Here is a 48,145-nt window from a genome sequence, read left to right as displayed (position 1 = left end):
GGGCTGAGCTTGTGCCGGAGGAAACCGTCCTGGGGGGAAGTACCCAGGCCGGAAAAAGAAAGGGGGCGGGGGTTTTTTGGGGCTGCGAAAAAAACAAAAGGCCCCCACGGCCCCGGAATCAAGCCTCCGTCAGGAGAGGTTCTCCAGCACCGCCTGGGCGACGGCCTTCATCGTGGTGCGGCGGTCCATCGCGGTCCGCTGCAGCCAGCGGAACGATTCCGGCTCGGAGAGGTTGTGCTTGTTCATCAGCAGGCCCTTGGCCCGCTCGATGGTCTTGCGCGCCTCGAGGCGCTCGGTCAGGTCGGCGACCTCGGCCTCCAGCGCCTGCACCTCGGTGAACCGGGACACCGCGAGCTCGATGGCCGGCACCAGGTCGCGCTTGGCGAACGGCTTGACCAGGTAGGCCATCGCGCCCGCGTCCCGCGCCCGCTCGACGAGGTCGCGCTGGCTGAACGCGGTCAGGATCACCACCGGCGCGATCCGCTCGCCGGCGATGTTGGAAGCGGCCTCGATGCCGTCCATCTTCGGCATCTTGACGTCCAGGATCACCAGGTCGGGGCGCAGCTCCTCCGCGAGCCGGACGGCCTCCTGCCCGTCCCCCGCCTCGCCGACAACCTGGTAACCCTCTTCGCGGAGCATCTCCACCAGGTCGAGCCTGATCAACGCCTCGTCCTCGGCCACGAGTACGCGACGTTCGACGGGCTTGGCCTCGCGTGTGTCCTCGGCAGCCGGCGTCGTCACCGGGATCCTCCAAAAATCGGGTCCGCCGATGCGGTCTGCATCGGGAAACCGCAGCTTACCGGCTGTGACTTCACGCCGAGGTAAACACGCGACGTGACCATTGCGACATCGCGACGATCAAGCCCGCGCGACCCGCCGCCGCACGAACAGGACGTAGATCAGCAGGATCGCGGCGAGGCTGATCAAACTCAGCGTGAGCTGCGATCGGACCTCTTCGATGGCGCCCATGGTGACCACGACGGCGACGATCACGACCAACGTGGCCCAGGTCAAGTAGGGGAAGAGCCACATCTTCAACTTCAGCCGGTCCGGCGCCTCCCGCTCCAGCCTGCGGCGCATCCGCAGCTGCGAGGCCGCGATCATCCCGTAGATGAACAGCGCGACGGCACCGGCGGAGTTGATGATGAAGTAGAAGATCGTGTCCGGCGAGACGTAACTCGCGGCAACGGCGACGTAACCGACCAGTGTGGACAGCAGGATCGCCTTCCACGGCACGCCGCGGCGGTTGATGTCGCGCACCCAGCTCGGCGCGAAACTCCGCCGCTGCAAGGCGAAGAGCATCCGGGAGGCGGTGTAGAGCCCGGAGTTGAGCACCGAGATCACCGCGGTGAACACGACCACGTTCACCACGACTTCCGCGGCGGGCAACCCGAACCTGGCGAAGGCCGCGGCGTACGGGCTGCTCTCGCTGGGGATCTCCTGCCACGGCGTGATCATGACCAGCAGGGTCACCGAGCCGACGTAGAACAGCAGCACCCGCCACACGACCGCCTTGGTGGCCTTGGCGACGGCCTTCTCCGGTTCCTTCGACTCGGCCGAAACGATGGTGACGATCTCGGTGCCGAAGTAGGAGAAGACCACGATGACGACGCCGTGCAGCACGGCGAAACCGCCCTTGGCGACGAACCCGTCCAGCGCGATGTTGCCGACCGAGAACTCCGCGCCCGGCCACAGCCCGAGCACGAAGATCGTCCCGCACACCAGGAAGATCACGATGGTGATGACCTTGATGGACGCCAACCAGAACTCGGTCTCGCCGAACGACCGCACCGAGACCAGGTTGGTCGCGGTGAGCAGCAGCATCAGCACCAGCGAGATGACCCACTGCGGCACGGCCGGCACCAGCGGGTTCAGCAGTTCGGCGCCGACGACGGCCTCGAAGGCGACCACGCCGACCCAGTAGTACCAGTACAGCCAGCCGATGGTGAACCCCGCCCAGTCGCCCAGCGAGGTCCGCGCGTACTCCATGAACGACCCGAGCGTGGGAGCGGCGGTCGCCATCTCGCCGAGCATCCGCATCACGAGCACGACGATCAGCCCGCCCAGTGCGTAGGACAGCACGGCCGCGGGCCCGACGGTGGAGATCACCGCCCCGCTGCCGATGAACAGGCTGGCGCCGATGATGCCGCCGAGCGCGATCATCTGGAGGTGGCGGTTCTTCAGGCTCCGCCGCAATCCGATGTCGTCGTCATCGCCCGTCACGGACTCGATCCTGGTTTCATCGACCATCACGGCCCCCCGTGTTCGACCGGCCACCCGGAGTAGAGGCTGTGAACCTAACTCGCGAAGATCACCACCACCAGGGTCCCGAACCGGGACAAACCGCCCGGAGAAGTGGCGCACACCCCTGAATCGAGTGGTTGATCAAGGGTCACGTATGCTGACGGAACAAGCCCCCGTAGCCCAATCGGCAGAGGCAGCGGACTCAAAATCCGTCCAGTGTGCGTTCGAGTCGCACCGGGGGCACACATCAGTGCAGGTCAGGGCATTGGGATTTAAACCTACTGGCGAGTATTCCCTGTCCGCCCAATCCAGAACCCGTCCTTTACGAGCCCAAGCCCCTGCGAGCAAACGTCAACCATCGCGTGACGTCGTCGAAATCAGTACGCGGATTCCGTGACGCTGGGGCGTCCGGTGCAGATGGGTGTCGGGTCGGCGGTGGCGCACGGGACGAGCACAGCCGCCGCCGCGACGAGTGCGAGCAATGGCAGGGCGAGCGCCGCAATGATCCGCCAGCATGCCGATCGCACTGCCGCCCGGGGTTGAACGAGGCGCCGGACCCGGTCCGGAACGCCGGAGCCCACCGCTGCGAGCGCTGCTTTCGGCACACGGGTGGTCGATTTCCGGTTGCTCGTGGCCATCAGGGTCAGGGCGCGGGCTACCGCCCGGTTCCCGTGTCTGCGGCCGGCCCGGTCATCGGCGATCCACTCGGCGAGGCGGGCGATCTCCTGCGACGCCGCCGTCAGAAGTGGCACGAAGGGGAAGGCGCGCGCGAGGATCGCCGCCCAGCCCAGCACGAGGTGGTGCTTCCCGCGCAGGTGGGCGATCTCGTGCGCGATGACCGCGTCTCGTTCAGCCGGGACGAGCCGACGCAGTGCGCTCGTGGTGAGCACGACCGTAGAGCGTCGCCCGGGAACGCAGTACGCGGCGAGCTGCTCGGTTTCCACCACGAAAACCGGAATTCCATTGTGGACAATCGTGTCCACGGACGATCGCAGGGTCTGCCGGTGCAGCTTGCGGTGGCGCCGGGTCTCCCGGGCGTGGTGCGCGGCAACAGCGACCAGCCGCACGATCACCAGGACGGAGCCGAGCAGGGCGATCGCAGCGGGTGCGTCGGCGAGGTCGTGCACCCCGACGATCGTCAGCAGTGCACGCAGGCAGGCGTGCAGCAGGCCGGCGAGGCCGAGGCCGCCGGAGAGTTGTGCCATCGCGGCGAGGCCGGCGCTGATCATCGACACGACCCACGAGGTGGCCAGCGCGGTCCAGAGGATGAGCCCGAGTCGAGGCGCTGCGGACTGCCAACGCCGGCAAGCTCGCATCAGGCGGGGGCCCCATGCGGCCAACGCCGCGGTGTAGGCGAACAGCCCGATGAGCAGCGGTGTCATCGGTCCTCCGGTGCCTCGGCGAGCAGTTCCCGCAGCATCGCGGCTTCCTCGTCGGTGATCTCGTCGACAAACTTGAGGAACGTCGCGCGCGGGCTGTTGCTGGCTGCGAGCGCTTCCCGCATCAGCAGCGCGGCGTGCTCGCTGGCCTGCACTCGGGGGCAGTAGAACCAGACGCGGCCGACCCGGTCGCGGTCGACCCACTCCTTGCGGTGGAGGTTCTCCAGCACCGTGGCCACCGTGGTGTAGGCGAGGCCGCGGTCGCGGAGGCCGTCCAGCACCTCCCGCACGCTCATCGGACCCGCTGCTTCCCACAGCAGGCCCATCACGGCCGACTCGAGTGGCCCCAGGCTGCGCATCGGAATTCCCCCTTCCGGTCGGCAGGGTAGGTCATGGGCGTCCTGCCGCAGGCAGTCGGCAGGCCCGCGCCGAACGCAGCCTGGCGCGCAGCGCGAACCCCAGCAGCACGAGCGAACCGATCGCCAGCACCGGCTGCAGCGGGCCGAACCAGGTGACCGCCCCGCTGGTGCCCAGAGCGAGCACGACCAGCTTGTTGCACGTGGGGCAGCCGACGGCGAGGAAGGACAGCACGGCGCCGACGACGTTGCGGCGCTGATTCCGCGCGCGCTCCGCTGCGGAATCCGCACTGGGAGCCAGGAAGCTCGCGACCAGCAGCCCGGAGAGGACCGCGGAGGCGATCCAAACCGGATAGCTCCACCACGGCGCTTCGATCATCCGCGTGAACACCGGATTGGGAATGAGGCCGGCGACCGCGCCGGTCACCAGCGCGATGCCCGCCGCGGCAAGCGTGGCGACCAGCCAGTGCCGCCCTGTCCAACCCTGCATCAGGACCTCGATTCGCCATGCCCGGGGCGCCGGGAAGGCACCGGCATCGTGATTCTACTATGCGCGATAAGAATTCTACTAAGTTTGATAGAAGAAGGGGGTCGTGATGGCCTCGAAGGGCTCACCGGCGTTTCGGTGGGGGTTCGCGGCGCTGGTCGTGGTCGCCGTGGCGGCGCTCGCCTGGGGCGCGTTCGCCGGCAGGCCATCTCCGGAGTCGCCGCGCCAGCCCGCGGCGGCCCAGGAGGACGACATCGCCGCCGTGCTGAAGACCCTGCAGCGGCGCCAGCCCGGTGACCCGTTCGCGATGGGGCGCACCGACGCGCCGGTGGTGCTGATCAAGTACGAGGACTTCCGCTGCCCGTTCTGCTCGAAGTTCACCGCCGACGTCGAGCCGGAGTTGATCAAGCGGTACGTCGACACCGGGGTGCTGCGCATCGAATGGCGCGACTTCCCGATCTTCGGCGCCGAATCCGTGGAGGTCGCCAAGGCGGCCCGGGCCGCCGCCGGCCAGGGCCGGTTCTGGGAGTTCCACAACGCCGCCTACGCACGGGGCAGCGACGGGCACAAGCCGTCGTTCCCGGAGGAAGCCATCCAGCAGGTGGCCCGTGAAGCGGGCGTGCCGGATCTGGCGAAGTTCAACGCCGACCGCAACGACCCGGCGATCATGCAGGCGATCCAGACCGACCTCGTCGAGGGACAGATGCTCGGGGTGTCCAGCACCCCTTCGTTCCTCATCAACGGGCAGGCAGTGCTCGGAGCCCAGCCGCTGGAGCAGTTCGTCGCGGTGATCGAAGCGGAACGGGCCAGGTCATGACCATCGGCTACTTCGGTGCATTCCTCGGCGGCGTGCTGTCGCTGCTCAGCCCGTGCTCCGCACTTCTCGTGCCGGCGTTCTTCGCCTACGCCTTCGCCGACCGGGTGCGGCTTCTGCTGCGCACCGGCATCTTCTACCTCGGCCTGGCCACCACCCTGGTGCCGATGGGCGTGGCCGCCGGTTCGATCGGTGCGGTGCTCAACGAGCACCGCGACCTCGTCGTGCTGATCGGCGGATCGATCATGATCGCCCTCGGCGCGGGCCAGATCTTCGGGTTCGGCTTCGGCTCCACCGCGGCGCAGTGGCTCAGCGGACGGATCAAGATCTCCTCGGCGCTGTCGGTGTACCTGCTGGGCACCGTGTACGGAATGGCCGGATTCTGCGCCGGCCCCTTGCTCGGCGGCGTGCTGACGATCGCCATGACCGGCTCCAACCCCGGCTACGGAGGCCTGCTGCTGGCCATCTACGCGCTGGGCATGGCGGTGCCGTTGTTCCTGATCGCCGCCCTGTGGGACCGCTTCGACCTCGGGCGACGGCGATGGCTGCGCGGCCGGGAACTCGAGTTCGGCCCACTCCGCGTGCACAGCACCACACTGATCTCCGGCCTGGTCTTCATCACCCTCGGCGTGTTGTTCCTCGCCACCGACGGCACCGGATCCCTCGGCGGAATCATCAGCATCGACGCCCAGTTCGCCGCCCAAGCCTGGGGCCAGCGCGCATCGGCGCTCGTGTCCGACCAACTGGTGCTGCTCGTGGTTCTGGCGGTGGGACTTCCGGTTTCACTGGTCCTCGCCCGGCGGATGGGCCGCGGAAAGGGCAACACCGCTCCGCAGCACGATCCCGATGACCAGCAGCCTGCACGACCGTCCGACAACGCGACCGAATGACGAGTGGAGCTTTGAAGAGTTTCTCGCTCAGCGTGAACGCGCCCCTGTGAATCTCGGTTGCCCCCCACTCGACGTCGCCGAGGCGATCGCCATCGGGCAACACGCAGCACGATGGTGTGCTGCCAACGTCCTCGCACAGGCAAGGGCCCTGATCGGCGATCTCAACCCGCGAACACCGCCTGGTGGCCAATGGGGCCGGGCCTCAGACCTGTTGTCGAGGCGATCGCAACGGATCCGTCGACTGAAGTGCGATTTGTTCTGCCTGCATCGACCAAGCCTTTCGGGCGGACACTTCCCAGCTGGTTGCGCTCGCGACAGCGGAACCGCCTCGCCTCACGTCAGACGCGACATCGTCTCGACATCACCCGTTCGGGCATCTAGGATCCAAGTTGTGTCCAACTTATCCCGCTGGCTGCGACCGGGGCAGGAGCGGCAGAAGCCGTTCACATGCGGATCGTCCGATGGCTCCCCCGATTCAGGACCCGACATCGCCGGCATCCAGCGAAGGACTGTTCGCACGCTCTCGAGCGCCCAGATCATCGGCACGATCGGGCTCGGCGTCATCCCCTCGGTCGGCGTGCTGCTCGCCGGGCAGATCACCGAAAGCGGGGTCTGGGCAGGACTGGCACGAGCGGGCAGCACGATCGGCGCCGCCTTCGCCGGACTGCCCCTGGCCCTGCTTGCTGCCCGCAGCGGTCGCAACCGCGCACTGTCGACGGGTTGGCTGGTCGCAGCAGTCGGGGCTCTGCTGCTGGTCGTGGCCGCTCAGTGGGACAGCTTGACCGCTCTGTTCATCGGGCTCGTGCTGACGGGCGTCGGCACCGCAGCCCAGTTCCAGGCCCGCTTCGCTGCGACGGATCTGGCGAGCCACGCGCACCGGGCACGTGCTCTGGCGACGGTGGTGTGGGTGGGGTCGATCGGTTCGATGCTGGGCCCGAACCTCGGTACACCGGGAGCCGCCCTGGCAAGGTCTCTCGGTCTGGCGCCGCTGGGAGGCGCCTTCGTATTCGCGGTTGTCGCCTTCGCCGCCGCCGCAGTGCTGACGGCACTACTGCTGCGCCCCGACCCACTGGTGACAGCACGCCGCCGTTCCGCGGATGCTTCCCCGCACACCGAGTCCGATGTGGACAACGGCGCGCCTGGTCGGTCGGACTCGGTGAGACCGGTGGGCAAGTTCCGCGCAATGCTCCGAGACGGATTCCGCGTTCTCGTCGAGAACCGCACCGCGCGAACCGCGTTCATCGCGGTCGTGAGCGCACAGGTCGTGATGGTCGCCATCATGACCATGACGCCGGTCCACCTGGCGGCGCACGGAGACGACCTCACCGTGATCGGGCTGACCATCAGCCTGCACATCGTCGGGATGTACGCCTTGGCCCCGGTTGCCGGCTCGATCACCGATCGCGCGGGAGCGCCTGCCGTCATCGTCCTCGGCCTCGTCCTCTTCGGAGGATCGTTCGCGGCAGCCGTAGCCGGGCAGTCGAACACCGCGCTCGTCGCGGCGGCACTCGTCCTGCTGGGACTCGGCTGGTCGTTCATGAGCGTGGCCGGAGCGAGCTGGCTCAGCGCCTCCGTACCCGAAACCTCCCGGCCGTCGATCCAGGGGCTTGCGGACGCGGGTTCCAACTTCGCCGCCGCCGTCGGCGCATTCCTCGCCGGCCCATTGATGGCCGCAGTGGGATTCGACGGCCTGTCGTTGATCGCCGCCGCGGCGTTGCTACCGGTGTGCCTCTCGCTCCGGCACCACGCCCGGAGAGACCTCCCCAGCGCGGAAGGTCACTGAGCGTACGGCGAAACCCGTGGCGCAACGGGAAATCGCTATTGCGAACAAGAACCCACGGCTCTCCACCACGACATCGGTGTCCAGGCCGCACTGCCAGCTACCTCAGCCGACGCCGCCCGACCCCACACCACCACGTTCCGACTCTCGCACCAGCGGGCTGAAGATCTCATCCCGGTGCCGACGCAGCGTCTCCGCGAACTCCGCGACCTTCCCCTCGGCCGCCAGCTCCATCAACCTGCGATGCTCTTCGACCACCTCAACGGCGCGTTCCACGACCACAGAGGCACTGCGCAACAACATCATCGCCTGCCGGTCCCGGAGCTTGTCGTAGAACTCGGTGAACAGCGGATTCCCCGCGAGCTCGACGAAAACACGGTGAAACCGGATGGCGAGATCGACGAACGCGTCGAACGGCCCCTCCGCCAGAGCCTGCTCCTGCTCGACGAGCATCCCCTCCAAGCGAGGTCTGATCGCAGCGCGGTCCCGCTCCCCCGCTCGTTCCACCCCGATGATCTGCAGGGTCTGCCGGACATCGGCCGAGTACTGCACTTCCTCCGCACTCAGCCCCCGGACCAGAGCACCGCGCTTCGAGTAGATGGTCACCCAACCCTCGTCCTGCAGACGGGCCAACGCGGTGCGCACCGGTGTCCGGCTCACCCCGAGCGCCGCCGCCAACTCGCTCTCGCTCAGCATCACGCCGGGTTCGTAGCGACCCTCGATGATCGCCGCACGGATCTCCGCGTGCGCGCGTTCGACCGCGCTGACCGCAGGTCGTCGGGAGGACGCTCCGAGCTTCGAGGGCATACCCACACGATAACGACCTCACCAGCGTGCCTTCAGGGCTGGCCACCGCCCCGAACCGGGGCTCGCGGACCAGCGCAGGCCGCCCACGAGCGACCGCGGAGTGGGAGGCCAGCGGCGACGACTGGCGGACGAGGCGATAGCGGCAGCGCTGGCCAGTGCGACACCGAAATCGGTCACCGGTTCGCGAACGGCTGCTCCGGCAGCGATCTACGCCCGCACGCCGCTGGCGGCGCAGGCGGTCACCGTTGATGCACAGGAACATCCGGCGGGCCTACCGCACGAACAGCCGCTGGCACTGGGTTGCCAACTAAGCTTGTCCAGCCCCGCCGTCCGCACGCGCAGCGGAACATCCCGACTACTGCCGACGCCGCGCCAGGGGAACACCGCAGGCAGGTACACCCAGACCGGCAACGGTCCGCCCTTGGGCAGGCGCCGCGTTTTCCACCAGCCGTCAACGTTCTCGTTCACCGCGACCCGATCCCCGAAGCCAGGCGCGGGGCCGCGCCCTGGGGTGCAGTGGCCGGCCCGCGTGGTTCGCGCGCCCTTCCCCGACGCACCAACACCCTGACAATAGAACGCCAGTTCGATGATCGCCACTGCGGGGTCCTGGAGCCGCGACCTGCGGTCACTGCGGCCGCTGCTCGGCAGTACGGCTACTGCGGACTCGGGCCAGACTCGCGCGCAGGGCCTCCTCAAGATCTGCTGCCTCCTGGGTGCGCGGCGCCGGCACGGCGACATGCCGTTCGGCGAGTTTCGCGTCGATCAGTGCCTGCAGCGCCTCACGTGAGCGGTCTCGGTAGCCGCTGGGGTCGAGGGTCTCCTATCGAGCCGCAGGAAGCGCTCGGCATGCGGATCATCGGCACGTTCAATCGTTCGCACTCCGAGCCGCACCCAGAGCAGAGCCTGTTCTCAAACACCCTTCAGAACACGATCAAGTGCCGCCCGGCCTGCAGGTCCCCAGTGAGGCTTGCCGCCGGGAAGACCCCGATCTCCGTTCTGCCCCATGAGCATCAGGAAGAGGCTCTTCATAGCGGCCAGCCCGCGGGCCCGGCGGATCGCCGCCTCGTCCGCATGCGCGTACATGTCGAAGAACCGTGCGGCCGTGCCCTCGGGTAGCAGCACCCATGCGGCGGCGAGGTCCCACGCTGGATCGCCGGCGAACATGTCACCGAAGTCGACGATGCCCGAGAGCGTTCCGTCCGAGACGACGACGTTCGCGGGATGGAGGTCGCCGTGCACCCACACCGGCGGGCCCTCCCACGCCTGGGCCGCAACGGCGTCGTCCCAGACGGCCCGGACGTCGGCAGCGATGTCGTCGGGGGCAACGGCCTGGAAGAAGTTCTCGAAGCCGTCCGTGCAGTTCCTGGGATGGGCACCGCGGTCCGTAGCGATCGGCGCCTCGGCGGGCGCCTCCACGTGGAGCGCCTGGAGGAAACCCGCCAGAGTGTCGGCCGCGTGGGCGCCGCGGCTGATCGAGCCGTGGTCAAGCGGCTCGCCGGGAACCCACGTCATCACGGTCCAGTGCTTGGGGAAGCGCTCGGACGGTTCGCCGAACCGCACCGGGGTCGGCACCGGGAGCGGCAGGAGCGGGGCCAGCACAGGTAGCCATCGCCGCTCCTTGAGCTGGCGCTCCGGGGTGGGGTCCATGCGCTGCATTCGCACGGTCAACTCGTCCCCGAGACGCCACATTTGGTTGCCCCAGCCGCCCGCCACCTCACGGATGGCCAGCCCTGCAAGGTCTGGATGTTGCTCCTGCAGCAGGTCGCGGACCAGGTCTGCGGTGATCTCGATCTCGGTGTCGGTCATACGAAGGCACAGTACTGAGGCGGCAGGCGGAGCGGGTCGTGTGCGAGCTCGGCAGCAGCAGCTAGGACGTTACTTCGGGTCCAGCGAGTGGAATGCCGGCGGCCGGTTCTCCAGGTAACTCCTGACTCCTTCGGAGGCGTCGGGGTGGCGGAAGGAATTCATCATCAGCTGGTCGGCCTCGGCGATAGCGGTCTCGAAGTCGCAGTTCAGACCGCGGTGAACTTGTTGCCGGGGGTTCGCTCTGCGATTCGGCGCGGACCCTCGGAATTGGACTGTCATTGTGCGCCAACGCGGCCTCCGCTCCGGAGCTGAGTGCCTTCGCGATCGCGGTGCTGGTCAACGCGCTGCGGTGGGATGAGGCACCGTTGGTTCCACCCGGGTACGCCGTCGCTACCCACACGGAGGTGAGAGAGCTCGTGGACGCACTCTCCTCCGACTGACGTGTGCGCACTGCTCCCCTGGCACGAAGTTCAGCGCAACCGTCCGGATGTTCCTGGTCACCGCTGCTAGCGGACGCCGAGTCGACGCGAACATCGTGGCCTCCACCGGGCTTGCGGTCAGGCGCTCGCAGCCCTGGCGGCCGGCGCGGCGTCGACGGGTTCGGCAGGGGCGGCCTGTCGACGCAGTCGGGCCAAGGTGCCGGCGAGCAGCCGGGAGACGTGCATCTGCGAGATACCGATCTGCTGGGCGATCTGGGTTTGAGTCATGCCCTTGAAAAATCGCATGAGCAGGATGCGCTGCTCGCGCTCGGGGAGTTGGGCCAGCAATGGGCGTAGCGTTTCGCGGTCGTCGACCTCGGCGAGTTCATCGTCGTCGACGCCCACCGCGTCGGCCAGCGGGATGTCGTCGGTGATCAGCTCGTCCAGGGAAGAACTGCGGTAGGCATTACCGGCTTCCAGGCCTTCAAGGACCTCATCGAGACCGAGGTCGAGATGGCGAGCCAACTCGCTGGGAGTCGGGGCTCGCCCCAGCTCCTGGGTCAACGCGGATATCCCGCCCGAGACGGCCAGGTGCAGTTCCTGCAGCCTGCGTGGCATGCGCACCGACCACCCGGTGTCGCGGAAGTGCCGTCGTACCTCGCCGGTGATCGTGGGCACCGCGAAGGAAAGGAAGCTGATCCCGCGGCCGGGGTCGAATCGGTCGACGGCATGGATCAGGCCGACGGTGGCAACCTGAACGAGATCTTCGTAGGACTCGCCTCGCTGGCGAAACCTCTGAGCGATGTGCTCGGCGACCGGCAGGTGCCCGGTGACCAACTCGTCGCGCACCGCGGCGTATCCCGGACCATTCTTGTCTAATGTGGATAGTTTGACGAATAGCGGGAACAGCGCGTCGTACTCACCTCGGCCGGACTCGGGTTTGGTATCGCTCACCCGGTGTCCACCTCCTTGGTCATCTCGATGCGCACGAGCGGCCTGCACTGCGCAGGCCGCAAGACCTCGCTGGTCACCGAATCCGCAAGCGCAGTGAGCACCCGCCAACTCAACGTTGCGGTGCTCGGCCCGACCGGATGTGCGCTGGTCACCTCGGCGGTGACCGCCATGCGGCAGTCATCAGTGCTGAATCGGCACACCAACGGTTCTTCGGGAGCCGCGAGCTTGACCAGCGACGCACAGGCTTCTTCCACCGCCAAGCGGACATCGGCGATCGCGTCCACGTCGAAATCCGCACGCATCGCGATATCGGCGGCCACCACTCGCATCACCGCCAACGAGTCCGGCCGAGCCGCAGCCCGCACCTCCACCACGCCGGAGGCCGTCGCAGTCCCGCCCGCATGGACGGGCTGCCATGACACGCTCATCTGGCACGCTCCATCGGGTTCCACATGTTGTTCACAGCCGCTGCCCTACCCAGGGCCGCCCTCCACCAAACAAACGACATCTGCCCACCCGAGGTAATCCGGCGCGAAACGGCCTGCGCGCGCCCGGGACCAGCAACGCCAACGGAAGTACAAGCGCGGCAACGGGAAAGTTCGACCTCGCGGGTGGGGGGCGACGACGAGCGTCCGCGACGAGGACACCGTTTCCGCAGGCCCAGATCCGCATGCACCGTCGGGCTGACCACGCCGAAGCCGCTCTAAAGTGTCGTGGGCCAGGTGGGTGAATCAGGCCGCAACCGCGTCGGCCTGTGTGGGGTAGGCGTCGAACCTGTCGAGCATGCCGGCGGCCCGCAGGGCGCTGGCCACGCACGGCGGACCGGTGATCAAGCGGAAGCCGAACCCTCGCGCCTGGGCGCGCTGCTGGGCCTGCACGAGCACCCGCAGGGCATCCGCGCCCAGGAAGCTCAGCCGCGACAAGTCGATCACAACAGCATCCACTACGGACGCCAACCGGGGCGTGAGCAGCTCGGCGAATCGTGGGGTGGTCACGGTATCCAGGTCGCCGGTCGCACCGACCACGACGATGTGGCGGCTGGGGCGTCGCACCCAGAAACGCGTCGTCGGCTCTGTGCTGGCTGGAGCGGCCGTGTCGCCAAGGACGGCGGTCGGCGCCTGCTCAGGGACGGGGAAAATCGTGGTCATGCTGCTGCACCTCCCGATGAGGGCAGCCAGCGAAGAAGAACAAGGCTGATCCAGCGCAACGACATCGATGCCTGTCACTCCAACAGGCAGACCCCGAAGGAACCAACGCGAACACTCCAACTGGCTGTCGCATTTCCTCGTGCGGTCTCCCTCAGCCGGGAGTCCCAGCCGAGGCCTCCAACCCTAACGTCCGCACGCCCGCCCGGCCAGCACCGCGCTCCGGCGTGGAGCCGAGCCGGCGCTGCTGCACACGGGTTGCGGACCGCCTGCGCGGAGAGGCCATGCCGACGAGCCGTGTCCGCCGGCCGCATGTGATCTCCGGTTGAGGGTTTCCGACGCATGCGCATGGCGATTCGCTGCAGAGTTTCAACCGATCTTTCAAGGATATGATTCAGGGACATGACACGGAGAACGCACCCCGCATCCGGAGACTTCGACCTGACGATGGACGAGCTGCGCGTCGTGGCTCGTTACGTGGTTCGGCACGCAGAGGACGTCCTGCCGGTCTTCGAGCAAGCTGTTCCCGATGACCCGCGCCCCCGTGCCGCGATCGACGCGGCCTGGGCGTTCATCAACGGTGCGAACAGGACGAAATTGCAGCGCGTCACCTCCCTCGACGCTCATCGAGCCGCCCGGTCCGCACCGTCCGAAGCCGCGCGACTGGCCGCGCGATCCGCCGGTGACGCCGCATCGGCCGCATACCTGCACCCCATCGCCCAGGCCGCTCAGGTCGGCCACATCCTGCGAGCCTCCGCGAGTGCTGCGCGCATCGGGGAGATGGAAGCGGGCGGTGACCCCGCGATCGGAGATGGCCTGCTGGAACGGTCGCGGCAGCGTGCGACACCGGCGCTCATCGACGTGCTCCGCCGCTACCCACCCGCGGCGATCGGCAGAAATCGTGTCGCCCAGCTGATGAGCGCTCTGGACCATGCCCTGCGTCAGGCGGCTGACCGGCCGCCAGGGCACACCGCGGGGAGTCGCGCCGATGCGCGCAGGAAGGAGCGCAAGGCATGATCCTCCCGAAGGTCCGGGACCCTCGCTTCGTGACGATCCGCCGGGGTGGGACTCTCACAGATGCGGATCACCGTCTCCTCGCCCTATGGGCTGCCTCGTGTGCAGAGCACGTCCTCGACCTCTTCGAGTCGGCCCGGCCTGAGGACCCACGACCGCGCCAGGCGATCGAGCATGCCCGGGCCTGGGTGCGTGGCGAGGTCAAGATGATGCAGGCTCGCGCGGCGGGCGGCCATGCGATGGGGGCGGCCAGAGACCTGCGTGGCGCAGCACGGCATGCGGCGTATGCCGCCGGCCAGGCCGGGGTCGTCGCCCACGTCGCCGCGCACGAGCTCGGCGCGGCCGCCTACGCGATCAAGGCGGCACGTGCGGCGGCACCGGAAGGCTTGAGCGAGACCGCAGGGCGGCTCGAGTGCCAGTGGCAGCGCGATCAGCTCCCGGAGGCGATCCGCGAGCTCGTACTTGATGACCAGAGGTTGCGCAACGACATCTGCTGGTCGGTGTTCGACTGTTGAAGCGAAACCTCGCACGACCCTCGTTGCCGGCCTGGTCGAAGTTCCCGCCTTGTTCTGGGGGCCCGCGGATTTGGCGGCTCGAAGCCCGCCCTCAATATCACCACCGTGGCGGGTAACGCAAATGTGCGAATTACCCCCGACTGGTCTAGCTTCCCCCAGGTGAGGATTTCAGTGACGTTCCATCCTCGCCGTACGTCCTGGACTCCTCCCCCGTCCAGGGCGTCAGCAGGGCCCGACATGGTGGGTCCTGCAGTTGTTCCGCTTGCGCTCCGTCGAGGGCGTAGGGGCGGTGGAACAGCGCAACGAGCCGCCCCGCACTCCAGGTGCGCGGGCGGCTCGCTGCGGGGTGAACTTCGCGGTGCGGGCGACATCCCGACGGCCACCCGCACCTTCCCGCGCCCCATCACGAATGACAGCCGGCGGCACCACCACCTCGTTCAATGATCGCCAGATGGCGCCCGGCTGAGGTCGACGATGCAGAAGGCATTGCCATCCGGGTCGGCGAGCACGACGAAATCCGGGTTGGGCGGATACAGATCCCAGTCCAGCACGCTTGCGCCGAGCCGGACGAGCCTCTCGACCTCTGCTTCCTGCTCCGCAGTAGTGTCCACGAACAAATCGAGGTGGATCCGCGGATGGGACTCGGCCGGCGACTCGCTGCGCTGCAAAGCCAACGCCCTGCCGGATCCGTCGGCATGGGCCAGCGTTCTCCATGTCCCACTTGCCCATTCGTCCGTGGCCACCAGGTCCAATGCGGACGTCCAGAAGGCCACGGCACGCGGAACATCGGCCACGCCGATCGCCGCGTCCGCGGCGTCCGCCGCCGTGCACTGATCGACCGCTGCGGCCAGTTCGGCGAACTGCCGCTCGGGGTCTGCTGCCAGCACCAGTGGCTCCGACTCGGTCAACCGGACCCCGGTGAATCCCCCGGACATCCCGTGTTCGGCGACCTGAGCGGCGAGGGAGTCCACCAACAGGGGTGTGCTGGTGGCCATGCCGAACCGGCGTCCCGCTCGGCCCGCGGCGCGGATGGCGGCCTGACCGTCCGCTTGGCGATGCCGCCAACGGTGGCTCGCGCGTGGCCGAGCCCGTGACCGTGTGCGACGGAGAAGGCCACTGCGTTGACGCCGGTGTGCGGGCGTCGTCAAATTTCGCTACCGTAGGTTTCGATACTAAAGGTTTCGAAAATCGCTGGGCGAGGAGAAGGCATGCGCGAGGTCACTGCCGCGGAGCGGCCGCCGGAGCCGGACTGGTCGACGATGACGGCCGAGGAGCTGGTCGTCTACCGCGAGGCGGAGAACCGCTTTCGGGCGTCCAGCGCAGTGCGGGCGATCACCGGAGACCCGGATCCCGGCGCCGCGATCCAATGGCAGGAGGTGGCGCTGCCCGGCCGCGAGCTCCCGGTCCGCGTGTACCGACCGTTGCCCGGGCGCGACGGCGCGGGCGCCGACCTGCCACTAGTGCTCCACGTGCACGGAGGCGGCTTCGTGGGCACAGCGGTGCAGAGCGACTGGGTGAACAGCCACCTCGCCGCCCAGCTGCCCGCGGTCGTCGTCTCGGTCGAGCACCGCCTCGTCGACCAGCGAAATCCGCTGTCGGCAGCCGCCGACGACGGCTGGGACGTGCTCCAGCACGTGGTGCAGCACGCCGCGCAGTGGGGCATCGACCCGGCGCGGACCGCCGTCTTCGGCGAGAGCTGCGGCGCGTTGATCAGCGCCCTGGCCGCGATCCGGGCCAGAGAAGCCGGCCTGCACCTCCGGGCGCAGGTTCTGATCAACCCCGCTGTCGATGTGACCGAGACGATGTACGACCACGCCTCGATCACCCAGTACGCCTACAGCCCGACCCGCGCCGTTCCGCTGCTGCAATTCTTCCAGCGGCTCGCAGTTCCACCGGGAACCGACCCTCGCGCGCTCTCGCCGCTGTACGCCGACAACCTGAACGGGCTGGCCCCAGCACTGGTGGTGGTGCCGACCCAAGACGCAGTGGCCGATCACGGCCGTCGCTACGCCGAACGACTGCACGCGGCCGGGACACCCGCGCGGCTGACCGAATACCCCGGAGCGAAGCACGCGTTCCTCAGCATGCCGGGCGTGGAGCAGCAGGCGAAGGCCGCGCAGGCGGAGATCCTTCAGTTCCTCCGCGCCTCCCTCACCGCGAACACCGAAGGCCCGCGGCCATCGCAACGATGAGCGGACCCGCTCGAAAAGCGTCCACGCCGAACGCGATGGGCCGGACGGCAACCATCTCGGCGACACGCCCCGCCCCGGAACACGGCCAGCGTTTCGGGGCGGGGTCACGGACTAACTGTCCTCAATGGATGCTTGGTGCGCTCGGCGCAGCCCGATTCGTTGTGCCTTGGTCGCCCGACGGCTCCGGAACCCCGTCCGCGGCGGTCGGTTTGATGCGCTGGACGTCCGAGGCCGTGGAGTGGATCATCCTCGGGGACATCACGGTCATTCGCGCCACGGCAGTACTGGTCGAAACACGCGACGGCCGCAAGAGTTCCGAGTGATCATCCGAACGCCGAACGCCCCCATGCGAGCGTTCCTCGCCAAACCGCGGTCAGATCCCCTGGCCGGGGTCGATCTGCCACACCGGCCGTTTGTGGCCGCATCGGCAGCCCGGGTACCGGCACTCGCCGCTGTGCTTGCGGTGCCCGCAGCTGCAGGGCCACTCCACCACGCTGGTGTAGTCGTTCGTCCAGTACAGACCGCACGAGCAGTCCACCCGGCCCACACCGCCGACCCTGGTGTACGGCACGTCCGCCATGCAGCCCTGCGTGCTGTGCTCGCTGCGCGCGTGACCGCACTCGTCGCACGCCCGCCTGCCGTTGACGTCGGACTCGCCCCAGCGCATCCCCGCTCCCCTCATCGGCCACTGGCAGCCACATCACAGCACACCGCGGCTGAGCGGCACGATGCTTTCCGCGACCGGGCCGCACGCAGTCCATCGGCGATGAGCACCACGAGCTCGGCGTGATCAGGCAGAGGGCCGGCGTTGGCGATCAGGCGTTCGCTCGGCGGAGGCGTTCCGCTGACTGGGCGCGGACGGCGTCGCAAGACACCGGGGGGTCGCCGTGCAGGGCCTCCCAGCGGGCGTTGTGCGCTGCCGGCCACAGGCTGGCCGCCCACGCGATCTCCTGCTCCTCCGCGGTGAACCGGCGCCCCCGGAGGTCCTGGTAAGCCGCCAGGAACGCGGCGGAGCTCTCGATCGGGGCCAGGGTCGGCGGCGAGGCACTGGAGAACGCCCCGGACGCCGCGCCCACCAGTGCAGCCTCCGGCTGCCACGCCAGGCTGTCCCAGTCGTGCACGGCCCACACGTGGCCGTCGCGCCAGCGGAGGTTCTGCGCTTCGAAGTCGGCGTGGCCCAGCACGCACGGCAGATCGGTGGCCAGCATTCGCTTGCGGGCCCGCTCGGCCGCGTCGACGACATATGCGGGCACGGCGCGCTGATCCCGCTCGTCGAGGAAATCGATCGACGGCCACAGCCCGGAATCCGCGTGGTCCCAACGCACCCAGCGCGGGTTCGGCAGCGGCGGTGCGACGGTCACGTCGGCCAGCTCGGCCATCAGCCGGGCGAACACCGCCGCGCAGCGCATGGCGACGTCCTCCGAATCGCCGCGCAGCATTTCACCGCCGGGCAGGGACTCCTCGGCGTGAACGGCCAGCGCACCGATGCCGACCGCGGGCGTGAGCGGCCGGGCGCACGGAAATCCCCGCTCCGCCAACCGGGCCTGCGCGGCAACGCACGACGCGGCGCGGCCGTCGTCATCCCGCACCTTCACCACGACGTCACGCCCGCCGGCCAACCGCAGTCCGAACACCGCCGAGATCGACCGCACCTCGAACAGAACGCTGACCGGCTCGTCGCCCAACTGGTCCACGCACCAGGCCGGCAACCAGGTCGGCAGATCACCCAACGACACGGTGAGGACTGTGCCACTTCCGCGATTGGCGTTGTGGGAGGCTCACCCAGCTAATCCGCGAGGAGTTCCGACGCCGCGGTACAGTTTCGCATCGGCCAGGACTGCCGGTCTTCCGCCAAGGACGGCTGTGGCTGAATGCGTTTGCCGAGCAACGGGTTCCGCTGCGGTTCTGCTCGGCGTACCTTGTTGGCGTCACCACGATCGTGCTCTCGTAGCGACTGGGGGGCCAGGTGCAGGATCTGGTCACCGCGCTCTTCCAGTGGGCGTACGGAGTCTGGCCGTCCTACGGGCCCGCGATCGTGCTGGCCGCGTTGGTGATCAGCGCCTTCCTCGTCCCTTTCGCCGTCCTCGAAGTGCGGTGGCAGTGGAAGGTGTTCGCGCAGTTCGGAGCTCATGCGTGGAGCGACGACCCGAGTTCGAGGCTTCTGGTTCACGGCGAGCTGCTCAGGGGGCGGCACCTGCTGCTGCTTCTCGCTCGCCGGGCACTCCTGTTGGGTTCGGCGATTCTCGTCCTGTTGACCGTGCTGGGCTGGCAGCAGCACCGAGGCGAGCTGACCTTCGCCGGGACCGACCTCGGGAAGAGCGTGTTCACGGTGGTGTGGACCAGCCCCCAGGACTGGCCTGTCATCACCCACTCGGTGATCCCCGCCGTGTTCGTGCTCATCTTCGCGGTAGTGGGCGCCAAGCCCCTCGTGGGCTCACGCACGGCACGTTTCGTCGGCGCCGTGCTGATCGCGCTGCTCGCCCCAGGCGCCGTCGTGCTCTACCTCCTCACCGTACTTCTCGTCACCACCGGCGTGCTCCGGCTGTGGACCCGTGCCATCTCGTTCGCCAGGTCCATCGCCGCCCGCGAGAGCCGCGTGCGCGAGACGGGGTGGGCTGATTACCCGCTGCCCGCAGATCGTTGGCAGTCGGGAGTCCTCGCGTTCTGGGGAGGCTGGCTGAGGTGCCTGGTGGGAGCGGCCGCAACGGTAGCGGCGGAGTTGTACGTGCTGACCGCACTTCCCAGCGACCCGCGGGAACTCGGCCTCGGGTTCGACGCCGCGCCTGTTCTCGTCGGTTCTCTGCTCGGAGCCGCCGGGATGCTCGTTTTCGAGCGGGGCGAGAACCTCCGCTGGATGGGCCAGATCATGCTGTCCCGGATCAGCGCGTACCGGGATGAGCACGGGTTCCCGCAGCGCACGGAGAGCCTTGCTGCGCTGAACCGCTCGATGCCCCGGCAGACGCGTCGGGCGGGCATCGGGCTGATGGCCATTGGCGGGTTGGGAGCCTGCGGCCTGGGCTGCGCCGGGATCGTGATCGGTCTGCGGTACACGTGGGAACTCGTTGCGGGCGACGGGGCGTCGCCGCTGGTCTCCGTCTTCCCGTTGGTTCTCGGGATAGTGCTGATGGCGGCGGGGAACGGCCTGCTCCGCATGGGTGGCCGGCACGTCCAGCGCATCATCTCCTCGCCGAAGGACCTGGTGGCAGGTTCGTACGCGCTGTACCTCCGATCGTTCGAGGACGACGCGAAGTTGGCCCGGCTGCACCGGATTCCCCGGCCGAGCTCGTTGATCCGCGGCTTCTTCACGTCCGGCAATCCGGAGGAGGAGCGGCTCGCCGACGCGCTCGCGTGGGCCGGGCTCCCGGTGAGCGTGGGACGGCCGGGAGAACGAGCACCGCACGTCGGAGTTCCGCGCATGTACCTGCCCTTCGACGGCTGGCAGGAGCCGGTGCGGGAGGTGATGCGAGGCGCGAGCCTCGTAGTCCTCGTGCTCGGCCGCGGAGCGGGGACCCTGTGGGAACTGGGTGAGGCGATGCGGATCCTGCCGCCGCAACGACTGGTGCTGCTCGTGACCATGCCGCAGCACGAGTACGACCGGTGCAGGGAAGTCGTGGAAAGCGAGCTGCGGAAACAGGCCGAGACGGTGCGGCGCGAGACCGGCACCCGCTGGAAGCCACCGTCGCTGCCCGACTACGCCGGAAGTCCGGCCGTGACCTCACGGATCCGGGGACTCATCCACTTCACACCGGAGTGGAAAGCCGTCTTCGCGCCGCTCGAACGCCCTCCCCTGCTGGAGAACCAGCTTCTGGGGGCTCTCGACCGAAGCATGTGGCCCGTCGCAGTGCAGCTGACCGACTACGAGCGACGAACCGGCAAGAGGTACGGCTGAGGGTGCGGGTTCGACAAGGCTCAGGGCAGGCTCGTCCCGAAGCCGCCGGTGCCAGACGGGGGGCGATTTCGCGCGAAATCGCCCCCTGCACTCCCGGCGGCCACGCCTCGCACGTCCCTGCGCCCCCGTTCAGGAACGCCTTCCAAAGCAGGCCGTGCGGTCCGCGTGCTTTCCCGATGGCGTCCCAGCGCTGGACAGCGCTGCTACTCGTCGTCTTCGGTGAGCAGGAAGTCTGGTTTGTCTTCTCGCCATCCTGGGACGTTCATCGAGTTCAGGACGGAGATCAGCTTCTTCTCCTCGTAGATGAAGTGCGTTTCCATGATCGCCGACAGGCCCTCCAGCTCCGCGCGCACGTTCGCCGCGGTCGCCGGGTCCGGGGTCTCCGGGAGGTTTCCGAGCAACTTCTCCAGGTTGCCCAGGATCCAGTCGATCCGGTTGTGGTCCGTCTTCAGCTCCGAGATCACCTTGCGGAGTTCGGGATGCTCGTCGGCGATCACCGGGAACGCGCCGCGGTCCTCGCCGGTGTGGTGGCGCGTGAGGGCCGAGCAGAAGGACAGGCAGTGGGCCCGCAGATCACGGGACGGCAGGCCTTTGCCGTCGAAGTAGTCGTCGACGTCGTCCCGGAGGTCTTCCAGTTGCTCGCGCAGCCAGATGTGCACCTCGATCAACTGGTTGCCGAAGGCGGTGAGGCGGCTGCGCGCCTCGGAACTCCCAGCCATGCTGCTCCTCGGATCGGACGTCTCCCCGTCGCCCCAGCGGGCGGGTCCCTGGACGAACGATAGCGATCTTGCTCGTGCCGGGCTGGAGCCGAGCGCAGTCAGCCGGTGGTTCGGGCAGGTCGGCCCGAACCACTGTCGCGGCCCGGCCGTCGGTTCAGTGCGAATGTTCACAGCGAGCCGCCGCCGCGTTCCCGCGGCTCCGCGTCCGACTCCTGCCAGACCCGCACCAGCGAGGCGGACGGCAACCGGACGCCGTCCTCGCTCACCACGGCCAGCCGGGGAACGCGCGGCAACCAGCTCCGATCGAGCCCGGCCGCCTCGCCCGCGAGTAGGACCAACCTCGTGATGTGCGGGGGGAGGTGTGCTCCGCCCCGGTCATCCGCACTCCCCCGGTGATCCGCATTCGACCAACGACGCCGGTCAGCGGGCTCTGCGCCGGTCGACGACGGTCGCCGCAGTGGACGGACGAGCCGACCCTCCGGTACCTCCGGGTCGATCGCCTGCTGGAAAATCACCTCATGTTGTACGGGCGCGCGGTGGAGCAGGCCGCTATCGACGAGCTGACCAGCGCGGCTCGGGGCGGCACCGGCCGGGCTCTGGTCCTGCGCGGCGAGGCCGGCGCCGGGAAGTCGGCCTTGCTGGACCACGCGGCCGCTGCGCCGATGCGCGTGCTCCGGGCCACCGGGGCCGAGCCGGAGGCCGATCTGGCCTTCGCCGCCCTGCACCAGCTGCTGCTTCCGGTGACCGATCTGCTGGATGCCTTGCCCGAGCCGCAGCGCGATGCCGTCCGGGGCGCGCTGGGACTGGCGGCGCCGCCCGCCGAGGACGCACGGTTCCTCGTCTCCGCCGGAGTCCTCTCGCTGCTGGCCGAGGCCGCCGCCGACACCGGCCTGCTCTGCCTCGTCGACGACTTCCAGTGGTTCGACCGGGCATCGGCCGACGCGATCCTGTTCGCGGTCCGGCGGCTGCACACCCACGGCGTGGCGGTGCTGATCGCCGCCCGCGACAGCGCTGGACCGGTCATGCGCGACATCCCCGAACTGCGCGTCGGCGGCCTCGACGAGAAGAGTTCGGGCGAGCTGCTCGCCGGGTGTTCCGCCGCTGTTCCCTCGGCGACCGTGAAAGAGCGCCTGGTCGCGTTGACCGGTGGCAATCCGCTGGCGCTGCGGGAGGCGGCCGGGGCGCTGACGCCCGACCAGCTCGCCGGGCGGGCGCCGCTCCCCGATCCGCTGCCGGTCGGCGCCGGGGTCGAGCTGTTCGGCCGCCAGGTCGCGGAACTGCCCGGGTCGACGCGGCTCGTGCTCCTGATCGCGGCCGCCGAAGGTTCCGGCGAGCTCGGCTGGGTGCTCGGTGCGGCGGCCCGGCTCGGCAACGACCCGACGGCGTCGCTGGAGGCGGCCGAGACCGCCGGGCTGATCACCGTCGAGGGCTCGTCGGTCCGGTTCCGGCATCCGCTCGTCCGGTCCGCCGTGTACGCGGCGGCGACCTTCGCACAGCGGCAGGCCGTGCACGCGGCGCTGGCGGAGGCGCTGGCGGAGGCCGGGGAGCTCGATCGGCAGGCCTGGCACCGGGCCACCGCGACGGCCGGGCGGGACGCGCAGGTCGCGGACCGGCTCGCCGAAGCAGGCGAAAGGGCAAGGGCGCGTGGCGGTTTCGCCGACGCGGCGGCCGCGCTGGCGCGGGCGGCGGAGCTCACGCCCGAACCTCCGGTGCGGGCCCGGCGGCTCACCGATGCGGCGACGGCGGCCTGGCTGGGCGGGCTGCCGGGGCGGGCGGAGAGCTGCCTGGCCGAAGCTCGCGAGCTGACCGACGACCCGCGCCTGCTCGCCGAACTCGCGCAGCTGCACGGCCGTTTCGAGCTCAGCTCGGGCGATGCCGCCGCGGCGCAGCGCGTGTTCGCCGAAGGCGCGCAGCGCGCCAAGGATGCCGATCCCGCCCGCGCTCTTCAGATGCTGGGCGATGCCGCCGAGGCCGCCGCCAACGTCGGTGATGTCGCCGCGACCGTGCAGATCGGCCGGTTCGCGGAGTCCTATCAGGACACCGATCCGTTCCTGCGGGCCATCCTCGTCGGCGTGGCGGCGATGCACACCGGCGACGCCGAACGGGGCGTACCGCTGCTGCGCGGCGCGCTCGCGCGCACCGATGGGCCCGGCCGTGCGGACCGGCTGTTGTGGGCCTCCGTCGCGGCCGGTGAGCTGGGCGAGATCGACAGCGCGGCCGAGTACATCATCCGCGCCGGGCAGGTGGCCCGCGTCTCCGGCATGACCGGGCAGCTGCCGGTGGTCCTGGAATTCGTGGCCCGGGCCGAGCGCATCAGCGGCCGCTTCGCCCTCGGCGCCGCGATCTCCGAGGAAGGGCTCGCGCTCGCGCGCGACGCCGGGTACACCAACTCCACCGCCGGCCACCTGGCAAACCTCGCGGTGGTCGCGGCCGTCCGGGGCCGGGAAGCCGACTGCGAGCGCTACGCCCAGGAGGCCCTGGCCATCGCCATCCCGCACCGAATCGGGCTGCAGGCCAGCATCGCGGCGTACGCCCTGGGACTCCTCGACCTCGGCCTGGGGCGTTTCGCGGCGGCGCACAGCCGTTTCCAGTCGATGGCGGGCGCCGGGCCTGGGGCGGGGCATCCGGTCACGACCCTGCGCTCCACTCCGGACCGCGTCGAGGCCGCGATCGGTTGCGGCGAGCCGGCCGCCGCACGCACCGCGCTGGAGACGTACGAGCGCTGGATGGCGAACGCGCGCACTTCGGAGTCGCAGGCACTGCTCGCCCGCTGCCGTGCGCTCGTCACCGAGGACGCCGAGGAGGGACTTGCGCTGTACGAGGAGGCGCTTCGCCTGCACGCGGGGGACGGCGGTTCGCCGTTCGAGGAGGCCCGAACCTCGCTCCTCTACGGGGAACGCCTGCGCCGCGCGCATCGGGGAGGCGACGCGCGCTTGCCGCTGCGCACCGCTCTGGAGACATTCCAGCGGCTCGGCGCCGAACCGTGGGCAGTTCGCGCGCACGGTGAGCTGCGCGCCGCCGGCGAGTCCGCTGCCCGGCACGAGTCCGACGCTCTGAGCACGCTCACCCCGCAGGAGCTGCGCATCGCGCGGTTGGTCGCGGACGGCGTGTCCAACAAGGAGGTGGCGGCCCGCCTCTTCCTGAGCCCCCGCACCGTCGAGTACCACCTCTACAAGGTCTACCCGAAGCTCGGCATCGCCTCCCGCACGGAGCTATCGCGCCTGGTCAACGCCGCCCGGTGAGCCGATCCCGGTACTGGCCGGCACGTGCCCGGTGGTCCTACGGATGGCACCGGTGGCGCGCTGGACCAGGCTTCTCCTCACCGAGAACGCGAAGGAGCTGCGCATGACCGAACGCATGATCGCCAACGGGAACGTCGAGCTGTGGACCGAGGAGTTCGGCGACCCGGGCCACCCGCCGGTGCTGCTGGTGATGGGCTCGATGTCGCAGGGCGTGCTCTGGCCGGACGGGCTCGTCGGCCGGCTCGCCGCGGCGGGGCGCCGGGTCATCCGGTACGACCACCGCGACACCGGGAAGTCCAGCGCCATCGACTTCGAGGCCGATCCCTACACCTGGGCCGACATCAAGGACGACGTGCTGGCGGTGCTCGACGCGTACGGGATCGACCGGGCGCACATCGTCGGCCATTCCGCCGGCGGGCTGCTCGGCCAGTGGATCGCGGCCGAGCGGCCGGAGCGGGTGCTGTCCCTCACCGTGATCGGGTCCTCGCCGCTCGGCCGCGGCGAAGGCGCCACGCTGGTGCGCGCCCTGATGGGCGAGGAGCCGCAGCCGGGCGAGCTCCCCCGCCCCACCCGGGAGTTCATCGAGCACTTCGGCAAGGCCGCGGTGAGCCCGCCCGCGTCCGACCGGCGGTCCCAGATCGGTTTCGCGATCGAGACCGCGCGGGTGCTGCACGGCCCGGCGATCCCGTTCGACGAGGACGAGCAGCGGCGGTTGGAGGAGCGCATCTTCGACCGGGACCGCGATCCCGCGACGGTCGCCAACCATCGGCTCGCCGCGATGACCGACTCCGCCTTCGAGCCGGTCGGCGCGCTCGCCCGGATCGAGGCCCCGACGCTGGTCATCGAGGGCACCCACGAGCCGGTGAAGCCGGGCCACGGCGCGCTGATCGCCGAGGAGATCCCGGGCGCCGAGCTGCTGGTGATCGAGGGCATGGGCCACACGTTGCCGTCGCAGGTGCACGAACCCCTCGCCCGGGCGATCCTCGCGCACACCTCCTGATCGCGACGCGTGGCGGCTCGAATCCGCCAGTTGGGAACGATTTTCATGCTCTCGGATGATTGAAGCGAGCCGGGTGGTCCTCAAGGATGAGTACCACTCGCCCCCTCCTGCCCGATGCGGGCAAGAAACGCAAAAAAATCGCGATCGCCGTAATGCGTTAGGAGAATTCCCAGATGTCCACGGGAGAATTGCCCCGGGTGCCCGGGGTCGTTCAGCAATCGTCGTTCGACGTGGGCATGCGGCTGGTGCAGCGGCACGGCGAACTCGAAGGCCGGCCGGCGGAGTTCGACCTGCTCGGGCTCCGGTGGGATCTGCTGCCGGAGGTCTTCGCGCCGATCCACACCGCGTCCACCGAGCTGTTCGCCCGGTGGCTGCCGTACCCGAACGGCGGCAGCTTCCTCGAAATCGGTTGCGGCGCAGGGGTGATCGCGGTGAACGCCGCCTTGCGCGGCTGCGCCTCGGTGTCCGCAGTGGACATCGTCCCGGCTGCGGTGCGCAACACCGAGCTGAACGCCGCCCGCCACGGGGTGGCGGACCGGGTCCGGGTGCTCGGCAGCGACCTCTTCGACGCCTTGGCCCCCGACGAGCGCTTCGACGTGGTGTTCTGGAACTCCAACGTGGTCCCGGCACCGGCGGACTTCGACTACACCGTCCCCGCGCAGCGAGCGATCTTCGACGCCGGCTACGCCGCGCACGACCGCTACCTCCGGGAAGGACTGGCGCGGCTGACCGGGAAAGGGCGGCTGTTCCTGGGGTTCAACAGCCTCGGTGACATCGCCCGGCTGCGAGCCCTCGCGGCGCTGATGGGCCTGCGCGCCACCGAGATGCAGCGGGCGACGCACCGGGCCGGGACCGCTCCGGTCACCTTCCAGCTCCTGGAGATCACCGCCGCGAACCGGCTATGACCGCGCCGCCGCGGCTTCGCGCAGCGCGGCGCGGTCGAGCTTGCCCATCCCGATCAGCGGCATCGCGTCGACGAGCTCCAGCCGCTCGGGCATCTTGTACCGGGCCACCCCGCGGGATTCCAGGTGCAGGCGCACTTCCCGCAGTTCCGGGACCACGTCACCGGCCGGCACCACGTAGAGGCACACGATCTCGCCGTGCATCGGGTGCGGGCCGGCGACGGCCGCGACCTCGGCGACGTTGTCCAGCTCCCGGACGAGCTGTTCCAGCTCCTCGGCGCAGATCTTCTCGCCGCCGCGGTTGATCACGTTCTTGATCCGCCCGACGACCTGGAGATCACCGCTCGGCAGCTGCCGGACGAGGTCGCCGGTCCGGTAGAAACCGTCTGCGGTGAAGGCTTTTTCGGTGGCCGCCGCGTCCCGGTAGTAGCCGCCGATCGTCGCCGGGCCTCGCGTCAGCAGCTGCCCGGGCTGCCCGGGCGGAACGGGTGCGCCCCCGTCGTCGACGACCAGCACCTCCTCGGCGGCCGAGACCGGCCGCCCCTGCGTGGAGGCCACCACGTCCGCCGGATCGTCGAGCCTGGTCGCGTTGATCAAGCCTTCCGTCATGCCGTAGACCTGCTGCACGACGGGCCCCAGCACCGAACGCGCCCGCTCCGCCGCGGCAGGTTCCAGCTTGGCGCCCCCGATCTGGACCGCGACGAGGCTGGAGGTGTCGAAGCGCTCCCCGTCGAGCACCGCCAACCACTGGCCGAGCAATCCCGGCACCGCCGCGAAATGGGTCACCCGCTCCTGCTCGATCAGGCGCAGCGCACGGCGCGGGTCCTCCGCGCTGTCGAGCACGACCGTCCCGCCGGCGGCGAGGACGCCCAGAATTCCCGGGCAGGACAAGGCGAACCCGTGCGCGACGGGCATGACCGCGAGGTACGCGGTGCTCGCGTCGATCCGGGTCACTGCCGAGGTGGTCCGGATGATGTGGCCGAGGGACTCGTGCGTGCGGGCGATCACCTTGGGCGGCCCGGAAGTCCCGCTGGAGAGCAGCAGCACGGCCGCGTGCTGCGGCCGTGGCCGATCGATGGGTGCCGCGTCGCAGCCGGAAGCGCTTGGCCCGCACAGTTCGGACAGGTCGACGATGTCGCTTCCGGACGGCGGTTCTTCGCCCGTGAGCAGCAGCATCTCGAGGTTCGGGTGCCGAGGGCGGAGTTCTCGGACCATCGCGAGGTTGTCGAACCGCCGCGTCCGGTGCGGCAGGGCCATTGCGCGGCTGCCGGTCGACTTCAGGATGCGCTCGACCTCGTACGACCGCAGCGCCGGGAGGAGGAGCATCGGCAACGCGCCGATTCGCAGCAGGGCGAGCAGGAGTACGACGAACTCAATGCCGTTGGGCAGTTGCACCGCGACCGCGTCGCCGCGCCGCAAACCTCGCGCCGAGAGCCCTCCGGCCGCGCGATCGACGGCGGCTGCCAGCTCCCCGTGGGTCATCCGCCGGTCGCCGGCCACCAGCGCGCACTTGTGCGGAAGCCCTTTCCCTTGGCGCAGAACGAGTTCGTGCAACGTCTCGGGTCGCCACCACCCGGCCTCTCGATAGCTCCGTGCGCGTTCTTCTGGGATGCCGGGCACTTCAACGTGCTTCGATGAGGACGTCGAGGTCGGCCACGGAGAAGTCCGTCGCGCTCCACAGGTCGATCCGCACGCCGAACCGGCGCTCCAGCTCCAGTTCGAGCGCGGTGATCTCGGTGGAGTCGAGGCCCAGGTCGGCTTGCAGCCGCGTGTCCGCCTGGATCTCCTCGTCCGCCACGCCGAGTCCCTGCAGGATCTCGTGCAGGGCAGCCTCGTTGCGCATGTCCAACTCCTGTTCCGAAGGGTTTCAGGTCACCTGTCCGGTCCGACCTGCGCCGCGAGCTCGGCCAGCAGCGTGATCTCCCGCTCGACGGCGTCCGCCAGCGACCGGGCGTCGCCGGGGCGGGTGTTGCTGAGCACGCTGAGGTTCAGGGCGTCGGCGAAGCCCACGAGGGAAACGCTGATCGCCCCCGGCGCGGGAATGTCCGGCATCGCGACCACGCGTCGCAGGGGCGCGCCGCCGAGGGCCCAAGCGCCAGGCGTCCACCGGAGCGTGGTGCATTGCACCGAAGCGAAGTTGGCCGAGGTGAGGAGCGCGGTGGCGGCGCGGAGCGCCCAGGGCCCGAGGGTCAGCGCGGCGTCGAGCAGCCGCGCGGCCCCGTCCACGGAGTCGGCGCGACCGAGCACTCCCCGGCACGCAGCCAGGCGCATTTCCGGGCGGTCCTCCGCGACGGGCAGCGGAACGCGCACGCCCGTGAGGATGTTGCCGAGTTCCTGCGCGTTCTGCCCGGTTCGGCGGTTCTTGGGCACCACGGCGTACAGCTCGCCCGGCTTCCCCGGCCAGTTGTACGGCCGGCCGAACACGCTGCGGACGGCACCGGTCGTGCTGGCGAGCAGGACTTCCGTCGGGGTCACGCCTTCGCCGGGCAGCGCGCTGCGAACGATGCGCAGTTGTCCCGCGTCCACCGACGCGCAGGCCAGCTCCGGTTCGGGATCAGCGGCGGGGAGACTTCGCCCGCCCACCAGCACGTTGCGCAAGGTGCTCATCGCGGTTCGCCGGAAGGATTCCGATTCGGGCGCGGCGCCGGCTCTGGTCCGGGCGCGGGGCGCGGGGCCGTCCAGCAGATGGCAGAACAGGATCTTGCAGGATTCCATGTCGAGCACCGCGTGGTGTGCGATCAGGACCAGGGCGAATTCGTCGCGCGACGGCCGGCGCACCAGTTGCAGCCGCCAGGGCGGGATGTCCCGCGGCAGCGGCTGGATCACGAGGGAGCCGAGGAGTGCTTCGAGCTCCAGGTCGTCACCTTCGACGACCTGCTGCCGCGGGTCGAACCGGTCGAGCGCGGTCCAGCGCCGGCGCCGCAGGCTGCTCTCCTCGGCCGGAAGCACCCAGCGCAGCCGGGAGAACGGGCCCCAGCGCTCGGCCACGCGCTCGCGCAGGTCGGTGATGTCCGGGGGCTCGCCGGAGAAGAGCGCGGCCACTCCGGCGGGTTCGACGCCGCCGGCCAGGAGTTCTTCGGTAGCTGACAGGAAATCGTCCATGCTGCCCTTTTCTCGAATTCCGCCGGACCCATGTGTATCCAGGCGGTAATCGAGCAGCAACCTGATTCGCCGAACAAGCCTCCATCGAGTAACACCCGGCAGGTCACAACAATCGCAAAACCGACTCATATTGAGGTTTTTCCAACCTCGTTGCGGGTGGCGGTGCGGGTGGCGGCCCCCGGCGGGAGTTACAGCGCCCGCCTGGACTGTGGGTGCCCCTCCTGATGTATGCCAATACACGGCGGAGGGGCCGTCCTCGCCAAGGGAACTCCGGAGGGGTGGGCACCGTGAACCCGCGGCGGTGCCAGTGCCGTAGGTGGGCTATGCGCCTACGGCGCATGCGACACCCCACCGACGTGCAGCTTCGGGCCTCGCAGCGGCGGATCGACCAGGATGAAAAGGGCTCATTTGCCGGTTCCCGACGACGTGATCTCCGCCTCGCGGCGGAATTGCGGGCCGGCGCACCGATTTCCGGCACGCGGCCCGGCAATCCTCGATCACGCCCGCCGGCAGCCGGGACCGGCCGAGAACCGGTTCGTCACGGACGGTTCGAACGGTGTTCCACGACGGCCCGTTCGACGTCCTCCGCCAGCAGGTAGTGGTTCAGCGCGATGGCGGCGGTCGTGCCCGCGCCGGCGGCGTTGAGCAGCTGGGCCGGGTTGTCGACGACGTTGCCCGCCGCCCACACTCCCGGCACGCTCGTGCGCCCGGAGGGATCGACGGAGACCCCTCCGTCCTCCCCCAGCTCGCAGCCCAAGCCCTTCAGCAACCCGTCCTGCGGCACGAACCGGGGACCGACGAACACCACCGCGCGCGGCACGACCTCGCCGTCGGCCAGCTCCACGCCCCACACGCCGTTGTCGTCGGCGAGAACACCCGCCACGTCGCCCTCCACGACCCGCACGCCACGGGCGGCCAGCCGCTCGCGCTCCTCGTCCGCCAGGACGATCCGGTTCGGGAAGAACACCACGTCGGACGACCACTGCCGCACCAATTGCGCCTGGTGCACGGTGAACGGCCGGTTCTCACCGCCGACGACGCCCAGCGGCAGATCCCGCACCTCGTAGCCGTGGCAGTACGGACAATGCAGCACGTCGCGGCCCCACCGCTCGCGAAGCCCCGGGATGTCGGGCAATTCGTCCCGCAGGCCGGTGGCCATCAGGACCGACCGGGTCGTCAGTTCCCGCCCGTCGGAGGTGCGCACCACGAATCCGCGCTCCGCACCGCGTTCGACGCCCTGCACCCGGTCGCCGAAAAGCTCTCCCCCGTAGCGCGCCACCTCTTCCCGGCCGACCGAGTACAACTCCGCCGGGGGCATGCCGTCCCGCGACAGGAACCCGTGCAGGTGATCGGCCGGTGCATTGCGGGGCTCACCGCCATCGACGACGGCCACCCGCCGACGGGACCTCGCGAGCACCATCCCGCCGGTCAAACCGGCCGCGCCGCCCCCGATCACCACAACGTCGTAATCCATCGCGTCCATCGAACCCACCTCCGCAGCCGCGCCTGCGCCGTCGCCCGGCCAGGCCGGTAGCTCCATCTCTTCGATTCCGGAATTCCGCGTCGTGGCAGGGCTTGGAGATCTCGTCTCCGCCGCATCGCGCGCGAGCGCCGTCCGCCCCTGTTCTCCGGGCAGGACAAGGACGTTCCGCACGACCGGTGGTGACGATGATTCCGCTGGTCAGTTCCGCGAACGGCGCGCGTCGCGCTCCCCAGCACTTTCCAGGCTATGTCGCCGCAACCCCACCCCGACACGGTTGAGCACCGTTGACCACAGCAGTCGGATTCGGCCGGGGCCCGGACTAGCGGGCTCGAGAATCCCCAGGTGCACTTCCGGCCTATCCCGCCCTCACCGGCGGTTCGCACCCTAACAAACCGCGATCACGCTCCGCGTTCGGCCCACCACCGAACGTCTCATGGTCGGCGCCGCGCCGGAAACCTACACTCCGAAGGATCGAAGCGAACCGCGCGGGCGGTGCCGATTTGAGGTGTCCGATGCGAAATCCGGGAAAGATCTGGCTCGCCGGCGTGCTGGCGTCGACCGCGGTCTCCTGCACGCAACCCGCGCCGGCCGACGAGCGGTCCGCCATCGACTTCCACCAGTGGCGTTCCGCGGCGGACTTCCAGTCCGGCAATGCCGAAGGCATCCGCGGCGACGGGGCGGGCATCCGCATCGATCACCCGATCGGCAGCGTCGGGCAGCCCGCCGCCGAAGGCGGCACGACGCGCGAGTACGAGTACGCGCGGTGGACGTCCCCACCGCACCGCATCGGCTTCGCGGCGACTCAACTGGTCGCGTCCTGGAACGCGGCCACCCCGCCCGGGACCTGGCTGCAGGTGGAGATGCGGGGCCGGACCGGCACGGGCGCGCAAACCGGCTGGTACGTGCTGGGCCGGTGGGCGTCCGGCGATGCCGACATCCACCGCACGAGCGTCGACGGCCAGTCCGACGCCGACGGCACCGTCAACGTCGACACCTTCACCGCCGGCCCTGGGACGACGCTGTCCGAATACCAGCTCCGCGCCACGCTCTACCGCGCCACCGGAACTCCGGCCTCGCCGGAGCTGTCGATGGTCGGCGCGATGGCCTCGAGTGTCCCGGACCGGTTCGAGGTGCCCACCTCCGGCCCCGGCGGCGCCTGGGGCGTCGAACTCCCGGTGCCGCGGTATTCCCAGAACATCCACAGTGGACACTATCCGCAGTACGGCGGTGGCGGCGAGGCGTGGTGCAGCCCCACGTCGACGGAGATGGTCATCTAGTACTGGGGAAGGCGGCCCTCCGCGCAGGAGCTGGCGTGGGTCGATCCGCAGCACCCCGATCCCGCCGTCGAGCACGCCGCGCGCCAGACGTACGACTACGCCTACGACGGCACCGGGAACTGGCCGTTCAACACCGCGTACGCGGCCACCTACGGGCTGGAAGCGCACATCACCCGGCTGCCCTCGCTGGCCGACGCGGAACGGTACATCCGCAACGGCATTCCCGTGATCACGTCGCAATCCTTCCGCGCCGACGAGCTCGACGGCGCCGGCTACGACACCGACGGCCACATCCTGGTCATCGTCGGGTTCACCGCCGACGGGGACGTCATCGCCAACGATCCCGCCTCCTCCGACAATCCGGCGGTCCGCACGATCTACCCCCGCGCCCAGTTCGAGAACGTCTGGCAACGCACGAAACGCCGCGACGCCGCGGGCGAGGTCGCCGACGCCCCCGGCGGCATCGCCTACATCATCGCCCCGCCCGGCCACGCCCCCGCCGGATGACGCGCCGGCACCGCGCTCGGTCGGCGGTCAGTGCCCTTCGGCGAGGGCCGCGCCGATGAAATTGGCCGTCAGTATCGCGAAGATGCAGGCCTGCAGCACCTGGATCAGCGCCTCGACGAACGTCAAGGCGATGGCGAACAGGAACGCGACCAGCGACACCGGCTTCAGCGCCGACGACGCCTCCGGCGTGTCGCACCCCGACATGCCGGAGGTTGTGGACAACTCACGCAATTTCAATGGAAATCGAAGGTCTGATTTCCATTGAAATTGCGGACCCGAGAGCCGGAGCCGCGGGTGCTGATCCAGCAGATGCGGGTTCAGGAAGATCCGGAGGTTCACCAGTCGCCTTCGCGCACGTACGGGCGGCTCCACAACGCCACCTGCAGCGTCACTGCCTTGAACCAGGCCTGGTACATGCGTTCGACGTCTTCGTCGCCGTGCCCCTTCGCTCTCAGGAACGGCCGGATCGTTGCCGTGATCGGGTAGATGAAGGCGATGATGTGGCGAAGCGGCACCCGGTCGACCGCATCGACGTGGTCGGTCTGGTCCTTCTTCGCCCGGGTGTGGCGCAGCGCGATCTCTTGCTGGTAGTCGAGCCAGACGTCGTCGTACGGGCGCCTGCAGGTGTCGAGGATCCATTGCTCGAACCGCGCGCGGACCCGCTCCAGGTACTCCGAGTCCGGCGCGCCGCCGGGAGGCCCGAAGTAGGCGGCCAGGTGCGGATGCGAGCCGACGTAGTCGTACCAGGTGGCCACGACTTCGCCGACCTGGTCGGCGAGGACGTCACCGGCCATGCGCAGCGCCTGGTCGTCCGAGTCGGTCCACAGCAGCGTCTCCTTCAGCGCGTCCAGCTCGGCGATCGTGACCGGCGAGTGCTCGACCTGCGGCTCGCCGTACGTGTAGCCGGGAATGCGGTGTGCGGTGCCCATCGGATGCTCCCTGTCCTCGACGACCCATCGCCCTGGGGAGTACCCGCATCCCAGCGCCCTATCGCCCCACCGCAGCCGGAGATCTGCGCGGCACCGGCTCAGCGCCCTTGATCCTCTACAGTGGACAATATCGCCGGCCGGGAGTCGCACGCGTGGGCGAAGATCGTCCACTTCGGATCTGGCGGGGGTACGGCCTGGTCACGGGCCGTGAGTGTTTTGGGCCGCTATGGCAACACAAAACGCTCACGGCCTGCTGCCTGCGGAAACGTTTCACTCCTCGACCGGCAGTTCGAGTCCGCTCGACTTTCGGGGTGGCAGCGGACGTGCTGGACTGGGGTTGCGGCGGGTGACGCGCAGCGGTGACAGGAGGCGCTTTCCGTCATGGCCTCGACATTCCTCTTCGTCGCCGGGGCGGTGTTGCTGATCTGCAGCGCCGAGAAGCTCATCGGGTACCTCGCCGGCGCCGCCTCCCGGCTCAGCATCTCGATGTTCTTCCTCGCCGTCGTCTTCACCGGCATCGAGTTCGACGACATCGTGCTCGGCGTCGCGCTGAACCTCGAAGACCTCGAGGACGTTTCGCTCGGGCTCGTGCTCGGGACCGCGATCTCGTTCACCGGAATCGTGCTCGCGCTCGCCGCGATCATCACTCCCGCCGCGGTGCGCGTCCCGCGCGACTACCTCGCCATCTTCGCGGCTGCGCCGCTGGTGCTGGCCGCGTTCGCGCTGACCACGCCGCTCACCGCCGTCCAGGGAATGCTGCTGCTCGCGCTCTTCGCGCTGTTCCTCGGCTACATCCTCGCGCAGGAATTCCGGCGGGAAGCACCGACGTTCCGCAACACCGAGGTGTGCGGCGAAACGGCGGAGGGAAACGCCCGGCCGGGCGGGGAATCCTTCTCCGCCGAGATCCCGTTCGCCGCGGCCCGCAAACGGCCCGGCTGGGCCAATCTCGGGCTGGCGGTGCTCGCTCTCGCCGGGCTCGTCGTCGGCGCCGCGGCGATGAGCACCGGTACCGAGGACATCCTCCAGGACTACGGGATCGCGGGCACCGTGTTCGGCGCGACCATCGTCACCGTCGTGCTGACCATCGAGGACGTCTTCCTCACCGTGGAGCCGATCCGCAAGGGCGTGCCGGCGATCGGGATCGGGAACGTCATCGGGAGCCTGGTCTTCTCGGTCACGGCGAAGCTCGGCGTCATCGTGCTCTCGGGCGGCAGCATCACGGTCGGCCCGGACGTGCTCCAGTGGCACCTGCCGGTGCTCGTCGCCATGACCGTCCTCGCCGCGTACTTCCTGCACACCGGCAGGCTGAAGCGGTGGCACGGTGTCGCGCTGCTCGGTTGCTACGTCGCCTACTGGGCCGTCAGCTTCGCCGTGTTCGGTGGCGTTCCGGTCGAGTCGTGACGGTCAGTCCGGGTACGCGTGGTCGATGGCGTCGAGGATGCTCCAGAGCACGTCGCACTTGAACGAAAGCGCCGCCACGGCGCGCGCCTGCTCGTCGGCCGACCGGCAGCGTTCGACCACCACCCGCAGGGCGTGTTCGGCGTCGCGCGGGGCCTGGGTCAGGCGGTCGCGGAAGTAGCCGAGGCCGTCGCGGTCGATCCAGGGGTAGCAGCGCTCGAACGCGGCGAGGCGATCGGACATCAGATCGGGCGCGAAGAGCTCGGTCAGCGAGGACGCCACCGCCTCGGTCCACGGCCGCGTGCGGGCGAAGGTGACGTACGCGTCCACGGCGAACCGCACGCCGGGGACGAGGTGGCGCTCGGATCGCACCTCCTCCCGGCTCAGCCCCACCGCCTCGGCCAGGCGCAGCCACGCCTCGATGCCGCCTTCCCCGCCCGCCGTGCCGTCGTGGTCGAGGATGCGCCGGACCCAGCGGCGCCGGACCTCGCGGTCCGGGCAGTTGGCGAGGATGGCGGCGTCCTTTCGGGGGATGTTCTCCTGGTAGTAGTAGCGGTTCGCCACCCATCCCCGGATCTGCTGCCGCCCCAGCAGACCCGCGTTCATCCTGATGTGGAACGGGTGCTGGTCGTGGTAGCGCTGCGCCTGGGCGCGCAGCGCGGCGGTGAAGCCGTCGGCGTCCGCGGTCACGGCACTTCCGGCTAGTCCTGCGGCAGCGCGAAGGCGAAGAGTGCGTCGCCGTGCGGGGCTCCCAGCATCCCGGGCAGGAATCCCTCGACCCACGCGCCCCAGCCGACCGGCGCCGCGACGAACTGCCTGCCGTCGACGCTGTAGGTCGTCGGGTTGCTGTGGTGGCCGCTGCCCGTCTGGAACTGCCACAGCAGCTCGCCGCTGCGCGCGTCGAACGCGTTGAACTCCCCGGTCGGTTCCCCGGCGAACACCACGTCGCCGCCGGTGGCCAGCACGGACGCGCACATCGGCACGTCGTTGCGCCAGCGCCACGACTCCCGGCCGGTGGCCGGGTCGAAGGCCGACACCGAGCCCGCCATGTCACCGGAATCCACCGTGACGCTCGCGCCCCAGTAGGGGATGCTCTCCTTGAACTCCCTGCGCCGCCGCGTGACCAGGGCTCCGACGTCCTGCACCGGCACGTAGAACAGCTCCGTCCGCGGGCTGTAGGCCGCGTGCGTCCATTCCTTGCCGCCGGCCGGTCCCGGCCAGAAGCGGACCTCCACCCCCTCCTCATCCGGGTAGATCTTCGGGGTCACCTTGCCGTCCGGGTCGATCTCGCCCCAGGTGATCCGGTCCACGAACGGCGCCACCCGGACCAGTTCGCCGTTCGTGCGGTCGAGGACGAAGAAGTACCCGTTCTTGTCGAAGTGGGCCAGCAGCTTCCGGCCGTCCAGCTCGAACAGGATGTGCTCCATCGTGCTGTCGTAGTCCCACAGGTCGTGCGGGTTGTACTGGTAGTGCCAGCGGATCTCGCCGTTGTCCGGATTTACCGCGACGACGCTGTCGGTGTAGAGGTTGTCGCCCTCGCGGACGGCGCCGTCGAAGTCCGGCGCCGGGTTGCCGGTCCCCCAGTACATGAGGTTCAGCTCCGGGTCGTAGGTGCCGGTGACCCAGCAGTTCCCGCCGCCGCGCGTCCACGCCGGGCCGTCCGGCCAGGTCTCGGAGCCCGGCTCGCCCGGTTTCGGCACCGTGTAGGTCCGCCAGACGTGCCGCCCGGTCTCCAGGTCGAAGGCGTCGATGTGGCCGCGAACGCCGAACTCGCCGCCGGAGCTGCCGACGATGACCAGGTCCTTCACCACCAGCGGAGCGAGCGTCGCGCTCTCCCCCGCCCGCACGTCGCCGTAGATCGCGTCCCAGACGCACCTGCCGTTGGTGGCGTCGAGCGCGAGCAGGTGGGCGTTCGGGGTCACGAAGAAGACCTTCCCCTTCGCGACCGCGACCCCGCGGTTCACGTTGCCGCAGCACAGCGACGTGTCGTACGGGACCTCGTGCTTGTACCGCCAGATCTCCTGCCCGGTCCGGGCGTCCAGTGCCCAGGCCCAGCCGTCCCAGCCGGAGACGAACATGACGCCGTCCACGACGACCGGGGCGGCCTCGAAGGCGTAGGTCGACGCGCCCGCGTGCATCCCGGCCGAGCCGGACTGGAAGACCCAGGCCGGGACGAGGCGCCGGACGTTCTCCGTGTTGATCTGGTCCAGCGGGCTGTACCGCTGGCCGTCGTAGGCGCCGTAGTAGGTGAGCCAGTTCTGCGGCTCCGAGCGGGCCTCGAGAATGCGTTCGTACGTGACGTTCTGGACCACCGGCGGCGCAGTCCCGGCCAGGCCGCTCAGCGACGCCTGGCTCACGGCATGCCCTGCCTGCACGTATTCCGCCATCACCCGCTCCTTCCTGGATCGTGTTTCACGAGTGGTTCGCGTGGCGGTGCGGGTGGCGGCCCCTGCTGGGATCGTGGCCGTCTTCTCGCCGAGAACCCCGGCGGGGTGGGCACGGCCGGAGAACCGGCGGCGGCGCAAGCCGAGTCCCCCACCGCAAGCGGCTACCGCCGCTTTCGAACAGAGCCCTAGGGTCGTGGCTGGGCCGGGCGGTCGAGGCGGGCGTGCTCCGGGACGTCGCCGAGGACGGCGATCACGCCGACCAGGCCGCGGCCCTCGTCGTTGCCGATGGGGGACGTGTACCAGTAGTAGCCCGGGCCGTCGAGGTTGAGGCTCGCCGTGCCGCGCGACTGGACCGGCAACCAGATGAACTGCCGGTCGCCGTTGCTCGGCAGCAGCGCGCAGTGCGTGTTCTGGTCGTCGTTGACGAGCTCCAGTTCGAGGTCACCGCCGTGCGGCAGGACGAGGATCGACGGATCCCAGATCAGTTCGTCGACCGGGATCCGGACCCGCGCGTGCATGCGGCCGTCGGCGTCCTCCTCGGCGTGCCCGAGGCCGCCGTGGGCGACCAGCCGCCCCAGCGACGCCCCGTTCTGCTTGTCCAGTCCGAGCTCGCTCACCAGTGCCGACAGCTCCCCTGTGGTGGTCGCCATCGCATTCACCTCCTAGCCCCGAGGCAACGCCCCGGTTCACGGTGGAGGACCTCCAGCGCAGGATCGACGGCCGTCGAGAAGTTCCCGGAAGGCGCGAAGGCGCGCCGGACGAACGGGGCGGCCGGGAAATGCCGCAGGGGCTTCGCCACCGGTTGCTTCGCGCAACCGGCATGCGCCGGCCTCGCCTGGGCCACCCGACACCTCCCCGTCGCGTGGATCCCATTGCAGGTGCAGGATAGCTCTGCCTCGACGGCTTTCGTAAGCCGATCCGCGGAGCGGAAACGCATTGCCACGCAAGGGGAAACGATCAGCCGCACGACCGTGACGGGTGCGGCGGACGAGGCGAACGCGGGTGCGACGGAGCATTTGCGATGTTCGTCGAGCGCGCAGATGATGAAAGCGCCATTCCGCGGAGCTTCGACGAGCTGTGGGGACGATGACCGCGAGGGCCCGGAACCGGTGGCGTCGACCGCTGGACGACCCGGGCACCGACGGCGGGCGTCATCGTCCACAGTGCACTATCGCGCCGCCGCAAGGAGACCACGATGACCACGACCGCGATCCCCGGCCTGGACCAGGCACCGACCACCCACCGGGCCCTCGTGGCGTGGGTGCGGGAAGTGGCCGAACTGACGACCCCGCAGCAGGTGGTGTGGTGCGACGGCAGCGACGAGGAGTGGCGCCGGCTGACCACCGACCTCGTCGCGGCGGGCACCCTGGTGCGGCTGGCGGCGAAGCCGAACTCGTTCTGGGCCGCCTCCGACCCCGGCGACGTCGCGCGCGTGGAGGACCGCACCTTCATCTGCTCGCGGCGCGAGGAGGACGCCGGGCCCACCAACAACTGGATGGCCCCGGCGGCGATGAAGTCGACCATGACGGAGCTCTACCGGGACTGCATGCGCGGTCGCACCATGTACGTGATCCCGTTCTGCATGGGCCCGCTGGACGCCGAGAGCCCCAAGCTGGGCGTGGAGATCACCGACTCCGCCTACGTGGTGCTCTCGATGCGCGTGATGACCCGGATGGGCACCGGGGCGCTGGAGAAGTTCATCGGCGGCGACGGCGACGAACGCGAGTTCGTCAAGGCCCTGCACTCCGTCGGGGCGCCGCTGGAGCCGGGCCGGGCCGACGTGCCGTGGCCCTGCAACCCGACGAAGTACATCAGCCACTTCCCCGAGGAGCGGATGATCTGGAGCTTCGGCTCCGGCTACGGCGGGAACTCGCTGCTGGGCAAGAAGTGCTACTCGCTGCGCATCGCCTCGGCGATGGCACGCGACGAGGGCTGGCTGGCCGAGCACATGCTCATCCTCAAGCTGACCTCGCCGCACGGCACGGTCCACTACATCGCCGCGGCGTTCCCCAGCGCGTGCGGCAAGACGAACCTGGCGATGCTGCAACCCACCGTGCCCGGTTGGACGGCCGAAACGCTCGGCGACGACATCGCCTGGATGCGCTTCGGCGACGACGGCCGGCTCCGCGCGGTCAACCCCGAGTTCGGGTTCTTCGGCGTCGCCCCGGGCACCGGCTACCACACCAATCCGGTGGCCATGCGGACCATCGAGCAGGGCAACACCATCTTCACCAACGTCGCGCTCACCGACGACGGCGACGTCTGGTGGGAGGGCATGACCGAGCAGCCGCCCGCGCACCTGACCGACTGGCGGCGCCGCGACTGGACGCCGGGCGGCGGCGAGCCGGCCGCCCACCCCAACTCCCGGTTCTGCACCCCCATCGAGCAGTGCCCGATCGTCGCCCCGGAGTGGAACGACCCCGAGGGCGTGCCGATCTCGGCGATCCTCTTCGGCGGCCGCCGGGCCACCACGATTCCGCTGGTCACCGAGTCGCGCGACTGGGCGCACGGGGTGTTCATGGGCGCCACCCTGTCCTCGGAGACCACGGCCGCCGCCACCGGCGAGGTCGGCGTCGTCCGCCGCGATCCGATGGCGATGCTGCCGTTCATGGGCTACCACGCCGGCGACTACCTCGGGCACTGGCTGACCACCGGCGCACGGGCCGAACCGGCGAAGCTGCCCAAGATCTTCCACGTCAACTGGTTCCGCCGCGGCGAGGACCGCCGCTTCCTGTGGCCGGGATTCCGGGAGAACTCGCGGGTCCTGGCGTGGATCGTCGGCCGCGTCGAGGGCACCGCGAACGCCGCGGAGACCCCGGTCGGCCTGGTCCCGGCCGCGACCGACCTCGACCTGGCCGGGCTCTCCACCGACCCGGCCGACGTCGAGGCGGCGCTCGCGGTCGACGCGGCGGAGTGGCGGGCCGAACTCCCGCTGATCGAAGAGTGGTTCGCCACCATCGGCGAAAAGCTCCCCGGCACCCTCCAGGAGCAGCTGGCCGGGCTCCGCGAACGCCTGGCCGGGAGCTGACGCGCCAATGGTCCACTGAGGACACTCGTGCACCGCCGCGCCGCCGGCGCGGGTGTCCCCGATCGCAACGAGTCGGATACGGGTCTTCGGCGTACTTGACAGCCCGGGTGCGGGATTGCAGGCTTTCGATCCAAAGTTGGTTGAGTGGCTCGGCCAATGGAGGCTCGCCATGTCGAACGGCACCGATACCCATCGGACGCACCGCCGCCGCGCCGTCATCGCCAGCACGGTCGGCACGACGATCGAGTGGTACGACTTCTTCCTCTACGGGACCGTCGCCGCCCTGGTGTTCCCCAAGATCTTCTTCCCGGGCAGCTCCCCCAGCGCCGGCGTGCTCGAATCGTTCAGCACCTTGTTCGTGGGCTTCGCCGCGCGCCCGGTCGGCGCCGCGATCTTCGGGCACTACGGCGACCGGATCGGCCGCAAGGCCACCCTGGTCACCACGCTGCTGCTCATGGGCATCGCCACGGTGCTCATCGGCGTGCTTCCCGGGTACGCCACGCTCGGCTTCGCCGCGCCCGTGCTGCTGGTGGTGCTGCGCATCGGGCAGGGCATCGGCGTCGGCGGCGAGTGGGGCGGTTCGGTGCTGATGGCCATGGAGTGGGGCTCCGAGTCCCGCCGCGGCCTGATGGCGAGCCTGCCGCACCTCGGCGTGCCGCTCGGCCTGCTGCTGTCCACCGCCGCGGTGGGGGTGGCCAGCGCGACGACCGGCGACGCGTTCGAGACCTGGGGCTGGCGGGTGCCGTTCCTGCTCAGCGTCGTCCTGATCGCGATCGGCCTGTGGGTGCGGATGCGGGTGCTGGAGAGCCCCGACTTCGCCGAGGTGAAGCGGCAGCAGGCGGTCGAGCGACAGCCGGTGTGGGCCGCGATCCGCAAGCACCCGAGGGAGATCCTCACCTCCGCGTTCGTGCGGCTGGCCGAGCAGGCGCCGTTCTACCTGTTCATCACGTTCGTGCTGACCTACGGCACGAAGCACCTGGAGATGCCGCGCGGCGAGCTGCTCAACGCCACGCTGGTCGCCGCCGCGGTCGGCCTGATCAGCGTTCCGCTGTTCGGCCACCTTTCGGACCGCTTCGGTCGCAGGCTCATCTACGGCATCGGGATCGTGTGCACCGGCCTGTACGCCTTCCCGTACTTCGCACTGCTGGACACCCGGTCCTCCGGCCTGGTGCTGCTGGCCATCGTCGTGTCGCTGATCGTGCACGACGTCATGTACGGCCCGCAGGCGGCGCTGATCGCGGAGAGCTTCGGCACCAACATCCGCTACAGCGGCGCCGGTCTCGGCTACCAGCTCGCCTCGGTCATCGCGGGCGGCCCCGCACCGCTGATCGCCGCGGCGCTCCTGCAGTCCACCGGCTCCAGCACCGGGATCAGCTGGTACATCGTGCTCTGCTCGGTCATCTCGCTGATCGCGCTGCTGCTGATGCCCCGCCGGTCGGCGTCTCCCGCCGCGTCCAAGCAGCCCGACCCGCAAAGCATGGAGGCATGACCCGGGCCCGTGTGTGTTTTGTGCTGCTATAGCAGCACAAAACACACACGGGTCCGTTCCCGCTGGCACGGCGAGCCGCCGTCAACGCGTGTCCATGCAGGACCGCCGCGCTTCAACCGCTGCTGTCCTCGACGATCTGTCATGGGTCGCGTCTATTGTCGTCGCCAAGCATCCCGCCTGCGGAAGGACCACCCGATGTTGCGAGGCCTGACAACCGTCTCGTTCTACGCGGACGACCTGGAGGCGGCGAAGCGCTGGTACGCCGGCCTGCTGGGCTTCGAGCCGTACTTCGACCGGCCCGGGTACGTCGAGTTCCGCCTCGGCGACTACCAGCACGAACTTGGCATCATCGACCGGAAGTTCGCCCCGCCGGAACTCTCCGCCGCACCGGGCGGCGCGGTCGTCTACTGGCACGTCGACGACGTGGCGGCCGCGCTCGACCGGCTGGTGTCGCTGGGAGCCAAGCCGCTGGAGCCGATCATCGAGCGCGGGCCGGGGTTCGTCACGGCCTCGGTCGTCGACCCGTTCGGCAACGTGCTGGGCATCATGCACAATCAGCACTACCTCGACGTCCTGGCGTCCCGGGCCGGATTCCAGTAACCGGCGAGTCCCGTCCCGCCGCGAAGTCGCCTGGAGCCACGGCGATTTCGCGCGAAATCGTCACCCCTCAGGCGTGGAGTGCGGCGATTTCGCGCGAAATCGCCGCAGGCGAGCAGGGGCCCGCAGGTGCCACCGGGATCGGCCGCGCCCGCGATCCCAGAGCTCCTCCAGCTCGCGGAACGGCTCCTGCCACGGACCCCGGCCTACCCGCCGGCGCGGCGGCACCAAACCGCCTGTCAGCGCTCGATCGCCGTGGTCTCCTCAGCGCCGGCGTCGGTGTCGGGCTGCGGAGTGCGTGCGCGCTTGTGCGGCAGGGCGACGTTTCGGCGTCACACCGCGGCCAGTTGCCGGACCACCGCCTCGCCGACGGCTTTGGCGCTGCCGGGGTTCTGGCCGGTGATCAGCCGGCCGTCCTCGACGACGTAGGCCTCGAACGGTTCGTCCGCGGTGCGGTAATCGGCGCCGAGCTTCGCGAGTTCTTCCTGGAGGTTGTACGGCACGGCGTCGGCGCGATTCGCCAATTCCTCTTCCGGCCACGAGAAGCCGGTGACGCGCTTGCCCCTGATCAGCGGTTCGCCGCTGGAGAGCTGGACGTTGAGCAGGCCCGTCGCGCCGTGGCAGACGGTGGAAACCACCTTGCCCGCCTCGTAGAACCGGGCCATCAGGCCCTCCAGGTCGGCGCTCTGCGGGAAGTCGAACATGACGCCGTGCCCGCCGGTCAGGTAGATCGCGTCGTAGTCGTCGAGATCGACCTCGGCAATCCGCTTCGTGTCCTCCAGGAGATCCATGAATTCCCGGTCCCGGTAGTGCCGCTCGGTGCCGAGTTCGGACAGGACTTCATGCGACAGGCTCTCCGGATCCAGCGGGACCATCCCGCCCGCCGGACTGGCGATGTCCATCTCGAAACCGGCCCGTTCGGCGACGTCCCAGAAATGCGTCAGCTCCCCGAGCCACAAACCGGTCCGCATCCCGACCTTCCGGTACTCCGGAACATTCGTCACGACGATGAGAATCCTGTTCTTCCTGGCCATTTCCGAATCATCCCCCGCACTTCCGACGCGTCCCGGCGAAAGACCGATCACCGGCAGTCGAACGAAGACGAGAACCAGGCTAGCCCCGGAAAAGCCCGGTCGCGAACCGCGATCCTCGTCGCGATTTCCCGTGATCGATTCACGCGACCGCCGCCGCTCCGGATCGGAGGGTCAGGGGAGCAGGAACGCGCCCGGCAGAGCGGAGCCGCTCTGCACCGTGTCGAGGATGAACATCGTGTCGTACCGGCGGATGTTGTCGTCGCTCTTGAACAGGTCGTTGCTCAAGTCCCTGAGGTCTCGGATCGATGCGGCCGTGAGCAGCACGGCGTAGTCCCATCGGCCCGAGAGGGCGTAGCACTGCTGGACCTCCGGCTGCGCCCGGAGCCGGTCCGCGATGCGCCGGTGGTGGTCGACGGATTCCTCGACCAGGGTCAGCATGACGAGTGCCTGCGCCAAGGACGGGGCGTGCTCGGTGTCGACGACGGCGACGGTGCGCAGGAGCCCGGCGGACTTGTAGCTCGTGATGCGGCGCTGGACCGCGCTGGGCGACAGGCCGACCTGGTCTCCGAGCTCGCGGAGGGTTTGGTCCGCGTCGTGCTGCAGCAGGTCCAGCAATCGCGTGTCGATTTCGTCCAGCGGTCTCCTCCGGGGGCCCATGCGCAAAAATATTGCGCGGGAGCGCGAACAATGCAAGCGCATGCCGGATTCGGTTGCGTAGCGTCCACGCCGTGCTTCAGTCCAACGACCGGCGACGAACCGCCGCGGCCACCGATCTCGTGCTGGGCAACATCGCGCAGGCGAGAGCCGTCATTCCGCCATGCTTCCTCGACACCCCGCAGTACGAGGACGAACTGATCAACGCCGCCCTGGGGCGACGCGTCACCGTCGAGGTCGTGGCAGCCCTGCACGACCACCTGCATCTGGAGCGTCCATGACCAGCCCCATCGGCATCATCGGCACGGGAGCCATCGCGAAGGACATCGTGGACGGGCTGAGCGCCACGACCGAGGAGAGCCCGGAAATCCACCTCTCGCCGCGCAACGCCCGGACGGCGAACGCCTTGGCACGTCGCCACCCCAACGTTCGGGTGTGCGCGGACAACCAGTCGGTCATCGATGCGGCACCGCTGATCCTCCTCACCGTCCGCCCCGACGATGTGAGCGAGGCCCTCGCCGGGCTCCGCGTACCTGGTGATCGAGTTCTCATCAGCGCCGTCGCGGGGTGGTCCATCGAAGCGCTGGGAGCGCAGCTCGACGCCGACGTGACGATAGTCCGCTCGATCCCGTTGCCGGCTGTGCGGCAACAACGGGGCACTACCGCCTTGCATCCGGCACATCCGGTCGCGGAAGAGCTGTTCAACCGCCTCGGCGGCACCCTCGTGACCCAGGATCCCGCCGTCTTCGACGCGCTTTCCGCCGCAACGGCGTCGATCTCCACCTACCTGCACTACCTGGACACCATTGCCGGCTGGATCACGCGGCAAGGCATGGATTCCCGCGCGGCTGAGGGCTACGTGCGCAGCATGTTCTCGGGCGTCAACGCAGCCCTCGCCGATCAACGCACCGACCTGCCCGAGCTCGGTCGAGCACACGAAACTCCCGGAGGCAACAACGAGGCCCTACGAGCGAGGTGGTTCGACCCGCAGAACCAGGCCGCGCTCGAGCAGGCGCTCGAACACATCCGCCAACGCGTTGCCACCGCACGAGCGGACTAGCCCGGTGACACGCGCGAACGCCCCTTGCGGGCCGTCGACTAGGCGTCGGTGCTCCGGGCGATGTCGGCCTCGATCAGCTCCGCGATCTGGTCGGGCGTGTAGCCCAGAGAGGCGAGGATCCGGCGGGTGTCCGCACCTTTCTCGCGCGGCGCGGTGCGGACCTCGCCGGGCGTTCGGCCGAGTTTGATCGGGATTCCGGTGCCCCGGTAGCCGTCCCGCTCCACCACCATGTTCCGGTGCAGCACCTGCGGATCGGTCAGCGCTTCGCCCACGTCGTGCACCGGAGTCGCCGGCACGCCGCGGTCCAGCAGCTTGCGGGCCAGGTCGTGGCGGCGGTGGGCGGCGATCCGCTCGATGATCAGCGGCCGCAGCTCCGCGACGTTGCGGACCCGGTCGGCGTTCGTCGCGAACCGCGCTTCGTCGGCGATGTCCGGGATGCCGAGCAGCTCCACGAAGTGGCGGAACTGGCGGTCGTTGCCGACCCCGATGAAGATCTGCCCGTCCTCGGCCTCGAAGGTGTCGTACGGGGCGATGGAGGGGTGCGCTGATCCGGTGCGCTGCGGGAGCTTCCCGGAGACCAGCCAGCCCGGGGAATGCGGGTGCAGCAACGAAATCGCCGTGTCTAGCAGCGTGCAGTCCACCAGCTGACCGCGCCCGGTGGCGTGCCGGTCGTGGAGCGCGAGCAGCACGCCGGAGAACGCGTAGATCCCGGTCACCATGTCCACAATGGGCACTCCGACGCGCAGCGGCGGCCCGGACGGCTCGCCGTTGATGCTCATCAGTCCACCGTAGGCCTGCAGGATCGCGTCGTAGCCGGGCATGCCGCCCATCGGCCCGTCGACGCCGAAACCGGTGATGCGGCAGTGGATCAGGCGGGGGTAGCGCTCCGCGATCGCCTCGTCGGAGAAGCCCCACTTGGCCAGCGTGCCCGCCTTGAAGTTCTCCACCACGACGTCCGCGTCTCGCAGCAGCTCGTCGAGCACCCGCTGCCCGCCCGGCGAGGCGAAGTCCAGGCAGATGTTGTTCTTGTTGCGGTTGATGCCCGTGTGGTAGGCGCTCATGGTCTCGCTGACGAACGGCGGCCCCCAGGTGCGCGTGTCGTCGCCCGCGGGCGGCTCGACCTTGATCACCTCGGCGCCGTGGTCGGCCAGCATCTGGGTGCACAGCGGACCGGCGAGGATGCGCGACAGGTCGAGGACGCGAACGCCGCGGAGGCTGCCGTTCGGTGCGGTCATGGCGAAGATCCCCGTTTCGATCAGTGGTTGCCACGCACATTGAGGCCGGAAGAACCTCAGTAGGACTTGGGCAGGCCGAGGACGTGGTTGGACACGTAGTTCAGGACCATTTCCTGGCTGACCGGGGCGAGGCGGAGGATGCGCGACTCCCGGAAGTACCGCTCCACGTGGTACTCGCGGGCGTAGCCCATGCCGCCGTGGGTCTGGATCGCCTGGTCGGCCGCCTGGAAGCCGGCGTCGGCGCACAGCCACTTGGCCATGTTCGCCTCGCGCCCGCAGGACAGGCCCTGGTCGTAGCGCCACGCGGCGTTGCGGGCCATCAGCTCGGCCGCGTCGAGCCGGGTCGCCGCCTCGGCGAGCGGGAACGCGATGCCCTGGTTCTGGCCGATGGGCCGGTCGAAGACGACGCGTTCCTTCGCGTAGCGCACCGCGCGGTCGAGCGCGGCCCGGCCGATGCCCAGCGCCTCGTGGGCCAGCAGGATCCGCTCCGGGTTGAGGCCGTCGAGCAGGTACTTGAAGCCCTGGCCCTCGGCGCCGACGCGGGCGCTCTCGGGCACGAACAGGTCGTCGATGACGACCTCGTAGGAGGAGACCGCGTTGCGGCCCAGCTTGGGGATCGGGCTCAGGTGCACGTGCTCGGGGTCGATGTCGATGAGGAACAGCGACATCCCGTCGGTCGCGCGGTCGACCTCCTCGCGCCGGGTGGTGCGGGCGATCAGCACCATCTTCTGCGAGTCGCCCGCCTTGGTGATCCACACCTTGCGGCCGTTGATGACGTAGCCGCCGGGCACCGGCTTGGCGAACGTGGAGATCCGGGTCGTGTCGGTGCCCGCGTCGGGCTCGGTGACGCCGAAGCAGACGTGCAGCGAACCGTCGGCCGCCGCGGGGAGGACCTCCTTGCGCAGTTCCTCGCTGCCGTGCTTGACGATGGTGTTGAGGCCGAAGATCGTCAGGTGCATGGTGCTGCAGCCGTTCATCCCGGCGCCCGAGGCGGCCACCTCTTCCAGCAGCAGCGCCGCTTCGAAGATGCCGAGCCCGCCGCCGCCGTACTCCTCGGGGATGGCGATGCCCAGCCAGCCGCCCTCGGCGAAGGCGTTGTAGAAGTCCCACGGGAACGCGTTGTTCGCGTCGCGCTCGGCCCAGTACTCGTCGGGGAAGCTGCGCGCCAGTTCGCGCGCGCCCGCCCGCAGGGACCGCTGGTCCGGGGTCAGTTCGAAGTGCATGGCGCTTTCCTAATCAGTTCTGGGAGTGAGCCATCCGGCAAACTCCTGTTGGTAGCCGGCCGGTAGGTGAGCACTTCGTTTTCCTGGACGTTCGAGTCCTGCGGAAAGATCGTGCCCCTATCGGTAGGCCGGGAGAGTTGATCGCTGCTGGGATGTCGTGCCCGCCCGTGGTGGCGTGAGCACTGCGT

General features: G+C 69.5%; 45 protein-coding genes, 1 tRNA gene and 2 pseudogenes. 20 read left to right on the top strand and 28 right to left on the bottom strand.

All coding sequences use genetic code 11. The features are described from left to right. Positions 1 to 129: 129 nt before the first annotated feature. Both AC07EQ_RS17625 and AC07EQ_RS17620 read right to left on the bottom strand, forming a co-directional pair. Positions 130 to 741 carry an ANTAR domain-containing response regulator gene (locus AC07EQ_RS17625; RefSeq protein WP_093273187.1) on the bottom strand — a complete coding sequence of 204 codons (612 nt, stop codon included), beginning with the start codon at positions 739 to 741 and terminating at the stop codon, positions 130 to 132. Between the two features lie 117 nt (positions 742 to 858). Further along, a complete protein-coding gene (locus tag AC07EQ_RS17620) occupies positions 859 to 2,250 on the bottom strand; it encodes an amino acid permease (RefSeq protein ID WP_478388980.1) in 1,392 nt (463 codons plus the stop codon). A gap of 163 nt (positions 2,251 to 2,413) precedes the next feature. Here AC07EQ_RS17620 and AC07EQ_RS17615 point away from each other — a divergent pair. Then, a tRNA-Leu gene (locus tag AC07EQ_RS17615) sits at positions 2,414 to 2,487 on the top strand. Positions 2,488 to 2,621: 134 nt separating this feature from the next. Here AC07EQ_RS17615 and AC07EQ_RS17610 read toward each other — a convergent pair. The 3 genes from AC07EQ_RS17610 to AC07EQ_RS17600 are packed head-to-tail and all read right to left on the bottom strand — an operon-like array spanning position 2,622 to position 4,469. Next, positions 2,622 to 3,626 (bottom strand): M56 family metallopeptidase, encoded by a 1,005-nt coding sequence (locus tag AC07EQ_RS17610; RefSeq protein ID WP_478388979.1) that lies wholly within the window; start codon positions 3,624 to 3,626, stop codon positions 2,622 to 2,624. Beyond that, on the bottom strand, positions 3,623 to 3,982 hold the full coding sequence (locus AC07EQ_RS17605) for a BlaI/MecI/CopY family transcriptional regulator (protein WP_478388978.1): 360 nt from the start codon (positions 3,980 to 3,982) through the stop codon (positions 3,623 to 3,625). The genes AC07EQ_RS17610 and AC07EQ_RS17605 overlap by 4 nt, the downstream gene beginning before the upstream one ends. A gap of 31 nt (positions 3,983 to 4,013) precedes the next feature. Beyond that, positions 4,014 to 4,469: a hypothetical protein gene (locus AC07EQ_RS17600; RefSeq protein WP_478388977.1), complete on the bottom strand. Its 456-nt coding sequence runs from the start codon at positions 4,467 to 4,469 to the stop codon at positions 4,014 to 4,016. A 106-nt stretch (positions 4,470 to 4,575) separates the two neighbouring features. Between AC07EQ_RS17600 and AC07EQ_RS17595 the strand changes: the two genes are divergently transcribed. Genes AC07EQ_RS17595 through AC07EQ_RS17585 form a run of 3 tightly spaced genes read left to right on the top strand, consistent with a single transcriptional unit; the run spans position 4,576 to position 7,953 of the window. Next, positions 4,576 to 5,283: a DsbA family protein gene (locus AC07EQ_RS17595; protein ID WP_478389148.1), complete on the top strand. Its 708-nt coding sequence runs from the start codon at positions 4,576 to 4,578 to the stop codon at positions 5,281 to 5,283. After that, a complete protein-coding gene (locus AC07EQ_RS17590; protein ID WP_478388976.1) occupies positions 5,280 to 6,170 on the top strand; it encodes a cytochrome c biogenesis CcdA family protein in 891 nt (296 codons plus the stop codon). Before AC07EQ_RS17595 ends, AC07EQ_RS17590 begins: the two co-directional genes overlap by 4 nt. Then, positions 6,127 to 7,953 carry an MFS transporter gene (locus AC07EQ_RS17585; protein ID WP_478388975.1) on the top strand — a complete coding sequence of 609 codons (1,827 nt, stop codon included), beginning with the start codon at positions 6,127 to 6,129 and terminating at the stop codon, positions 7,951 to 7,953. The genes AC07EQ_RS17590 and AC07EQ_RS17585 overlap by 44 nt, the downstream gene beginning before the upstream one ends. Positions 7,954 to 8,055: 102 nt before the next feature. Here AC07EQ_RS17585 and AC07EQ_RS17580 read toward each other — a convergent pair whose 3' ends face one another. Continuing rightward, on the bottom strand, positions 8,056 to 8,757 hold the full coding sequence (locus AC07EQ_RS17580) for a GntR family transcriptional regulator (protein WP_478388974.1): 702 nt from the start codon (positions 8,755 to 8,757) through the stop codon (positions 8,056 to 8,058). A gap of 586 nt (positions 8,758 to 9,343) precedes the next feature. Here AC07EQ_RS17580 and AC07EQ_RS17575 point away from each other — a divergent pair. Then, complete coding sequence (locus tag AC07EQ_RS17575; RefSeq protein WP_478388973.1) at positions 9,344 to 9,544, top strand: hypothetical protein; 201 nt, start codon at positions 9,344 to 9,346, stop codon at positions 9,542 to 9,544. A gap of 122 nt (positions 9,545 to 9,666) precedes the next feature. On the opposite strand, the gene AC07EQ_RS17570 is transcribed toward AC07EQ_RS17575, so the two are convergent. The 4 genes from AC07EQ_RS17570 to AC07EQ_RS17555 all read right to left on the bottom strand — a co-directional run bounded on the left by AC07EQ_RS17570 (position 9,667) and on the right by AC07EQ_RS17555 (position 13,084). After that, a complete protein-coding gene (locus AC07EQ_RS17570) occupies positions 9,667 to 10,563 on the bottom strand; it encodes a phosphotransferase (RefSeq protein ID WP_478388972.1) in 897 nt (298 codons plus the stop codon). 557 nt (positions 10,564 to 11,120) lie between these two features. After that, complete coding sequence (locus AC07EQ_RS17565) at positions 11,121 to 11,936, bottom strand: RNA polymerase sigma factor SigF (protein WP_478388971.1); 816 nt, start codon at positions 11,934 to 11,936, stop codon at positions 11,121 to 11,123. Further along, positions 11,933 to 12,364, bottom strand: coding sequence for an ATP-binding protein (locus tag AC07EQ_RS17560; protein WP_478388970.1), 432 nt, complete (start codon positions 12,362 to 12,364; stop codon positions 11,933 to 11,935). Before AC07EQ_RS17560 ends, AC07EQ_RS17565 begins: the two co-directional genes overlap by 4 nt. A 303-nt stretch (positions 12,365 to 12,667) precedes the next feature. After that, the gene (locus tag AC07EQ_RS17555) at positions 12,668 to 13,084 is read right to left on the bottom strand and encodes an STAS domain-containing protein (RefSeq protein ID WP_478388969.1); all 417 of its coding nucleotides are present in this window, start codon (positions 13,082 to 13,084) and stop codon (positions 12,668 to 12,670) included. A 444-nt stretch (positions 13,085 to 13,528) separates the two neighbouring features. On the opposite strand from AC07EQ_RS17555, the gene AC07EQ_RS17550 reads away from it, so the two are divergent. Both AC07EQ_RS17550 and AC07EQ_RS17545 read left to right on the top strand, forming a co-directional pair. Further along, positions 13,529 to 14,098, top strand: a complete 570-nt coding sequence (locus AC07EQ_RS17550) for a putative immunity protein (RefSeq protein ID WP_478388968.1) — start codon at positions 13,529 to 13,531, stop codon at positions 14,096 to 14,098. Further along, positions 14,095 to 14,610, top strand: a complete 516-nt coding sequence (locus AC07EQ_RS17545; RefSeq protein ID WP_478388967.1) for a putative immunity protein — start codon at positions 14,095 to 14,097, stop codon at positions 14,608 to 14,610. Before AC07EQ_RS17550 ends, AC07EQ_RS17545 begins: the two co-directional genes overlap by 4 nt. A gap of 437 nt (positions 14,611 to 15,047) precedes the next feature. Here the strand turns inward: AC07EQ_RS17545 and AC07EQ_RS17540 are convergent, their stop codons facing one another. Further along, positions 15,048 to 15,497: a VOC family protein gene (locus tag AC07EQ_RS17540; protein WP_478388966.1), complete on the bottom strand. Its 450-nt coding sequence runs from the start codon at positions 15,495 to 15,497 to the stop codon at positions 15,048 to 15,050. Between the two features lie 321 nt (positions 15,498 to 15,818). On the opposite strand from AC07EQ_RS17540, the gene AC07EQ_RS17535 reads away from it, so the two are divergent. Together AC07EQ_RS17535 and AC07EQ_RS17530 are read left to right on the top strand one after the other, a co-directional pair. After that, on the top strand, positions 15,819 to 16,802 hold the full coding sequence (locus tag AC07EQ_RS17535) for an alpha/beta hydrolase (RefSeq protein ID WP_478388965.1): 984 nt from the start codon (positions 15,819 to 15,821) through the stop codon (positions 16,800 to 16,802). A gap of 128 nt (positions 16,803 to 16,930) precedes the next feature. Beyond that, positions 16,931 to 17,125, top strand: coding sequence for a hypothetical protein (locus tag AC07EQ_RS17530; protein ID WP_478388964.1), 195 nt, complete (start codon positions 16,931 to 16,933; stop codon positions 17,123 to 17,125). A 50-nt stretch (positions 17,126 to 17,175) separates the two neighbouring features. Here the strand turns inward: AC07EQ_RS17530 and AC07EQ_RS17525 are convergent, their stop codons facing one another. Together AC07EQ_RS17525 and AC07EQ_RS17520 are read right to left on the bottom strand one after the other, a co-directional pair. Next, positions 17,176 to 17,469, bottom strand: a complete 294-nt coding sequence (locus AC07EQ_RS17525) for a hypothetical protein (RefSeq protein ID WP_478388963.1) — start codon at positions 17,467 to 17,469, stop codon at positions 17,176 to 17,178. Positions 17,470 to 17,617: 148 nt separating this feature from the next. Further along, a complete protein-coding gene (locus tag AC07EQ_RS17520) occupies positions 17,618 to 18,538 on the bottom strand; it encodes an aminoglycoside phosphotransferase/kinase family protein (RefSeq protein ID WP_478388962.1) in 921 nt (306 codons plus the stop codon). Between the two features lie 230 nt (positions 18,539 to 18,768). Between AC07EQ_RS17520 and AC07EQ_RS17515 the strand changes: the two genes are divergently transcribed. Next, a complete protein-coding gene (locus AC07EQ_RS17515) occupies positions 18,769 to 20,691 on the top strand; it encodes a hypothetical protein (RefSeq protein WP_478388961.1) in 1,923 nt (640 codons plus the stop codon). Positions 20,692 to 20,894: 203 nt separating this feature from the next. On the opposite strand, the gene AC07EQ_RS17510 is transcribed toward AC07EQ_RS17515, so the two are convergent. Continuing rightward, a complete protein-coding gene (locus AC07EQ_RS17510; protein ID WP_358308364.1) occupies positions 20,895 to 21,410 on the bottom strand; it encodes a hemerythrin domain-containing protein in 516 nt (171 codons plus the stop codon). A 167-nt stretch (positions 21,411 to 21,577) separates the two neighbouring features. Beyond that, complete coding sequence (locus AC07EQ_RS17505; RefSeq protein WP_478388960.1) at positions 21,578 to 21,748, bottom strand: hypothetical protein; 171 nt, start codon at positions 21,746 to 21,748, stop codon at positions 21,578 to 21,580. Positions 21,749 to 21,928: 180 nt separating this feature from the next. Here AC07EQ_RS17505 and AC07EQ_RS17500 point away from each other — a divergent pair, with 180 nt between their 5' ends. From AC07EQ_RS17500 to AC07EQ_RS17490, 3 genes are all read left to right on the top strand, one after another. Then, positions 21,929 to 24,652 carry an ATP-binding protein gene (locus AC07EQ_RS17500; protein ID WP_478388959.1) on the top strand — a complete coding sequence of 908 codons (2,724 nt, stop codon included), beginning with the start codon at positions 21,929 to 21,931 and terminating at the stop codon, positions 24,650 to 24,652. A 103-nt stretch (positions 24,653 to 24,755) separates the two neighbouring features. Then, positions 24,756 to 25,652 carry an alpha/beta fold hydrolase gene (locus AC07EQ_RS17495; protein ID WP_478388958.1) on the top strand — a complete coding sequence of 299 codons (897 nt, stop codon included), beginning with the start codon at positions 24,756 to 24,758 and terminating at the stop codon, positions 25,650 to 25,652. A 173-nt stretch (positions 25,653 to 25,825) separates the two neighbouring features. Then, entirely contained in the window at positions 25,826 to 26,557 is a 732-nt protein-coding gene (locus tag AC07EQ_RS17490) for a 50S ribosomal protein L11 methyltransferase (protein ID WP_478388957.1), read from the top strand. Here the strand turns inward: AC07EQ_RS17490 and AC07EQ_RS17485 are convergent. From AC07EQ_RS17485 to AC07EQ_RS17470, 4 genes are all read right to left on the bottom strand, one after another. Then, a complete protein-coding gene (locus tag AC07EQ_RS17485; RefSeq protein WP_478388956.1) occupies positions 26,552 to 28,108 on the bottom strand; it encodes a (2,3-dihydroxybenzoyl)adenylate synthase in 1,557 nt (518 codons plus the stop codon). The genes AC07EQ_RS17490 and AC07EQ_RS17485 overlap by 6 nt on opposite strands. Positions 28,109 to 28,175: 67 nt before the next feature. Then, on the bottom strand, positions 28,176 to 28,397 hold the full coding sequence (locus AC07EQ_RS17480; protein WP_478388955.1) for an acyl carrier protein: 222 nt from the start codon (positions 28,395 to 28,397) through the stop codon (positions 28,176 to 28,178). Positions 28,398 to 28,426: 29 nt separating this feature from the next. Then, positions 28,427 to 29,656 (bottom strand): wax ester/triacylglycerol synthase domain-containing protein, encoded by a 1,230-nt coding sequence (locus AC07EQ_RS17475; protein ID WP_478388954.1) that lies wholly within the window; start codon positions 29,654 to 29,656, stop codon positions 28,427 to 28,429. A 538-nt stretch (positions 29,657 to 30,194) separates the two neighbouring features. Then, entirely contained in the window at positions 30,195 to 31,139 is a 945-nt protein-coding gene (locus AC07EQ_RS17470) for an NAD(P)/FAD-dependent oxidoreductase (RefSeq protein ID WP_478388953.1), read from the bottom strand. 512 nt (positions 31,140 to 31,651) lie between these two features. Here AC07EQ_RS17470 and AC07EQ_RS17465 point away from each other — a divergent pair. After that, a pseudogene (locus tag AC07EQ_RS17465) lies at positions 31,652 to 32,923 on the top strand (C39 family peptidase). A gap of 27 nt (positions 32,924 to 32,950) precedes the next feature. On the opposite strand, the pseudogene AC07EQ_RS17460 reads toward AC07EQ_RS17465, so the two are convergent. Further along, a pseudogene (locus tag AC07EQ_RS17460) lies at positions 32,951 to 33,106 on the bottom strand (F0F1 ATP synthase subunit A); the annotation flags it as partial. Between the two features lie 152 nt (positions 33,107 to 33,258). After that, complete coding sequence (locus AC07EQ_RS17455) at positions 33,259 to 33,852, bottom strand: protoglobin domain-containing protein (RefSeq protein ID WP_478388952.1); 594 nt, start codon at positions 33,850 to 33,852, stop codon at positions 33,259 to 33,261. 381 nt (positions 33,853 to 34,233) lie between these two features. Between AC07EQ_RS17455 and AC07EQ_RS17450 the strand changes: the two genes are divergently transcribed. Then, a complete protein-coding gene (locus AC07EQ_RS17450) occupies positions 34,234 to 35,253 on the top strand; it encodes a sodium:calcium antiporter (protein WP_478388951.1) in 1,020 nt (339 codons plus the stop codon). Positions 35,254 to 35,256: 3 nt separating this feature from the next. On the opposite strand, the gene pqqC is transcribed toward AC07EQ_RS17450, so the two are convergent. From pqqC to AC07EQ_RS17435, 3 genes are all read right to left on the bottom strand, one after another. Beyond that, a complete protein-coding gene (gene pqqC / locus AC07EQ_RS17445; protein ID WP_478388950.1) occupies positions 35,257 to 35,940 on the bottom strand; it encodes a pyrroloquinoline-quinone synthase PqqC in 684 nt (227 codons plus the stop codon). An 11-nt stretch (positions 35,941 to 35,951) separates the two neighbouring features. Then, positions 35,952 to 37,637 carry a PQQ-dependent dehydrogenase, methanol/ethanol family gene (locus AC07EQ_RS17440; protein ID WP_478388949.1) on the bottom strand — a complete coding sequence of 562 codons (1,686 nt, stop codon included), beginning with the start codon at positions 37,635 to 37,637 and terminating at the stop codon, positions 35,952 to 35,954. 185 nt (positions 37,638 to 37,822) lie between these two features. Further along, positions 37,823 to 38,287, bottom strand: coding sequence for an MSMEG_3727 family PQQ-associated protein (locus tag AC07EQ_RS17435; RefSeq protein WP_478388948.1), 465 nt, complete (start codon positions 38,285 to 38,287; stop codon positions 37,823 to 37,825). Positions 38,288 to 38,832: 545 nt separating this feature from the next. Between AC07EQ_RS17435 and AC07EQ_RS17430 the strand changes: the two genes are divergently transcribed. The 3 genes from AC07EQ_RS17430 to AC07EQ_RS17420 all read left to right on the top strand — a co-directional run bounded on the left by AC07EQ_RS17430 (position 38,833) and on the right by AC07EQ_RS17420 (position 42,754). After that, complete coding sequence (locus tag AC07EQ_RS17430) at positions 38,833 to 40,665, top strand: phosphoenolpyruvate carboxykinase (GTP) (protein WP_478388947.1); 1,833 nt, start codon at positions 38,833 to 38,835, stop codon at positions 40,663 to 40,665. A gap of 169 nt (positions 40,666 to 40,834) precedes the next feature. Then, entirely contained in the window at positions 40,835 to 42,154 is a 1,320-nt protein-coding gene (locus AC07EQ_RS17425) for an MFS transporter (protein ID WP_478388946.1), read from the top strand. A 195-nt stretch (positions 42,155 to 42,349) separates the two neighbouring features. Continuing rightward, on the top strand, positions 42,350 to 42,754 hold the full coding sequence (locus AC07EQ_RS17420; RefSeq protein ID WP_478388945.1) for a VOC family protein: 405 nt from the start codon (positions 42,350 to 42,352) through the stop codon (positions 42,752 to 42,754). Between the two features lie 329 nt (positions 42,755 to 43,083). Here the strand turns inward: AC07EQ_RS17420 and AC07EQ_RS17415 are convergent, their stop codons facing one another. Both AC07EQ_RS17415 and AC07EQ_RS17410 read right to left on the bottom strand, forming a co-directional pair. Further along, positions 43,084 to 43,785: a type 1 glutamine amidotransferase domain-containing protein gene (locus tag AC07EQ_RS17415; protein ID WP_478388944.1), complete on the bottom strand. Its 702-nt coding sequence runs from the start codon at positions 43,783 to 43,785 to the stop codon at positions 43,084 to 43,086. 171 nt (positions 43,786 to 43,956) lie between these two features. Then, entirely contained in the window at positions 43,957 to 44,442 is a 486-nt protein-coding gene (locus tag AC07EQ_RS17410; RefSeq protein WP_478388943.1) for an Lrp/AsnC family transcriptional regulator, read from the bottom strand. A 71-nt stretch (positions 44,443 to 44,513) separates the two neighbouring features. Here AC07EQ_RS17410 and AC07EQ_RS17405 point away from each other — a divergent pair, with 71 nt between their 5' ends. After that, complete coding sequence (locus AC07EQ_RS17405; RefSeq protein WP_478388942.1) at positions 44,514 to 44,720, top strand: hypothetical protein; 207 nt, start codon at positions 44,514 to 44,516, stop codon at positions 44,718 to 44,720. Next, a complete protein-coding gene (locus AC07EQ_RS17400; RefSeq protein ID WP_478388941.1) occupies positions 44,717 to 45,499 on the top strand; it encodes an NAD(P)-binding domain-containing protein in 783 nt (260 codons plus the stop codon). Before AC07EQ_RS17405 ends, AC07EQ_RS17400 begins: the two co-directional genes overlap by 4 nt. Positions 45,500 to 45,537: 38 nt before the next feature. On the opposite strand, the gene AC07EQ_RS17395 is transcribed toward AC07EQ_RS17400, so the two are convergent. Further along, positions 45,538 to 46,734, bottom strand: a complete 1,197-nt coding sequence (locus AC07EQ_RS17395; RefSeq protein WP_478388940.1) for a CaiB/BaiF CoA transferase family protein — start codon at positions 46,732 to 46,734, stop codon at positions 45,538 to 45,540. Between the two features lie 56 nt (positions 46,735 to 46,790). Beyond that, entirely contained in the window at positions 46,791 to 47,957 is a 1,167-nt protein-coding gene (locus AC07EQ_RS17390) for an acyl-CoA dehydrogenase family protein (RefSeq protein WP_478388939.1), read from the bottom strand. Positions 47,958 to 48,145 lie beyond the last annotated feature (188 nt).

Source organism: Saccharopolyspora sp. NPDC045839 (assembly GCF_056431645.1).
Note: the sequence above shows the minus strand (reverse complement) of the source record. Positions and strands in the feature narration are given on the sequence as shown.

Bases quoted from the DNA above. Each gene is read 5' to 3' on its own strand.
- AC07EQ_RS17510 (WP_358308364.1), bottom strand. From the start codon at position 21,410: ATGGCTGGGAGTTCCGAGGCGCGCAGCCGCCTCACCGCCTTCGGCAAC.
- AC07EQ_RS17480 (WP_478388955.1), bottom strand. From the start codon at position 28,397: ATGCGCAACGAGGCTGCCCTGCACGAGATCCTGCAGGGACTCGGCGTG.
- AC07EQ_RS17620 (WP_478388980.1), bottom strand. From the start codon at position 2,250: ATGGTCGATGAAACCAGGATCGAGTCCGTGACGGGCGATGACGACGAC.
- AC07EQ_RS17560 (WP_478388970.1), bottom strand. From the start codon at position 12,364: ATGAGCGTGTCATGGCAGCCCGTCCATGCGGGCGGGACTGCGACGGCC.
- AC07EQ_RS17470 (WP_478388953.1), bottom strand. From the start codon at position 31,139: ATGGACGCGATGGATTACGACGTTGTGGTGATCGGGGGCGGCGCGGCC.
- AC07EQ_RS17395 (WP_478388940.1), bottom strand. From the start codon at position 46,734: ATGACCGCACCGAACGGCAGCCTCCGCGGCGTTCGCGTCCTCGACCTG.
- AC07EQ_RS17605 (WP_478388978.1), bottom strand. From the start codon at position 3,982: ATGCGCAGCCTGGGGCCACTCGAGTCGGCCGTGATGGGCCTGCTGTGG.
- AC07EQ_RS17440 (WP_478388949.1), bottom strand. From the start codon at position 37,637: ATGGCGGAATACGTGCAGGCAGGGCATGCCGTGAGCCAGGCGTCGCTG.
- AC07EQ_RS17580 (WP_478388974.1), bottom strand. From the start codon at position 8,757: ATGCCCTCGAAGCTCGGAGCGTCCTCCCGACGACCTGCGGTCAGCGCG.
- AC07EQ_RS17555 (WP_478388969.1), bottom strand. From the start codon at position 13,084: ATGACCACGATTTTCCCCGTCCCTGAGCAGGCGCCGACCGCCGTCCTT.
- AC07EQ_RS17590 (WP_478388976.1), top strand. From the start codon at position 5,280: ATGACCATCGGCTACTTCGGTGCATTCCTCGGCGGCGTGCTGTCGCTG.
- AC07EQ_RS17545 (WP_478388967.1), top strand. From the start codon at position 14,095: ATGATCCTCCCGAAGGTCCGGGACCCTCGCTTCGTGACGATCCGCCGG.
- AC07EQ_RS17495 (WP_478388958.1), top strand. From the start codon at position 24,756: ATGACCGAACGCATGATCGCCAACGGGAACGTCGAGCTGTGGACCGAG.
- AC07EQ_RS17530 (WP_478388964.1), top strand. From the start codon at position 16,931: ATGCTTGGTGCGCTCGGCGCAGCCCGATTCGTTGTGCCTTGGTCGCCC.
- AC07EQ_RS17420 (WP_478388945.1), top strand. From the start codon at position 42,350: ATGTTGCGAGGCCTGACAACCGTCTCGTTCTACGCGGACGACCTGGAG.
- AC07EQ_RS17525 (WP_478388963.1), bottom strand. From the start codon at position 17,469: ATGCGCTGGGGCGAGTCCGACGTCAACGGCAGGCGGGCGTGCGACGAG.
- AC07EQ_RS17490 (WP_478388957.1), top strand. From the start codon at position 25,826: ATGTCCACGGGAGAATTGCCCCGGGTGCCCGGGGTCGTTCAGCAATCG.
- AC07EQ_RS17600 (WP_478388977.1), bottom strand. From the start codon at position 4,469: ATGCAGGGTTGGACAGGGCGGCACTGGCTGGTCGCCACGCTTGCCGCG.
- AC07EQ_RS17390 (WP_478388939.1), bottom strand. From the start codon at position 47,957: ATGCACTTCGAACTGACCCCGGACCAGCGGTCCCTGCGGGCGGGCGCG.
- AC07EQ_RS17610 (WP_478388979.1), bottom strand. From the start codon at position 3,626: ATGACACCGCTGCTCATCGGGCTGTTCGCCTACACCGCGGCGTTGGCC.
- AC07EQ_RS17500 (WP_478388959.1), top strand. From the start codon at position 21,929: ATGTTGTACGGGCGCGCGGTGGAGCAGGCCGCTATCGACGAGCTGACC.
- AC07EQ_RS17535 (WP_478388965.1), top strand. From the start codon at position 15,819: ATGCGCGAGGTCACTGCCGCGGAGCGGCCGCCGGAGCCGGACTGGTCG.
- AC07EQ_RS17455 (WP_478388952.1), bottom strand. From the start codon at position 33,852: ATGGGCACCGCACACCGCATTCCCGGCTACACGTACGGCGAGCCGCAG.
- AC07EQ_RS17570 (WP_478388972.1), bottom strand. From the start codon at position 10,563: ATGACCGACACCGAGATCGAGATCACCGCAGACCTGGTCCGCGACCTG.
- AC07EQ_RS17415 (WP_478388944.1), bottom strand. From the start codon at position 43,785: ATGGCCAGGAAGAACAGGATTCTCATCGTCGTGACGAATGTTCCGGAG.
- AC07EQ_RS17475 (WP_478388954.1), bottom strand. From the start codon at position 29,656: ATGGACGATTTCCTGTCAGCTACCGAAGAACTCCTGGCCGGCGGCGTC.
- AC07EQ_RS17550 (WP_478388968.1), top strand. From the start codon at position 13,529: ATGGACGAGCTGCGCGTCGTGGCTCGTTACGTGGTTCGGCACGCAGAG.
- AC07EQ_RS17595 (WP_478389148.1), top strand. From the start codon at position 4,576: ATGGCCTCGAAGGGCTCACCGGCGTTTCGGTGGGGGTTCGCGGCGCTG.
- AC07EQ_RS17450 (WP_478388951.1), top strand. From the start codon at position 34,234: ATGGCCTCGACATTCCTCTTCGTCGCCGGGGCGGTGTTGCTGATCTGC.
- AC07EQ_RS17585 (WP_478388975.1), top strand. From the start codon at position 6,127: ATGACCAGCAGCCTGCACGACCGTCCGACAACGCGACCGAATGACGAG.
- AC07EQ_RS17435 (WP_478388948.1), bottom strand. From the start codon at position 38,287: ATGGCGACCACCACAGGGGAGCTGTCGGCACTGGTGAGCGAGCTCGGA.
- AC07EQ_RS17410 (WP_478388943.1), bottom strand. From the start codon at position 44,442: ATGGGCCCCCGGAGGAGACCGCTGGACGAAATCGACACGCGATTGCTG.
- AC07EQ_RS17400 (WP_478388941.1), top strand. From the start codon at position 44,717: ATGACCAGCCCCATCGGCATCATCGGCACGGGAGCCATCGCGAAGGAC.
- AC07EQ_RS17575 (WP_478388973.1), top strand. From the start codon at position 9,344: ATGATCGCCACTGCGGGGTCCTGGAGCCGCGACCTGCGGTCACTGCGG.
- AC07EQ_RS17425 (WP_478388946.1), top strand. From the start codon at position 40,835: ATGTCGAACGGCACCGATACCCATCGGACGCACCGCCGCCGCGCCGTC.
- AC07EQ_RS17430 (WP_478388947.1), top strand. From the start codon at position 38,833: ATGACCACGACCGCGATCCCCGGCCTGGACCAGGCACCGACCACCCAC.